This is a genomic window from Acidiphilium sp. AL, from assembly GCF_025499445.1.
Taxonomy (GTDB): domain Bacteria; phylum Pseudomonadota; class Alphaproteobacteria; order Acetobacterales; family Acetobacteraceae; genus Acidiphilium; species Acidiphilium iwatense.
Genome location: NZ_JAIMBZ010000028.1, coordinates 1 through 42,947 on the forward strand (window position 1 = coordinate 1; position 42,947 = coordinate 42,947).

Here is a 42,947-nt window from a genome sequence, read left to right on the forward strand (position 1 = left end):
CACGGACAGAAGCATGATCCCGGCGACGAGATGATCACTCGGTGGACTTGACACCAAAAGGCCCATTACAGAAGAAGCATGATCCCGGCGACGAGATGATCACTCGGTGGACTTGACACCAAAAGGCCCATTACAGAAGCATTACAGTCGTGATTTTTATCTTGCGAAACGGCGGGATGTCTGAATCTATGGGCACCGTAGGTATAGACGGGATAGGTTGGTCCGGTTTTCGGATTATAGTTGCGCCCCTGAAAGACGCGCCAGAACGGACCGCCGACCCGCTTGCCGGGGACCATGCGCATCGCGGCATGGCGGTGAAGAGTGTAATCGACCGTAGACGTAGTCTCCGCACGCCCCGCGTTCCTGGCTTGAACCGCGACGATCCGGCTCTCGTGGTTCCTATACAGCGTCACCCGATAGAGATCGCCTAGATTGGAGGTGCCGATGAAGGGTGGTTGCGTGAGGCCAGCGACCTTGAACGCGTCTGGATGGGTAACCTCGAAGGTCGTCAGCCGGCTCCAATCGGCGAACCGGTTGACTGGCAGCCTACCCTCCTGGACCTTGACCAAAAGGCGATCATAAACCGCGGCGACTTTCGGGCAGAGCCGGGGGGCGTTATCCATGATCAGCTTGTAGTGATATTTGACCGGCGCGGTTTTCTGCGCCGCGGCATATCCGATGCCGGAACCCAATCCGCCCGCAAGGAATATGCCGATCAGCATCATTGCGCCGCCGCGCCTCCGGGAGCGCTCGGCCGATTTCCGAGGGCGAGACGCTAAACGCCGATCGGAACCGGTCATCGGCGTACCAGGGAAACGGCTGGCTAAATTAATGTTCATGCCAACTCCTGCGCCAACTCTTCTCGGATACGAAACCTAGGCGGTTACGGCTTGTTGCGATATTAGACGATCCCCTATCCTGGGAGCCAGGGAGCTAATGGACGTAATCGTCGATCTTTTGGACATCTCGACGCCGTTGCCACCAACAGCGTTTAAGATTGTGGGGATTGGCGGCACGGCGACGATCAGTGTGCCGTTTACCTACGTCGCTACCCTACGCTCCGGCCTCTCCACGCTCGACGTCGACAAGCTGCTGCATCAGCCGGTGACGATGACGATCGCGCAAGGCGGGCCGCATCAGTGCTATCTGAACGGACTCGTCATCGGCATCACCCAAACGCAGGTCGATACGGTTGGATCGGGGCTGCTAATGTACCATTTGGGTTGATGGGACCATGACGCTCGCTAGGAGGAATTGCTGATGGCCCAGATGCACGAGCGGGTTGTGGTGGGGCTGACTCTTTGCAGCGTAATCGATCGCGACCGAGCAATGCGTAACCTAGGCGTAATCATGACGAGCCATGGCGTCGGAGAGGTCATTCGCAAACCGATGACGCCAGATGAACCCTATCTGATTTGCAGCGCAGGACCGGATATCCACACGGCTGCTCCGGGCAATCCGGGATTGATCCACTGGCGTGTGCCGCCCTCCGGGTCGGGGAGCGGCGATCTGGCAAAAACGATGCAATGGCAAGCCACGAGCAGGCCTGCGCCCGATCTGGCAACGACTATGAACTGGAAGAAAACAGGCACATCTTTAAGTCCCGAAACCCGGGATGATCTTATCTCCTTTGGGCTGGATGTGGTGGTTCTTGGGATCGGAGTTGCCTTGGTTATCGCGACCGGTGGCGTTGGCGCGCTTGGCGCATGGGGGCTTGTCCAGCTTGCGACCGGTGCCGCTGTGGTGACGAACGATGCGCTGCGGGTGAACAGTGATATAAATGATCACGGTTTGCTGGATTATCAGGAAGATAATCCAAAGGCTAAATATAGTTCGCTTTACAAAGATGTTGCAGCTGGAGCATTTGCGGTGCAATTTGTCGACGGGAAGTGGGCAGCTAATTTAATGAAGATGAGCATCAAATCGCTTAAGGAAACAGGAAAATTGTCATTAAATATACCGGAAATATTTAAAATTATTGCTCCGTGGAGGGATTTTAACGAAACATCAGGGACACTTTCTGAAGCAAATATTAGCATAATGGATTCTCTGAGTGGTAAAATTGGACCAGGTCAACGAGTCAAGCTAGGCAAATTGCTAGACGTTGGCGGTCGCAAGGCAAAAATCAGCGCCATCCGAGCCGCACTTGCACTAAAAATCGCCAATGATTTCGGAGCGAGTGCGCTTTCACTCGGCTTGTCGTCCTACAATGGACCATTAAATGGCTTGTATACAGATGTTCCCGCGTTTCAATTCTCCCTGATGTTTCCAAACGATGTCGGCGAGTGCCGGATTGGCGACGAGCGCGCGTATGATAAAATTCCAGCGCTCAAATCTGTTCTAAATAATTCGTTTAATTCTTCCGGTTGACAGAGATAAAGCCATGAAAAATATCGACAACGATAAAGAAAAAAAAATAAAATCAAATGAAAAATTTGGGGTTAAACGCACATACTCCAGCGGATTGTTTCTGGCATTTTCATTTGTTTTTTTGCTGCTTGGGTTCTGGTTGCTTTTGTTTAATTTTGGATTGACGTTTCACAGGCCGGCTGGATTTCGAGTTTCTTTGGAATTTGCTTTTCTGGTAATTTTGTTTCCTGTTGCCACGGTAGTTTTTTTGGTTCCGCTAAAATATGGAAATTTACATTTCTTTACACTTCAAATTTTTGTCGTTTTCGTTAATGTTTTTTCAGAAAAATATTTTGTGAATTTTGGTGAAAACAGAAATACTGTCAATAGAATTTTATTTGATGTCATAAATATATTTGTTTGCATAAGTTTTGTAATTTTTTGTTTATATTTATTCTGGTGTTTGCATCACAAAAAACCATTTACGCCATAATGCAAGATTTCTGCATATATTCTGGCTGCAACTGATGCTGTATAAGGTCAAGAATCGTGATGACTGTTCTGGTTGATACGCTTGATATCGTGACGCCGCTGGGGCCAAATGTCTTCAAACCGGTTCTCGTGCAGGGAAACGGCGAGATCAGCGCCTGTTTCCGGTATTTCGTCCGTCTACGCTCCGGAGCCTCGATCATCGATCAAGATAAGTTGCTGTATCATCCGGTTACACTCACTATTGCCGACGAAAGCGCAAACAAATGTTATATTAACGGATTGGTCCTCAGTGTCGTGCAATTTCCGGCAAGAGGGGCCGAGTCTGACCTGTCTGGACTTGGCGGTTACTGGGACTACGAGATCGCCATTGTTCCTAAACTGCAATTCCTGGCGCAGACCAGCGATTGCCGATTTTTCGAGAACAAGAGCTCGGTCGATATCGCCAAACTGATCCTGAGCGAGTTCGGCGTGATTGACAGCGATTTCAGGATCAGTGGCGCGCCTCCGACGCGGCCCTATACGGTGTTGTTCAACGAGACCTATTTGGGGTTTTTCAATCGGATCCTTGCCGCTGACGGGCTGTTCTATTTCTTCGAGCATAGCGACGGCAAGCACACGCTGGTGGTGGGCAACTCGAACGCCGCTTTCAAGACATTGCCGGCTTCACCTTTGGTTTTTGCCTCGAAAACCACAATCGATGCCGATGTTTACGAATGGCATCAAAGCGATGCCACGACGACGGGCAAATCCGATACCGGCGATTACAACCCTACCGCCGCCGCGACCCGGATCAAGGGCGAGGAGCCGACTATCCTGAAGACGTCGGGGGCATCAGACCGCTCGCATTACCGCTGGCCGAGTTTTGCACCAGACCCCGGCACGGCGCAGAGCATCGCCAAGCGGCATATGCAGGCAAGAGAAGTGCGTTCGCGGGAATATGACGGCAAAGCGACGATTCCGAGCCTTTATCCTGGGGGTAAATTCACTCTTATTGGCGACCCTACCAATGATGGCGGAACCGCGGACTATGTGCTCCAAGCGGTAGCAATCATGGTGACGGACGCCGGAACTAGTGCCAGTGAGGCGGGCCAGTCAACGATATTCGCATCATTCTCGGCCTTCCCCGCCGCGACGCCGTGGCAGCCGGTGCCGTTGCCCAAGCCGGCGATGACCGGCTTCTATTCCGCCACGGTGATCGGCGCCGAAGGCGAAGAAATCTACACCGACGATCTCGGCCGGATCAAAGTTCAATTTCCGTGGGACCACCGCAACGAGACCACGCCCTCGGGCAGTTTCTGGCTCAGGGTGGTGCAGCCCTGGTCAGGGCCGGGGTGGGGGGCGCAGTTCATTCCGCGCGTCGGCCAGGAGGTGGCGGTGACGTTTCTTGAAGGCGATATCGACCGGCCAGTCGCGGTCGGCGCACTGTACAATTCCACCAACACGCCGATCTTTCCGGCGTCGCAGAAGAACAAGAGCGGTTTCCGATCGCGCTCGACCAAATGCGGCGGGGTGGCGGACTATAACGAATTCTCGTTCGACGATACCAAGGGATCGGAGGTGGTTCTGCTGCATGCGCAAAAGGACCACGTGATCGAGGTCGAACACGACCAGACCATGACGATCGGCGATTGCCGCACCGTGACGGTGAAGAAGAACGAAGCGATCACCATCCAGGGCACCCAGACGGTGAAGGTGACGCAGAGCGTGCTGTATCAGTCCGACCAGTCGATCACCTTGAAAGTGGGCGAGAATACGATCAAGATCGACCAGTCCGGCATCACCCTCACCGCCCTGAAGATCAAATTCGACGGCCAGACGATGCTGGAGTCCAGCGCGCCGATGACCAAGCTCAATGCCGCTGGCATCATGACGATCCAGGGTGGCCTGGTGAAGGTGAACTGAGCCATGGACGCTGCGGCGATGGACAAACTGGGCGGCGCCGATCGCGACGAGGTCGTCGCCCGCGCGACACTGGGGCCCGAGGCCCGCGCGGCGGGCGCGGATGCCGCCACCGTGCCGGGCTTGATCGCCGCTCTGGCGGGCGGCGGATTCCTGGTCGAAGCGGCGCGCTGCTTCGCCCATGCGCTGCCGAAGCGCGAGGCGGTGTGGTGGGCTGCGATGTGCGCGCTGAACACCGCGCCCGCCAATCTGCCCGAACTGGACCGGGCCGCGCGCGAGGCGGCGGAGACCTGGGTGCGCACGCAGACCGAGGAGGCGCGGCGCCAGGCCATGGCACTCGCCGAGCAGGTGGGGTTCCAGAGCCCGGAAGCCTGGACGGCGGTGGGTGCGTTCTGGTCCGGCCCGAGCATCGCCCCTGAGAGCATGCCGGCCAACCCACCGGCGCCGCATCTCACCGGGGTCGCGGTGGCGGGCGCGGTCATTCTCGCCTCGGTGCGCGGCGATCCGTCGCGCCGGCTGGTTCGGCTGGAACGCTTCCTCAACTCGGCGCGCGAGATCGCCCAGGGCGGCGGCGGCAGGCTGGCGCAAGAGGCGGCCTCATGACGCTGGTGCTGAGCGTGCTGCGCTGCCCGGATGCCGCGCCGCCGGAGACGCGCCGGCTGGAGGGCGGCGAATTTCGCATCGGGCGCGGGCCGGACAATGACTGGGTGCTGACCGACCCCGAACGCGTGCTGTCCAAGCGCCATTGCGTGATCGCTTGGCGCGGCGGCGCCTGGCAACTCGCCGATACCAGCACGAACGGCACCTTTGTCAATCGCGACGCCGCGCCGCTCGGCGCCGGTGCCGTGCATACGCTCGCCGATGGCGACCGCATCCGCCTCGGCACCTATGAGATCGAGGTGCGACTGGACGTGCGGCAAAGCCATGCCGCGCCGTCGCCGGGGTTGGGGCCGCAGCGCAGCGTGTTCGACGATCCGTTCGGCGACGATCCTTTCGCCGCGCCGGAGGCACCGGCCGCACCGACGCAGCCGGACTCCTGGTTCGGCGGCGCCGGCAGCGTCGCGTTGCCCCATGATTTCGATCCCCTGGCACCGGGTGATTCGCTGTTCGGTGCCAAGCCGGTCGCCGATCATTCGCCCGCCCATTCCGACGCGTTCCGGCCGCCGCCGATGGCGCCGAAGCTCCTGCCCGATGACTGGGATCTCGACGTGAGGCCCGCGGCGGAGCCGCAAGGCGTTAGACCGGCGGAGCCGCAAGGCGTTAGACCGGCGGAGCCGCAAAACGTCAGGTCGGCGGAGCCTTTGCCCGTGCCGCCGGCACAGCCGATTCCACCGCCGGTGCGGCCCGTCCCGGAAGCACCGCCGACTCCTTCCGTCAGCCGGGATGCCGATCTGCTCGCGGTGTTTCTCGATGCCGCCGGCATGGGCAATGCGCGGACCGGCGATTCCGCCGAGGTGATGCGCCGCCTCGGCGCGGCGTTCCGCGCTACCGTCGCCGGGCTGCGCCAGGCGATGATCGCGCGGGCGGCGGTGAAGGGCGAATTCCGCATCGAGCAGACCATGATCCGCGCGCGCGGTAACAATCCGTTGAAATTTTCGGCGGATGATGACGATGCGATGGCAGCCTTGCTCGGTCTTGGCCGGCGCACCGACATCGCCGCCGATGCGGCGATCGCCGATGCGCTGCGCGATATCCGCTTGCACGAAATCGCCACCATGGGGGCGATGCAGGCGGCGGTGCGCGCCTTGCTCGACCGGCTCGATCCGGCGTCGCTGCGCGCCGAGGCCGAACAGGGGCGCGCCATGCTGCCGGCGCAGCGCCGGGCGCGTGCCTTCGACGCGTTCGAAGCGCTACACGGCGAGATCAGCCGCGCGCTGGCCGACGATTTCGACAGCGTGTTCGGCAAGGCTTTCGCTCGCGCCTATGAACGCGCGCTTGCCGAAGCAGAGGCGCGCGAGCCATGAAACGCCGGTGGATCATTCTCGCCGCACCGCTCCTGCTCGCCGGCTGCGGCGGAGCGCCACCGCCCAAGCCGGCAGCCACGCTCGATCTGACCGTGATCGGCAGTGCCACGCAGAACCCGGACGCTTCGGGAACCGCCGAGCCGGTCGCCGTGCGGATCTATCCCCTCACCGCGACGGGCAAGTTCATGACCGCCGACCCGTACTCGCTGATGGACAATGCGGCATCGCTGCTCGGCGCCGACCTCGCCGGACCATCCGATCAGGTGATCGTGGCACCCGGCGCCACGGTCGGCGTCAAGCGGCGTCTGCCGCCGGGGGCGCAATCGCTCGGCATCGTCGTGCTGTTCCGCGCGATCGACCGGGCGCAATGGCGCCTGGTCGCCAAGCTCGCGCCGCACGGACCCAACCCGTTGATCTTGCGTATCGACGGCATCGCGGCCAAGCTAACGCCCTCCGTCAAGAAGGGCTGAGCGTCGATGAGTTGGACCAACAAGGTCGTCTGGCAGGAGGGCATGTTTCTCCGCTCGCAGCATTTCCAGCAGCAGGATCGCTGGCTGGAGGCGCTGTTGCGCGGGCGGGTCGCAGCACTGCGTCCGCATCCCTGGGGCGTGACCCATGCGGTGATCAACCGCGACCTGCTGGGCACCGGCCGGTTCGCGCTGGCCGAGGCGGCCGGCGTGTTCGAGGATGGCACGCCCTTCGCCCTGCCGAGCGAGGCCGATCATCCGGCGCCGCTCGACGTGGCGGATGGCGTGCGCAATGTGCTGGTCCATCTGGCGTTGCCGGTCCGCCAGCCAGGAGCGCCGGAGATCGCCGCGGCCGACGGCAGCACCGAAGGACGCTACAACGCCGCGCGATTCGAGGCCTACGACACGCATTCCGCCGCGCCCGAACCGGCCGAGGTACTGATCGGCCGGCTGCGGCTGCGCTATCTGCTCGATACCGAGGATCGTGCGGGGTTTCTCTGCCTGCCAGTGGCGCGCATCGTCGAGGTGTCGGCGGATAAGCGGGTGACGCTGGACGATCGCTGGATTCCACCCACCCTGGTGTGCCACGCGGCGGCGGCGCTCGCCGGACTGATCGCCGAGTTTTCCGGCATGATCCATCAGCGCGGCGAGGCGCTGGCGGCACGGCTCAATGCGCCCGGTTCGCGCGGCGTGGCCGAGGTCGCGGATTTCATGCTGCTCCAGGCGATCAATCGCTGGCAGGCTTTGCTGCAGCACTGGGCCGACGCGGCGGTGATTCATCCCGAGACGCTCTATTCGGCGTTCGTCGAAATGGCCGCCGAGTTTGCCACGTTCATCGAGGGTTCGCGCCGGCCCAATGCGTATCCCGGCTATCGGCACGAGGATTTGCAGCGCAGTTTCGCGCCGGTTGTGGCCGATCTGCGCCGCGCGCTGTCGGCGGTGATCGAGCAGAACGCGGTCGCGATTCCGTTGCAGGAACGGCGGCACGGCGTGCATGTCGGCCCGATCAACGACCGTTCGATCCTGCGGGCGGCGAATTTCGTGCTGAGCGTGCAGGCGGATGTGCCGGGCGAGACGCTGCGCCGGCTGTTCCCCGCGCAGGTGAAGATCGGCGCGGTCGAGCATATCCGCGAGCTGGTGAACGTAGCGCTGCCGGGAATCGCGGTGCGGCCGCTGCCGGTGGCGCCACGGCAGATTCCGTTCTATGCTGGAGCAAGCTATTTCGAGCTGGATCGCGGCAGCCCGCACTGGCAGCAGATGCAGAATTCCGGTGCCTTCGCGCTCCATATCTCCGGCGAGTTTCCGGGGCTGAAGCTCGAACTCTGGGCGATCCGCGGCTGAAGGACTGGGCATGAGCGACAACCCGTTTTCCGAACCGGACGATTCCGATCGCACGGTGATCCGTCCGTCGCCGGGGGGGAAACGTCCGCCGCAACCGCCGTCACCGCAGCCGCCGGCCGGTGGAGGGTATGAGCCGCCGATGCCGCCGGCCGAGCCGGTCTCGGGCGGGGCGGAGACGCTGAATATCGGTTCGACGCCGCTGCTCGCCGCCGCCGCGCCGCTGCTGCAATTGCTCGCCCGGCTGCGCAACACGCTGCACCCGCCCGATTCCGGCGATCTGCGCGAACGCGCGGTGCGCGCGCTGCGTGACTTCGAGGCGACCTGCCGGCAAACCGGCATGCCGGTGGAGCAATTGCGCCCGTCCCATTACGCGCTCTGCGCGAGCCTGGACGATGTGGTTCTGGCAACGCCCTGGGGCAGCCAGGGTGGCTGGGCGGCGCGCTCGCTGGTGTCCACCTTCCACCAGGAGGTGCGTTCGGGCGAGCGGTTCTTCGACATATTGGGCCAGATTCGGCAGAATCCCGGAAATTTCCTGCAGGTTCTGGAACTGATGTATGTGTGTCTCTCGCTCGGCTATATGGGCCGCTACCGGCTGAGCCCGCGCGGCCCCGCCGAAATCGACCGGCTGCGCGAGGAGGTTTTTTCGACCATCCGCCGCGCCCGTCCACTGGGCGATGCCACGCTCGCGCCCCACTGGCAGGGCGTCAGCGCACCGTACCGGCCGCGCCGGGCCAGCCTGCCGCTCTGGGTGGCCGCCGCGGCCGCGCTCGGCGTGCTGGCATTGGTCTATGCCGGATTCGATTATGCGCTGGGCAGCCGGGCCAACGCGCTTTACGCAAGCGCGCTCGCGGCGAACCCCGCGCATATGCCCGCCTTGGTGCGCGCCGGGCCGGTCACGCCGCCGCCGCCGCCGGTCGCCCCCAAGCCCACCGTGCTCGACCGGCTGCGTGGCTTCCTTGCCCCCGAGATCGCCAAGGGCGAGGTGAGCGTGCTCGGCACCGTCAACGCGCCGATCGTGCGCATCAATAACACCGGCCTGTTCGCCTCCGGCAGTGCGACGGTGGAATCCACCGCGCTGAAGCTGCTCGGCAAGATCGGCGCGGCGCTGGCGCGCGAGCGCGGCCAGGTGCAGGTGATCGGCTATACCGACAGCCAGCCGATCCACACGCTGCAATTTCCGAACAATCTCGTGCTCTCGCAGGATCGCGCGAAGGCGGCGGCTTCGGTGCTCGACCGCTCGATCGGCGATCAGAGCCGGATCAATGCCGAAGGACGCGGCGCGGCGGACCCGATCGCGAGCAACGCGACAAAGCAGGGGCGCGCGCTGAACCGGCGCATCGAGATCGTGCTGATCCGGGGTGTGGCGCGATGAAGCCAGGCCTGATCCGCTGGGTGCTGAGCGGGATTGGCATCGCGATTCTCGCCGCACTGGTGTGGTTTTTCGCGCCGTTCTGGCATCCGCTCGCCGGGATTCTGGCCCGCGCGATCATCGTTCTGATCTTCATTGTCCTGTGGCTGGGCATCAATCTGTGGCTCGATCGCCGGCGCCGCAAACGGGCCAAGGCGGTGGAGGAGGCGATCACCGCCGCTCCGGCCGATCCCGAAGCGGGCGCCAAGCAGGAAGAACTCGCGGCGATTTCCGCCAAGCTGAAAAAGGCGCTCGGCCTCCTGGCCCGCGCGCGCGGCACACGCGGTTACCTGTACGAACAGCCGTGGTATGCGATCATCGGGCCGCCCGGCGCGGGCAAAACCACCGCTCTGCTGAATGCCGGGCTGAAATTCCCGCTCGCCGCCGAGCTTGGCCAAGGGGCGGTCGCCGGGATCGGCGGCACGCGCTATTGCGACTGGTGGTTCACCGACGAAGCGGTGCTGATCGACACCGCCGGGCGTTATACCACCCAGGATTCGGCCGCTTCGGTCGATCAGGCCGGCTGGCTCGACTTTCTCGATCTGCTCAAGCGCACCCGGCCACACCAGCCGCTGAACGGGGTGATCGTGGCGATCGCGCTCGCCGATATCGCCGGGGCCGACGCGCCGACCCGTCTGGCTCATGCCCGCGCGATCCGCGCGCGGATCAAGGAAATCACCACCCGGCTCGGCGTGACCGTGCCGGTCTATGCGATCTTTACCAAGGCCGATCTGATCGCCGGGTTCACCGAATTTTTCGACGATCTGGACACGGCGGGGCGCTCGCAGGTCTGGGGCGCGACCTTCCCGAACCAGGCGCGCTCGGCGCAGGGCGCGGCGGGCGGGTTCGGCGCCGAATTCAAGGCGCTGCTCGCCCGGCTGGAGGATCGGCTGCTCGACCGGCTGGCCGCAGAGCGCAGCCCGGACCGGCGCGCGCTGATCGCCGGGTTTCCGATCCAGGTGGCCAGCCTGGAAGCGCCGCTCGCCGAGTTTCTGACCGAGGCGTTCGCCGGCTCGGCGCTCGACCCCGCGCCGTGGCTGCGCGGCGTGTATTTCGCATCGGGCACCCAGGAGGGCACGCCGATCGACCGGCTGACCGGCGCATTGTCCCGCGCCTTCGGCATCGATCAGCGCCGCGCGCCCAGCCTGCGGCCGCAATCGGGCCGGTCCTATTTCCTGGGCCGGCTGCTCTCCGGGGTGATTTTCGGCGAGGCGATGCTCGGTTCGGCCGATCGCAGCCTCGCGCGGCGCCGGGCGCTGCTGCGCGGCGCGGGTTTCGGCGTGGTGGGACTCCTTTTCGCGCTTGCGCTGATCGCCTTGTTCGTCAGCCACGGCAACAATGCGGCCGCGATCGCGCGGGCCAGGCAGGGACTGGCGGCCGAGCAGAAAATCGCCGCGGCGCTGAAACTCGACCCGGTTTTGAGCGCCGATCTGCCCAGTATCCTGCCGCTGCTCGATCGGGCGAGGCAACTTGCCGAGGCGAAACCGACGCAAGGTTATGTCGGTTACGGGCTGGATCAGGGAGCGGACATCCGCGCGGCGACATCCGCCGTGTATCGCCATACGCTCGGTTTCGCGCTGCTGCCACGTCTCGTGCTGCAACTCGAGGCCGAGATGCGCGGCGGGCTCGACCGTCCGGATTATCTGTATCAGGCGACGCGGGTGTATCTGATGCTCGGCAATCAGGGACCGCTCGATGCGCCGCTGGTCGAGGCGTGGATGAAGCTCGACTGGCAACGGCTCTATCCGGGTCTGGCCCAGGCCGATACCCGCGCGGCGTTGATGGCGAATCTGCGGACGCTGCTCGCGCGCCCACTCCCCAATGTGCCGCTCGATGGCGGCCTGATCGCCACCGCGCGGGCGACTTTCTCGCGGGTGCCGATCGCCGAGCGGGTCTATTCGCGCATCCGCGATTCACAGGCGGCGGCGCGCGTGCCGGAGTGGACCCCGGCGGCGGCGCTGGGTGCCGCCGGCACGCCGCTGTTCGTCAACGCCACCGGCAAAAAGCTGACCGGCGGAATTCCCGGTTTTTACACGGTGCGCGGCTTCTATGGGGTGCTGCTGCCGGCTTTGTCCCACGCGTCGCAGGATGTGGCGCGGGAAAGCTGGGTGCTCGGGCGGAGCAACCAGATTGATCCGAATTCGCCGCAGATGCAGTCGCTCGAACACGATGTCATCAGCCTGTATGAGACCGATTACGCGGCGCATTGGCAGGCGATGATCGACGATCTCAACTTGGCACCGCTGGGCGGGGCGGGACAGTCGGTGCAGGCGCTCTATGTGCTGGGGTCGCCGCAATCGCCGATGAAGACGCTGCTTGCCTCGATGGCGCGGCAGCTCACCCTCACCAAGCCGCCGAAACCGCCGAAAGGGGCGGCCAAGCTCGCGGCGCGGGCGCCCCACGCGGCGGCGGTGAGCGCCGCGGCGCAGCGGCTGAAGGGCTTGCTCGGTCCAACCCCCGCCAGCGCCGCCGCACTGCCGCCGGGCAGTGCGATCGACGCACGGTTCGCGCCGCTGCGCATCTATGTCGGCAATGGCGCGGCGGGCGCGCCGATCAGCCTGACCTTGCATCTGATCGATCAGGTGCAGCAGCAACTGGCGACCCTCGCGGCCACCGCGCCGGGTGCGGCCGGGCCGGCGGCACCGGGTGCCGGTGGCGACCCCGCGGCCTTGCTCGCGGGTGAGGCGCAGCACGACCCCGAACCGGTGCGTCGCTGGCTTTCCGGCATTACCGCGACGGCGAACGCGCTGCGCGGCGGCAGCGCCGCGGCCTCGGCGTCAGCCGCGTTCAAGGCGCCGGGCGGCGCCGCGCAGCTTTGCGAAAAGGCGGTGGCCGGGCACTACCCCTTCGATCCGCAATCAAGTTCCGGCACGCCGCTGGCCGATTTCGCGCATCTGTTCGCACCCGGCGGCGCGCTCGACACGTTCTTCAACACCCAGGTCCGACCGTTCGTGAACATGACCGGCGGGGTCTGGCGGGTGCAGGCGGTGAACGGCGTGGCACCGCCGGTCAGCCAGGGTGCGGTGGCGGAATTCCAGCGCGCGCAGGAAATCCAGCAGATGTTCTTCGTCGGCAGTGCCACGCCGAGCGTCCAGTTCACCATCACACCGATTGCCCTGTCGTCTGGTGCCGCGCAGGTGACGCTACAGCTCGGCAGGGTGACCATCACCTACGCCCATGGCCCGACGGTGCCGACCTCGGTGACCTGGCCGGGCGCGGACGGGATGCAGACGGCGCGGCTGATCATCACCCCCGCCGCCGGCGGAACCCCGGTGACGCTGCAGGCGAGCGGGCCATGGGCGGTGTTTCGCCTGTTCAACCAGGGCAGCCTGACCGAAGGCGGCTCGTCGGCGCGCTATACGCTCACCTTCGACCAGGGCGGCCAGAGTGCCGCGTTCACCATCGAAGCGGGCTCGATCTTCAACCCGTTCGCGCCGGGCGCCCTGACCGGTTTCCGCTGCCCGAGCCTGGGCGGATGACGGGCGCAGCGCCGGGCTTCGCCGGGTTTTATGGCAAGCTTCCGGTGCGGGGCGATTTCGTGCGGTCCGGCCTGCCGGGCGATGCGGTCGATGCGCTCGATGGATGGGCGCGTGCGGCGCTGGCGGCGAGCCGTGCGGCGCTCGGCGAGGACTGGATGCCGTGCTGGATGGAGGCGCCGGTCTGGCGGTTCGCGCTCGCACCCGGCGTTGCCGGCGTCTCCGGGCTGGGCGGTGTGTGGTTGCCGAGCATGGATCAGGTGGGCCGTTGTTTCCCGCTGATCATCGCGGCTGAAATCTCGGGCGCGGGCGCTGCGTGGCTCGATGCGGCCGAGGCTTTGGGATTCGAAGCAGTCACCGCTGATCTCGCGCCGGAAGCCCTCGCCGCGCGGCTCGCCGCCGTCCCGCCGGCGCCGGGCGACATCCCGCGCGCGGGCGGGGTTTGGTGGACCGAGGGTGCACCGCGCAAGGACGCCGCACGAATCGAGACCGATGGGCTGCCCGACCCCGCGGATTTCTTAGGTCTTCTGGCAGATGCGGCGGCGATCCGCGTGCCATGATTCCAACGGTGAAAAGCTGGGCGCAGACCCATGTGGGCACGGTGCGCCGGCACAACGAGGATGCCTATCTCGCCCGGCCCGATCTCGGCCTTTGGGCGGTGGCCGATGGCGCGGGCGGGCATCAATCCGGCGATCTTGCCTCCGGCATGATCGTCGCCGCACTCGACCGGCTGGAGCCGGGCCTCACCGCCGCCGAACTTCTGGCCCGCGTGCGGATGGCGATCGCCGAGGTGCATGCGGTGCTGCAGGCGGAGGCGGCGACGCGCGGGCCGGGCGCGATGATCGCCTCGACCGTGGTGGTTCTGGTGCTGCGCGACACCCATTTCGCTTGTCTCTGGGCCGGCGATTCGCGCGCCTATCTGCTGCGCGACGGCGAATTGACGCAGATCAGCCGCGATCATTCGCTGGTGCAGGCGCTGGTCGATGACGGAGCGCTCAGCGCCGAGGCTGCCGAGCATCATCCGCAGGCGAACGTGATCACGCGGGCGGTGGGCGCGGATCATTCCGTGCTCGAACTCGACAAGGCGATCGGCGAGACCATGCCGGGGGATCGATTTTTGCTGTGTTCGGACGGGTTGAGCAAAACCCTGCCGGATGCCGAAATCGCCGCACTGCTCGGCTCGCCCGACGGAGTGCCGCCGACCGAACTGCTGATCGCCGCCGCCCTGGCCCGTCACGTCAACGACAATGTCACGGCGGTGACGGTGGGGGTTGTATAATCTTACTGTGTCATAAATATTGGTGCTCAAAAGTTCGTTGGCAGCGTGGGCAACGGGGCAGTGTGCGCGAGATCGCGCGGGCGATGGCGATACGCAGGGATGTGATTGAGTTTGGCACGTTTCGCTCAGGTCGGATCGGGGGATCCGCGGGGTCGATAACCTTCGGGAAGGGGATGTTCTTTGATAAGAGTCTTCTCTGATTGGGGTTGTTGGTGTCAAGCTGTTCCTCTTTTCGCAAGCCATTCCCGTAGGTCACTCGCTTCTCTCCGCGGTCGGCGCACGGCCGCCGCATGATGGGGTTAGGAGGATGAGGTGTCTCAATCTGTTTCGCGACCTCCGCGACATATCGCCAGTCGCGGGGTTTCGGACTCTCAACGAGATCACCCCGTCCATCGTCCCCACGGGAACGACGCTGGCTCCGCCCGCGTCAGGCGGAAGCTGCAACTCCTCTTGCTCTCATGCTCCGGCGACCTGTTTGCCCCAGCGGAACTCGCTGCCATCGGCCCACATGCGGTGCAGGATCACCGCCAGCTTGCGCGCCACCGCGACGCGGGCGCGCGCCATGCCGCGGCGCTTGGCTATGTTCATGCCCCAAGCCCGTAGCGCCGACCATTTGGTGCTGCGGATCAGCAGCGAATGGACTGCCTCGTACAGCGCCGTTCGGGCCAGCTCATCACCACATCGGCTGACGCGGCCCTGCAGGTCGGTTTCGCCGGACTGGTAGCGTCGCGGCGTCAGGCCAAGATGCGCGCCGACATCGCGCGACCTTCGGAAGCGGTCCGGCTGGTCGATCGTGCCACGGCGCCAACGGTGCGCGACCTCACAGAAACCTTTAATCCGAAGTTTTCATTGGTCTGAACGAGAATCCCTTGGATTTATTGGCGGATTTTTTGATCTGCTTTTGACGTCTACTGGACACGCATGGGTTCGATCTCGAGGAGGTTGAACTCGAGGAGGTTGAAGGCCGCCGCCTGTAGTGTGGTTGGCGTGGCCAGGGTGGTGAAGGTCGCATGGGGCGCCGTGGACAGGGCGGCGGTGTTGAGAGTTTGGGTGGCCAGATGCGCCATCAGGTCGGCAAAGCTCGAGAGCGGCAGGTTTTCGTCGTTGCGGCGTCGCCCCCGCTTGCGCTTGGCGGCGGGTGAGATCGTGGCGGGGGCGACCGGGGAGGCGCGCTCGGCCTCGGCGGCCTGTGGATCGTGATCCTGAAACAGGATCGGCTTGAGGGCATCGCGCAGATGCCACTCGACGTAATAGGCGACCATGCAGAGGAAGACATGCGCGCGCACCCGCGGCGAGAGCCAGTGATGGACCGGGCGGATCGCGAGATCGACCGATTTCAGGGTCTGGAACGCCCGTTCCACCCGCGAAAGATCCTTGTAGGTCCGCACGGTGTCGGCATCGCTCATCGCCTCCGCGGCGACGCTAGTCCGGATGACGTAAATCCCATCGAGCGCCGCCTCGCGGGCGATACCGGCTTCGTTGCGCCGGAAGCTGAAGCGATCCGTGGTGATGGTGAGATCGAAATGCTTGGCCATCTTTCACCGCGCCCACCGCCAGCCCGATCTCGGCCTCGCCGCGCAACGGCGCGCGCTTGCGCGTCGTCGCCGCCACGATGCGGGTCAATTCCCGCTCGGTCGCGGTAAGCAACGCCTCGCGCTTGCGCCGGCGTTCCCCGGCCAGAGCCGCATTGCGGCAGGCGATCAGCCGTTCGCCGGGATAATCGGGCGACGTGATCGCGGCGATATCGCGCTCGTCGAACAGAGACATCTGCAGCGGCCCTTCGGCGAGGTCCTGGATCTGTACAGCGCGCAGGCAACTGATCCAGTCGAGACCAGCGGGTTTGATCGCCTCGCGGATGCGCGCCGTGGTGATCATGCCCCGATCGCCCACCAGCACAACGTGGTTCAGATGAAACCGCCGCTTGAGCTTCTCCACCTGGGCCGCGATCGTGCCGGGATCGGCGGTGTTGCCTTCGAACACCTCGACCGCGATCGGCCGACCTTCCCGATCGCACAGCAGACCATAGACGATCTGGAGCCGATCCGGCCGATGATCCCGGCCGTAGCCGTGCCGGGCAAGTTCGCAGCACCGGCCTTCGAGATAGGACGAGCTGACATCGTAGAGCACCAGCGTGCTCTCGCGCAGATGGCGCTTGGCAAACTGCCGTTCGATCCGCCCCTGCTGCGCGCCCAGCCAGTCCAGCGCCGCGTAGATCTCGCGCTCCTCGATCGCACCGAGACCGAGCACCTGGCCGAGGCTCGAGGTCGCCGTCTCCAGGTTTAGGCCACGCAACGTCGAGAGTTTCGACCCCGGCGAAATCACCCGGCTCGCGATCAATGCGAGTGCCAGATCCCGCTCACGCGAGACCGTTCGTCCCAGCAGGCGCGGGATCTCCAGCTTGCGCATCATTCTCAGCACCGCCGCCACGTGCCCGTGCGGCAGGGACCGCCGGATCTCGAGCGCTTGATCCGGGCCACCCACCACCGTGCCGCCGGCGAGTAAAGCGCGCAGACCGTCGATCAACTCGGGCGGCATCTGGCTCAGATTGGCGATCGTGCGCTTGTGGACCTTCCGCCCCTCACGGAAACTCTCCCGCAGCAGCACCGCCGACGCCGAGCGGCCATGCGGAACCACGTCGATGAACATGCCGCCAGGGAATCACAACTCGAGTCGCGCCGCAAGCCCAATGTATGGACACATCATTCAAATATAAAACCGCGCTATCCCAAGCCACCCAATGCGTTCAAGCAGTTTCAAAGTGAAAACTTCGGCTTAGACATGACCGAATCGGGCTTTTATGATTCGATGGCTGGCGCACGGGAGGAGTTCGCCATGTCACCGCGGATCCGCGCCGCCTCACTGCGCTGAACACCATCATAGATCGACGCCAATACCAGAAGCCGTGGGAGGCATTTTCGCCGTTCACCACCGCGAGGTCGATCGCCAGATCGCGCCGCAGTTTCGGCAGCGCCGCCGCCACCGACTCGCGCCCGGTCCGCCCAACCACGTCGCCCAGAACCAAGATCCGCATCGTTCACCCTCTCAAGCCGCCGATCCGGTAAGGGCTCGAAGGGGTTTGGGCAATGGCCCGATCGCGACGCCTGCCTCTACATCATCGAGCCGCTGCCCTGCACCGCCATGAAATGCAGCATGGTGCGCGGATACAGCGTGTGAAACATCCAGCCGGTCAGCCCGATCGACAGAACGAACAGCGGAATCACCAGGGCCAGCGAAACCGTTTTCCAGAGCTGGGTTTCCGACAGATCGAGCCGGAACAGCAACACGACCTGCGCCAGCAGGGCGAGCACCGCAAGCGCCGAAATCGCCGCCAGCAGGCCGAGATAAGGCAGAACCCGGCCCAGCGTGATGACCAGCGCGATCGCCATGAACACGGTGGAGGCGACAAATCCAGCGCCATAGGCCAGGATGCTCGCCTGTCGCACCTCGGGATGCAGCAGCGGATCGGTCGAATGAGCCGGCATCAGAACGCCCCCCTCAGATAGACGAATACGAACACGCAGACCCAGATCGACGCCTGGAACGTCCAGAACAGCCGCAGGGTGAGCAGCCGGGTGACCACCTCGGTGGTGAAACCCTTCAGCGCGACCTGCGCCATCATCACCGCGATCCACAACAGACCGAACAGCATGTGCAACCCGTGGACCGCGACCAGAACGAAGAACATCGACAGGAACCCGCTGCGCTCGGGCGTGATTCCCTGCCCGATCAGGCTGGCGAAATCGGCGATTTCCAGCCCGATGAACACCAGACCCAGCAGCGCCGCGGCGCCAAGCCCGAGCAGAACGCCAAGGCGACTCCCGGCCTTCAGCTTCACCATCGCGAGGCTGTAGGCCAACACGCTGGCAAACACCGCGAGCGTCTGCCAGAACGCATCGACCGGATGCGCGACCTGCCGCGCCGTGGCGCCGCCCGCCGCGTTGAACCTGTGGTCGAGCACCCCATAGGCCGCGAACAGCGCCGCGAAAATCAGCGCGTCGCTCATCATGTACAGCCAGAACCCGAAAGTTTTGTTGGCGATGGGATCGTGCTCCTCGCCGCCCGGCAGCCACAGGACAGGCTGCGCGCCGCTCACAGGAACGCCTCCGCCTCGGCGACCGGCGGACTGATGTGATCGGTCACGATTCCCACGCTCGACCCCGTCGTTTCCATGCTCCTGATCTGCTCCGCCGAAATCACATGCTCCGTTTCGGTCGCGAAAGACCGCAGGATCACCACCCCGATGACCGCGATCAGACTGAGGCCGGCCATCCACCAGATCCGCCAGACCATCCCGAAGCCGAAGCCGAACGCCAGCGCCCCGATCAGCGGCGGCGCGATGGTGTTTTTCGGTGTGGCGATCGGTTCGTAGTCCCGCGGAGCGACATCCGACAGACCCTGTCCGCGCCGCCATGCGGCTTCGTCAAGCGCATTGAAATGCGGCGTGGCCGCGAAATTATAGAACGGCACGGGCGACCGCGCGATCCATTCAGGCGACCGTCCGGTGCCCCAGGCATCGGCGCCCACCCGATTCTTCGCCCGGTCGCGGATGCTGACGTGGAGCATCCTGAAAAAGTAATAACAGGCGACGCAATAGAAAAACACCCCGATCTCCTCGACGATCAGCAGCGGCTTCCAGTGCGGGTCGGCGAGATAGTCGAGACGCCTTGTCATTCCCATGAAACCGAGCGCGAACATCGCGGCAAAGACCAGGAACGTGCCGAGCGAGAAGCAGGCAAAGACGCGCTTGCCGTTATGCTCGTCGAGCCGGAAGCCGAACACTTTCGGGAACCAGTAGGCGATCGCGCCGAAAATCGAGAACGCGACCACCAGGACCATGCAGTGGAAATGCGCCACCACAAACACGCTGTTATGGATGGTGTAATTGATCGGCGGAATCGCCAGCATCATGCCGGTCAAACCGCCGACCAGCAGCAGAAACACCGCGCCGACCGCCCAGAGCATCGGCGTGTCGAACCGCAGCCTGCCGCGATAGAGGGTAAATGCCCAGTTGAACACCTTCACGCCGGTCGGAATGCCGACCAGCATGGTCGCGACGCTGAAAAATCCGTTCACGTCCGGTCCCGCGCCCATGGTGAAAAAATGGTGCAGCCAGACCGACCAGGAAATCCCCGCGATCGCAAATGTCGCGGCGACCATGGTGATGTAACCGAACAGGGGCCGTTCGGAAAATGTCGGTATGATCTCTGAAATGATGCCGAATGCGGGAAGCACCAGAAAATAGACCTCGGGATGGCCCCAGATCCAGAACAGATCGGTAAACAGCATCAGATTGCCGCCAAGTCCGGCCGTGTAGAAATGGGTGCCCAGATAACGGTCGCAGCCAAGCAGCGCGAGCGCCACGCCGAGCACCGGAAACGCGGTCAGCCCGATGATGTTGGTGCTCAGCGCGGTCCAGGTGAAGATCGGCATACGGAACCAGGTCATGCCGGGGGCGCGCATTTTCACGATCGTCGCGATCAGGTTTACGGTTCCCAGCGTGGTGCCCACGCTGCCGATCTGAATCGCCCACATCCAGTAATCGACGCCGACGCCGGGACTGTAGGGAAGTTCGGTCAGCGGGATCAGCCCGATCCAGCCGGCATGGGAAAAATCGCCGATGAACAGCGAGGCCATCACCAGCCCGGCGCCGGCCGCGGTCAGCCACAGGCTCACCGCGTTCAGGTAGGGAAACGCCATGTCGCGCGCGCCGATCTGTAGCGGAACGATGAGGTTCATCAGCCCCACCAGGATCGGCGTGACCGCGAACAGAATCATGATCGTGCCGTGCGAGCTGTAGATCTGATCGAAATGATAGGGCGGCAGATACCCATGCAGCGCCTGCAGATGCCCCGGCGAATCGGGCCCGTCGGCCATCATCTGCTGGGTGCGGATCATCAGCGCGTCGATGAAGCCGCGAAACATCATCACCAGGCCGATGAGAATATACATCACGCCGATTTTCTTGTGATCGAGCGAGGTGATCCACTCGCGGATCAGATAGCCCCATTTGCGATAATAGGTGATGACGCCAAGGATCACGATCCCGGTGACGGCAGCGAACACAAAGGCGCCATCGACAATCCCGTTATGATAGAGAATCACCGAAAGCGTCAGCCGGCCGAGCCATGGTGTCCAGGAACCTTGAAGGTGAACAAGGGACACGTCGCGGTCTCTCCCAGCTTAATGGCGGTTGACGGCTTGCTCGAGATAGGGCGCATGGTGCCGCGCATTCTCCGCCATATGCGCGGTCAGATGCTCGGGTGTCGTATAGGTCTTGCCGTGCAGCGCGGCCGCCACGATTCGGCCGAACAGATGCGGCGCCACGGCCGGAAAGAATGCCGGCTTTTCATCGAGATTGATCGTCGGCCGCGCCAAGCGCTCGAACCGGGCGTAGGTCAGGTTCCCATGCTTCGCCTGAATCTTTGCCACGAAATCCCGGAACGCAGCGGCCGACACCACATGGGTGGGAAACCGCATCCACGAGAAACCCGCGCCGCTGAGATCGGCGGAAAATCCCTCATAGGTTCCGCGTCGCCTGACGCGGGTGATATCCTTGGTCCGCATCCCCGGCATCACGTCGATCATGCCGATCAACTGGGGAATGTAGAAATCGTTCACCACGCTGGTTGAGGTCAGGCGGAACCGGATATCGCGCCCGGCCGGGATCACCAAATCATCGACCATCGCGATGTGCTGTTTCGGATAGACGAACAGCCACTGCCAGTCGGTGGCGATGACATTGATGGTCAGCGCGCGTCGTCCCGCCGCCCGGTGCGCCAGGGCGCCGGGTTCATAGGGGTTGACCTCGAACGTGCCCTGCAAGGAGAAATAGGCGAGCAGAGCGACGATCGCGAGCGGAATCCCCCACATCGCGATTTCGAACGGAATCGAGCGCGACCAGGTTGCGTCATAGGCCGCATTGCGTGACCGGCGGTAGCGCCACATGAACAGGCAGATCGCCACCGTGGTCGGCAGAATGATGCACAGCACCACAACCACGTCGATGATGGTGAACCGCAGTTCCGCGCCGGAGATCGGCCCCGCCGGGTCGAACAGGGGAAATTGCCGGATCGAACAGCCGCCGAGCCCCAGCGGCGCCATCCAGCCAGCCCGTCGTGCCATCCATCGCGCCGCGCCGCGCCAGCGGCCTATCGATTCTCGCGAACGCAAAACCGAACTCTCCCTATGCCTGACCGCCGCCGGTCATGTGGGATGGTTACCGGCTTAATCAAACCCGAATCCCGGCATTCACGAAAGAGTTGGCAAGAAATCCATCCGATGGCGGCCGGCGCCGCCACCGGACATGGCCGAGGTTTCTGGTCAGAGCGCCGCGAGCACGAGGCTGTGGTTCTGGCGCGCGATCACGCCGATCCGCGCGCCGGCCTCGCCGGACGCCATCAGGATATCGCCGGGCGACAACAGATCACCGGCCTCGGCGAAGAAATCGCTCCGATCGAGCCCGGTCAGAGCCTCCTCGCCGGCACGATAGTGCCAGAAGGTGAAGCCGTTGGCGTAGGCGAGGACGGACAGGTTGCGCAGAGTGAAAGCCATGGGTCGGTCTCCTTGTTGGTGGGAAGGGGGAAATTCGAGGGTTTGATCGGATGGTCTCATGAGATTTATGACTATAATCCTATTTTTCGGCAAAAATTTTCGCGTCCCAGCGAATTCGGAACAATCTCGAAACCGGCAACGATGCCCAGCTCGCGCAGCACGTCCTCCAGTTCGGCGAGTGCGGCGCGCCATTGCCGCCAATCGTTGCGGTCGCCGCCGCGCCTCGGGTCGGGCGCACGGCCCCGATCGCCCCAGCGGCGCAGGATGCGGACGTGAACCAGATCGATCCGGCGCGCCCGGTAAAGCCGATCCAGCCGAAGCAGGATGGTTTCGGGCGTGCAGGGCATTGCCGGGTCGCGCGGCGCCGGCTGGCCTGCCCGGCGCGCCGCGAGGCACCCCGCCGCCCAGAGCCAGGCACGTTCCGCCGAGGCGAACGGCTTGATCTCGGGGCGAGCGGGAACCGTTTCCCCGGAACCGGCTTCCCTGGTCGTCATATCGAACGGCATGCGCGCCTCCAAAGTGAACAAAACATGAACATGTTAACCTGAGGTTGTGGTTCCCGCAAGAGAAAAACGGAGTTTTTTCCTATTTTCTCTTCCCAATTCCGATGAATCCGTTAAGATCAACGTCATGCGACACGATGATATCTGGCGCGCGATCGATACGCTGGCAGCCGAGCGGGGGCTCTCCACCTCCGGCCTTGCGCGCAGCGCCGGGCTCGATCCCACCAGTTTCAATCCCTCCAAGCGGCGCGCCGAAGACGGCAGGCTGCGCTGGCCCTCGACCGAGAGCATCGCGAAAATCCTCGCCGCGACAGGCGCCAGTTTCGACGCTTTCGCCGCCCTGGTGCGCGGCAGCCGAAGCTTGGCGCATTCCCGAATGGAGCGCGTGAAGCGCAGCACCATCCCGCTGATCGGCCTCGCCCAGGCCGGGCAGGACGGTTTTTTCGACGATGCCGGCTACCCTGCCGGTGCGGGTTGGGAGCAGATCGACCTGCCGAGCGCTAATGCCGGGTTGGCCGACGATCCGCTCGCCTATGGATTGACCATTCAAGGCGACTCGATGGAGCCGGTCTACCGCGCGGGCGATGTCATCATCGTCTCGCCGTCCGCTCCGGTCCGCGCCGGCGACCGGGTGGTGGCGCGCACCCGTTCCGGCGAGGTGATGGCCAAGCTGCTCGCCCGGCGCACGGCAAGGCGCATCGAACTGGCGAGTTTCAACCCCGACCACGCGATGCGCGCCTTCTCGCCGGGCGAGATCGCGGCGATCCACCGCATCGTCTGGGCCAGCCAGTAACGCGGGTCTTTGCGCCCGCATCGGCAGGTTGTATGGAGGCCGCCATGCGGATGCCGACGCGCCACCTCCTGGGAATCGAGTCGCTTCACCCGCGCGATATTTCCGCCCTTCTCGATCTTGCCGAGAGCTACGCCCTGCTCAACCGTTCGGGCAAAACCCGCCGCGACGTGCTGCGCGGCCGCACGCTGATCAATCTGTTCTTCGAGGACAGCACTCGCACCCGCACCAGCTTCGAACTGGCAGGAAAACGCCTCGGCGCCGACGTGATCAACATGTCGGTCTCGACCTCGTCGGTTTCCAAGGGCGAAACCCTGCTCGATACCGCCGCCACGCTGAACGCGATGAACTGCGATCTTCTGGTGGTGCGCCATAAATCCTCCGGCGCCCCTGCCCTGCTCGCCCAGAAAGTCGATGCCGCCGTAATCAACGCCGGCGACGGAATGCACGAACACCCGACCCAGGCGCTGCTCGACGCCCTGACCATCCGCCGCCACAAGGGCACGCTGGAGGGACTGACCGTGGCGATCTGCGGCGACATCGCCCATTCCCGCGTCGCACGCTCGAACATTCTGCTCCTGACCGCGATGGGCAGCACGGTCCGCGTGGTCGGGCCGCCGACGCTGATTCCGTCCGGCATCGAGCAGTTCGGGGTCACCATCCATCACGACATGGCGGACGGTTTGCGCGGCGCCGACATTGTCATGGCGCTGCGGCTGCAGACTGAGCGGATGAGCGGCGGGCTGATCCCGAGCGCGCGCGAATTCTTCACGTTTTACGGGCTGGATGCCGCCAAGCTCGCCCATGCCAGGCCCGATGCGCTGGTGATGCATCCCGGTCCGATGAACCGGGGCGTGGAAATCGACAGCCAGATCGCCGACCACGCCACCCGCTCCGTGATTCGCGAGCAGGTGGAAATGGGCGTCGCCGTGCGCATGGCGGTGCTCGACGTACTCGCCCGAACGGCGACCCCCAATGCGTGACACGCTGATCGCCGGCGCGCGCATTATCGATCCCGCATCGGGCCACGATCGGCTTGGCGACTTGCTGATCCGCGACGGCGTGGTGGCCGATTTCGGCGCCTCGCTTGATCGTCCCGACGGTGCGGACATCGTCACTGCCGAACATTGCATTCTCTGTCCCGGTCTCGTTGATACCCGTGCCTCGCTCGGCGAACCGGGGTTCGAATACCGCGAAACCATCGCCTCCGCCGCCGTGGCCGCGAATGCCTCCGGCATCACCACCATCGCCGTGCTGCCGGACAATGCGCCCGCGACCGACGATCCCGCACTGGTCCGGGCGATCGCCGCCGCGGGCGAGGCGACCGGGCGCATCACCCTCGCGCCCTATGGCGCCGCGACCCGCGCCTGCCGGGGCGAGGCCATCGCCGAATACGGGCTGCTGCGCCAAGCTGGCGCCATCGCCTTTACCGACGGCGCGCGGACGATCGGACCCGCCGCGCTGATGCGCCGTGCGCTTTCATATGCCCGCGGCTTTGGCGCGATGATCGTGCAGCACCCCGAGGAACCCTCGCTCGCCGACGGCGCCGCGACCGAGGGCGCCCGCGCGACTCTGATGGGCCTTCCCGGCATTCCCGTCTGCGCCGAGGCGATGCTGGTCGCGCGCGACATCGCCCTGGTCGAACTGACCGGCGGCGCCGTGCATTTCGCCCATGTCTCGACCGGCGCCGCGCTGGACCTGATCCGGCACGCGAAACAGCGCGGCCTTGCGGTGACGTGCGATACCGCGCCGCCCTATTTCGACCTCAACGAAACCGCGATCGGCGATTTCCGCACCTACGCCAAGCTTTCGCCGCCGCTGCGGATCGAAGCGGACCGGCTCGCCGTGGTGTCAGCGCTGGCCGACGGCACGATCGACGCCATCGCCTCCGATCATCAGCCACGCGACGCCGACGACAAGCGCCTGCCCTTCGCCGAAGCGGCACCCGGCGGCGCTGGGCTCGCGACACTGCTCGCGATCACCCTGGCCCAGGTCCATAGCGGCGCGCTTGGTCTCGGCACCGCGATTGCGCTGCTTACCGTCAGGCCAGCCGCGCTGTTCGGGCTCGATGCCGGGCGGATCGCCAAGGGCAAACCGGCCGATCTCTGTCTGTTCGCGCCCGACCGCTCCTGGCGCATCGAGGCCGGCAACCTGCCGGGCAAGGCGCAGAACACCCCATTCGACGGCCGCGCGATCGAGGGTGTGGTACTCGGCACCTGGAAAGCCGGCAGGCGGGTGTTCGGATGATCGTTTTGGGCTTCGCGCTGCTCGGCTACCTGCTCGGCTCGATCCCGTTCGGGCTGATCCTCACCCGCACCGCCGGGCTCGGCGACATCCGCAAGGTCGGCTCCGGCAATATCGGCGCGACCAACGTGCTGCGCACTGGGCACAAGGGTCTCGCCGCTCTCACCCTTCTGCTCGACGCCTTGAAGGGCGTGCTCGCCGTTCTCCTCACCCATAACGAGGGGCGCTGGATCGCGGTCGTCGCCGGCCTGTTCGCGGTCATCGGCCATCTCTACCCGGTCTGGCTGGGCTTCAAGGGCGGCAAGGGCGTTGCCGTCGGCCTCGGCGTCCTGCTTGCCGAAGCGTTTCCGGTCGGCCTGATCGCCTGTGCGGTCTGGCTCGCCGTGGCGTTCTGGAAACGAATGTCTTCCCTTGCCGCCCTCACTGCCTTCGCCACAGCGCCGATCATCGCCCTTCTGTTCGGCGATTGGCGGGTTGCGATTTTCGCCGTCCCGATCGCGATTCTGGTGTTTCATAAGCACCACGCCAATATCGAGCGCCTGCGCGCCGGCACCGAACCCCGGATCAAGCTCGGCTCGTGACCGATCGCCTCGCTCAACTCCGCCTGATCCGCACCGAGGGCGTGGGTCCGCAAACCTATCGCCGCCTGCTCGCCAGATTTGCGACACCTGAAGAAGCGCTTCAGGCGATACCTGCCCTCGCCCGCGCCGGCGGTCGTGCCAAACCACCCGCCATCCCGAGCGCCGGCGATGCCCGCCGTGAACTCGACCGCCACGCCAGGCTCGGCGCGCGATTGATCTTCCTCAACGACGCCGATTACCCGCCCTTGCTCGCTCTGCTGCCCGACGCGCCGCCGATGATCGCGGTCAAGGGCGATCCATTGCTCCTGCACAAGCCGATCGTCGCGGTGGTCGGGGCGCGCAACGCGTCGGCCAACGGGCGGCGCATCGCCGAAGATATCGCCGCCGAACTCGCCGCGTCCGGCCGGCCTATCGTCTCCGGCCTCGCGCGCGGGATCGACGGCGCGGCGCACGAGGCCGCCTTGCGCGCGGGCGCGACCATCGCGGCGATTCCCGGCGGCATGGACGTGGTCTATCCGCCGGAACACAAGGATTTGCAGGCTCGCATCGCCGAACGCGGCGCCGTCGTCGCCGAGGCGCCGCCAGGCACCGCCCCGCTCGCCCGGCATTTCCCGAAGCGCAACCGGATCATCGCCGGCCTGGCACTCGGTGTCGTGGTGATCGAAGCGGCGCTGCGTTCCGGCAGCCTGCTCACCGCCCGCTACGCGCTGGATTACGGTCGGGAATTGTTCGCGGTGCCCGGCTCGCCGCTCGATCCGCGCGCCCGCGGCGGCAACGATCTGATCCGCCAGGGCGCCCATCTCACCGAAACCGCCGCCGACGTGCTGCTCAACGTGCCCGACCAGCCGGGCGCGCTATTCGCCGGAGCCAGGATAACCCCCGCCCCGCCGGGCTTCGCCGAACCGCCCCGGCCAGCCAACGATCCCGAGCCGCAAGAGCTTCGCCTCGCCCGGCGCCAGGTCCCCGATCTGCTGTGCGCTGCCCCCCTGCCGGTTGACGAGATTGCCCGGCACTGCCAGTTCTCCGCCTCCGTCCTGGCAGCCGTCTTGACGGAACTGGAACTCGCCGGGCGGATTGAAGCCCTGCCGGGCAACAAAGTCGGGCTGCTTCTGGCCCCGTGATTGGAACGCGCGCTCTGATGAACGCCATCGTGGTTGTCGAATCGCCCGCCAAGGCAAAGACGATCAACAAATACCTGGGCGACGGGTTCACCGTGCTCGCCTCGTTCGGCCATGTCCGCGACCTGCCGGCCAAGGACGGCAGCGTGCGGCCGGACGAGGATTTCGCGATGTCCTGGGAAGAGGACGCGCGGGGCGACAAGCAGGTCGCCGCCATCGCCAAGGCGTTAAAAACGGCGGATACACTCTATCTCGCCACCGACCCGGACCGCGAAGGCGAGGCGATTTCCTGGCACGTCCGCGCCATGCTGGAATCGCGCCACATGCTCAAGGGCAAGACGGTCCGGCGCATCACCTTCAACGAAATCACCAAATCGGCGATCCAGGCAGCGATGCGCGCCCCCCGTGAGCTCGACACCCCGCTGATCGAAGCCTATCTCGCCCGCCGCGCGCTCGATTATCTGGTCGGTTTCACCCTCTCGCCGGTTCTCTGGCGCAAACTGCCAGGCAGCAGGAGTGCGGGGCGCGTGCAATCGGTAGCACTTCGCCTGATTTGCGAGCGCGAAGCCGAGATCGAGGTTTTCCGCGCTCGCGAATACTGGACCATCGAGGCCGGTTTCACCACGCCGGGCGGCGCACCGTTCCGCGCCAAGCTCACCCACCTGAATGGCAGAAAACTCGACCAGTTCGACCTGCCGGACCGCGACGCCGCCGAACGGGCCAGGGAAACCGTCGAGCGCGGCAGTTTCTCGGTCGCCTCGGTCGAGAAAAAGCGCACCCGCCGCAACCCGCCCCCGCCATTCACCACATCCACCCTTCAGCAGGAAGCCTCGCGCAAGCTGCATCTGACCGCCCAGCAGATCATGCGCACCGCCCAGCAACTCTACGAGGGCGTGGAAATCGGCGGCGAAACCGTCGGCCTCATCACCTATATGCGGACCGACGGCGTGCAAATGGCGCGCGAGGCGATCACCGCCGTGCGCGGCCAGATCAAATCGGCCTTCGGCCCCGACTATCTCCCCGCCGCGCCGCGCGAATACCAATCCAGGGCGAAAAACGCCCAGGAAGCCCATGAGGCGATCCGCCCCACCGATTTTTCCCTCTCGCCCGACCGCGCCGCCCGCTACCTCAACGCCGAACAATCCCGCCTCTACGACCTCATCTACAAACGCGCCCTTGCCTCGCAGATGCAATCGGCCGAACTGGATCAAACCAGTATCGACATCGCCGATGCCGCCGGCACCATCCTGCGCGCCACCGGCTCGGTGCTGGCGTTCGACGGGTTCCTGAAGCTCTATCGCGAGGATCTCGACGACGCGGCCGAGGACGAGGACAGCCGGTTGCTGCCGCCGATGGTCAAATCCGATCCGCTGACGCGCGGCGCGATCACCGCCGACCAGCACTTTACCCAGCCGCCGCCGCGCTATTCCGAAGCCTCGCTGGTCAAGAAAATGGAGGAACTCGGCATCGGCCGGCCTTCGACCTACGCCTCGATCCTGACCGTGCTGCGCGACCGCAATTACGTGCGGATGGACGCGCGCCGCTTCATCCCGGAAGATCGTGGCCGACTGGTCACCGCCTTCCTGGTGTCGTTCTTCGGCCGCTATGTCGATACCGGCTTCACCGCCGATCTTGAGGAAAAACTCGACGAAGTTTCCGACGGCAAACTCGACTGGCGCCAGGTGATGCGCGATTTCTGGGCGGATTTCTCCAATGCCGTCGATCAAACGAAAGACCTGAAAATCTCCGACGTCATCGAGGCGCTCGACGAGGAACTCGGCCCGCATTTCTTCCCCATCCGCGAGGATGGCGGCGATCCGCGCCTCTGCCAAGCCTGCGGCACCGGCAGGCTCGGCCTGAAGCTCGGCCGCTACGGCGCCTTCATCGGCTGCTCGAACTATCCCGAGTGCCAATATACCCGCAAACTCGCGATCAACGGTGCGGAAGACGAGTCCGACACGCTGCGCGACGGCATGAGGACGCTTGGCGAAGATCCATCCGGGATTCCGGTCACGCTGCGGCGCGGGCCTTACGGGCTCTATATCCAGCTCGGCGAACCCGACCCCGAGGACAAGAAGGCCAAACCGCGCCGCGCCGCCCTGCCAAAGGGCGTCAACGGGGAGAATCTGACGCTGGAACAGGCGCTCGGTCTGCTATCCCTGCCCCGCGTTATCGGCATGCACCCCGAAACCAGGCAGGAAATCCAGGCCGGCATCGGCCGCTTCGGCCCCTACGTGAAAATGGGGCCGATCTTCGCCTCGCTCGATCGCGACGACGACGTTCTCGCCGTCGGCCTCAACCGCGCCGTCATGGTTCTGGCGAAGAAGCAGGAAGGCATCCGCGATCTCGGCCCGCACCCGAAGGACGGCGCGCCGGTCATGGTACGAAAGGGCCGTTTCGGGCCCTACGCCCAGCACGGCAAAACCGTCGCCAACCTGCCGCGCGGCACCGAACTCGGCGAGATCACCCTGGACGAGGCGGTTTCGCTCCTCGCCGAAAAGGGCAAGACCCTGGCGCCGAAGGGCCGCAAGGGCGCGAAGGGCAAGCCGGCCGCGGCAGCGAAGCCCGCCGCCCCGCGCAAGCCGGCGGCGAAAGCGGCGCAGAGCAAGGCCGCGAAGTCAGCGCCGACGAAATCCGCGGCCGGAAAGGCGAAATCCTCCGCCTCCCGAACAAAGGCCAGGGCCCGATCCTGACGGAACGCCCACTCCGTGTCACGTTTCGGTGACAATGCGAGACATTTGGCACAGTCGGTGCCATGATTGACGAATATTCAGGATTTGCCGGAAGCTCAGCATATGCGACGCATATTGCTTCTCTGTCTCGCTGGTCTGGCCACTATCCTCCTTCGGGCGGGTGCCGCTCCGGCCGCCGGGCACCTTGCCGACGGCGCTCATTCAAGTTCAGGCCTTCTCGTTCATCCGGCGGATCGAACCGACCCGACTGCCGCCCGATATGACCGGATGGTGAACCGCCGGCTCCTCGACTTCTTCGGTTCCGGTGGGCTCGACCGCAACCTTTATTGTTCCGGGCCGATGGTGACCGCCTTTCAGATCATGCCGGATGGCAGGGTTGCAAACGTGCGTCCGCTCAACAATCCGGCGCCCGGCATCACGCCTTTCATGGTCGCCGCGCTCAGCACGATGAGGTTTCCGGCGCTGCCGCCGGGGCTGGCGGCCCGACCGCGCGATGAGTTCTTCCGGTACGGCTTTCAGCCGGCGGACAGGATCGATTTCGAAATGTTTTACAACTGCCGCTGAACCGGCTCACGCCCCCGGAATAGCGGGTTTGGCCAAGCGCCCGCCGGGCATCGGCCGCGCAACTCCCGTCGTCGTCGGCAGCGACAGCGGCAATCCGCGCGCTACCCGCACCGCCAGAAAGCCGAAACATTGCGCCTCCAGCGCATCGCCATCCCAGCCGACCGCCTCTACCGGTTCGACCGGCACCGAAAAACCATCCCGCAGCGCGGCCATGATCGCGGCGTTGCGCCGCCCGCCGCCGGAAACCAGAATGCGTTTGGGCGCCACCGGGATCGGCGCAGCCGCGATCGCGGTGGCGGTGAACGCGGCCAACGTCGCCGCACCGTCTTCGACCGAGAGTCCGTCCGTCGCCACCGCGATCCGCGCGGAAAAATGCAGGCGGTCCAGGGATTTCGGCGCCTGCCGCGCGAAATACGGATCGGCCATCAGCGCATCGAGCCGATCCCGATGCACCCGGCCCGAACCGGCGAGCGCGCCATCCTTGTCGTAATCGGCGCCGGTGTGGCTGCGCACCCAGTCATCGAGCGGGCCGTTGCCCGGCCCGGTATCGCAGGCGAGGATCGTGCCATCCGCCCCAAGAAACGTGATATTGGCGACCCCGCCGATATTCGCGACCAGCAGCGGTTTCGGCAAATCCGCCGCGAGCGCCGCATGAAACAGCGGAACCAGCGGCGCACCCTCGCCGCCCGATGCGACATCGGCCGAGCGGAAATCATGGGCGACCGGCAGCCGGGTCTTGTGCGCGAGATGCGCGGCGTCGCCGATCTGCCAGGTCCGCCGGTTCGCCGGGTCGTGCAGAATGGTCTGGCCGTGAAAGCCGACAAGATCGGCCCGGCTGGCCAGCAGCGCGACCGCCTCGGCATGGCGGTCCGCGACGATGCGCGACAGCCGCGCCACCTCGGGATCGCCGACTGCAAGCTTGGGGGCCGCGTCCAGCAGCGCCCGCAGCCGGACCCGCAGCGCATCCTCGTAAAACAAGGTTGCGGTCGGGCCGAAACGGACGATGCGTTCGCCATCGGTTTCGATCAGCGCCGCGTCGACGCCGTCGAGCGACGTGCCGCTCATCAACCCAATGGCAAGCATTGTTTTGTAATTTCAGCATTATGCGGAAAGATCGACATGAGACCGCGCTTATCCGCGAGCAATATGGTTCTGGCAAGAATACATGTTTTGCGGCTTGACCCCCGAATTGGCACCGAACCGCCCGCGTGCTACCCGGCCATCGGCTAATGGCAACGGATTGGCAGCGATGAACGGCGAGATGAGCGATTTCCTGCGCGAGGCAGAGGCGCGCGGCTTCATTTTCCAGTGCACCGACACGGATGGTCTGCGCAACGCGATGGGCGCCAGCCCGGTCGCCGGCTATATCGGCTTCGACTGCACCGCCGACAGCCTCCATGTCGGACACATGATCCAGATCATGATGCTGCGTCTTCTGCAGAAATACGGTCACAAGCCCGTCGCCGTTCTCGGCGGCGGAACGACTCGCATCGGCGATCCTTCGTTCCGCGAGGAAGCGCGGCAATTGCTCACCCCGGCGCAGATCGATGCGAACAAAGCCGGCATCCGGCGCAATATCGAATCCTATCTGCGCTTCGGCGACGGCCCGTCGGATGCCATCATGGTCGATAATGCGGATTGGCTGCTCAGCCTCTCCTATATCGACCTGCTGCGCGAAGTCGGCGTGCACTTCAGCGTCAACCGCATGTTGTCCTTCGATTCCGTGCGCAGCCGGCTGGAACGCGATCAGGGGCTGACCTTCCTCGAATTCAACTACTCGATTCTCCAGGCCTATGATTTCCGGGAATTGAACCGCCGCCATGGCGTGACCCTGCAAATGGGCGGCTCGGATCAGTGGGGCAATATCGTCCAGGGAATCGACCTGGTCCGCCGCACCGACGGCAAGCAGGTTTTCGGCCTGACCGCCCCACTGATCGCGACGGCATCCGGCGCGAAGATGGGCAAGAGCGCCGCCGGAGCGGTGTGGCTCTCGGCCGAAAAACGCTCGCCGTTCGACTACTGGCAGTTCTGGCGCAACACCGAGGATGCGGATGTCGGCCGGTTCCTGCGCCTGTTCACCGATCTGCCACTTGATGAGATCGCGCGGCTGGAATCGCTCGACGGCGCTGAGATCAACGCGGCGAAGAAAATCCTCGCAACCGAAGCAACCGCTCTCTGCCACGGCCGCGCCGCCGCCGAGGATGCGGCCGAGACGGCACGGCGCACTTTCGAACAAGGCGAGGCCGCGGAAACCCTGCCCGGAATCGACGTGCCGAAAGCCGATCTCGATGCCGGAATTCCAGCCTTCGCCCTGCTGGTTCGCGCCGGGCTGGCGGCGACCAACGGCGAGGCACGGCGCCTCATTCGCGGCGGCGGCGCCCGGCTGAACGACGCCCCGATCACCGACGAGGCGCAGATGGTCTCGCGCGTCGACCTGATCGACGGGGTGGCGAAACTTTCAGCGGGGCGCAAGCACCATCGCCTGGTGCGCCCCTCTTAAAGACGGACAGGTTGACGCGGCAGGCAACACACCGCACATCCAAAGGATGAGCGACCACGCTGTGATCGACATCGCCTTCCTGGAACCGGCGCAGCCGAGCGCCGCTGAGGCGATCGAGCTGCTGCACGACGAATTGTTCCTGTTCGACGACTGGATGGACCGCTACCAGTTCATCATCGAGCTCGGCCAATCCCTCCCGCCTTTCCCGGAGGCGTGGAAGACCGACGCCCGGCTGGTACCCGGCTGCCAGAGCCGGGTCTGGCTCGAACCCTGCGCGCGGGACGGCAAGCTCTATTTCGCCGGGGCGTCGGATGCCGCGATCGTCAGCGGGCTCGTCGCCCTCCTGCTCCAGGTCTATTCCGGCCGCTCGCCCACGGAAATCCGCGCCACCCCCGCGACCTTCCTCAAGGATTGGGGGCTGATCGGCGCATTGTCCGGCAATCGCGGCAACGGCGTCGCCGCGATGGCCGAGCGCATCCAGCGTTTCGCCGCAGCGTAAAGCAATATGGCTTTGCGGATCGCTTCGCGATGCCGCGTCACGCTCCAGAAACTCACCCGGTAATTTCGATCTCCAGAAACGCCAGCGTCTCCCTGCCAGCATTCACCACGTTGTGCTCGACCCCGATAACGTTCGCATAGGGAACCCCCCGGCTGAGCCGCGCGGTGCCGCTGGTCCCGCCCGGCTGCTCGATCAGCAATTCGCCGTCGGTGAGTGGCACGACGACATAATCATGACCATGCCGGTGCCAGCCGGTCTCAGCACCAGGGGCGAACGCCCATTCGGTCGCTTTCACCCTGCCATTGTCGATCCGAACCGTCGGTACCGCCTTCGCTCGTTCATCCATCGTCGATCCTCTCCTCATCCTCACATACTCGACTATCGCACCAAAACCGGAAAAGTCAGGAAGCTGGCGGCGCCTCGCGATGGATCGCGTACAGATCGTCCAGAAAAGCGCGCGTAATCTCGCTGTCGTCGGACCGTCTCCGGCTCACCACATGCAGGGTTACTTCATAGTGCATGATTTCGGGATTCAGGGCAGCCAGCAATCCCTCCACGACCAGCGGGCTGGAAAAATGCCGGGGCAGGAAGCCAAGATGGTGCCCGGACAGAACCAGCATGGCCACCGCTTCCATATTGTCGGCCACGGCGGTCACCCGCCGGGGCGACGCCGACATCTGCGCTTCGGGCAGCGGATAGGTGCGCCACGCCCAGCTATGATCCGCCGCTTCGTTCGGCGAAATCCGGCCGGCACGGTGAAACAGCGGATGATCCTTGCCGCAATAGGCCAGATGCTGTTCGGTGAACAGCGGCGTGAACTGCAGCGTCGGCGCGCGGTGCCAGAAATAGCCGATCGCCACGTCGAGATCGCCCCTGAGCAATCCCTCCTCCAGCTCGATCGGCGGACAGACGCGGACGATCAGCTTCACCGCCTCGTCGCGCTGACGGAATCGGGCGATCGCCTCGCTCACGCGGGCATTCTGACTGAGCGGCGTGTTGCCGATCATGCCGATCCGCAGCGACCCGACCAGCTTCTTGTCGAGATTGCGCGCCTCGGCATTGAAATCGGCGATCGTGCCGAGCAGCCCGCGCGCCAGTTCGGCGAAGCGCTCGCCCTTGGCGGTCAGCCGAAAGCCGCCGCGCCCGCGCTCGCACAGCCGATAGCCCAGCCGGGTCTCGAGAATCGCCAACTGCGTGCTGATGGTGGACTGGCCGACATTCAGCGTCCACTGCGCCGACGAAACGCCCCCGGCATCGGCAACCGCCAGGAACACTCGCAAAAAGCGCAGATCGAGATCCGATAGATCGCCCAGCATCAGGCCGAGCAGATTACATCGATAATTATCGATGTAAACATTTCATTATGTCAATTTTTTATCCAGGATATTTGTCTTATCGTTCTGGAATAAACATCGTTGTGCATCGTGAAAGGTGATGAAAATGGCAGACGATATGACATTGCCGTCGCACCCGCAGCCATTGAGCGGCAACGAGATGCCGCGCAGCGGCGGCGTCGCCTCGATGATGCGCCTGCCCGTGGAATCCAATCCGTCCGCGCTGGATGCGTGTTTCGTCGGCATCCCCTTCGACCTCGGCACCTCCAACCGGACCGGCACACGATTCGGCCCTCGGCAGATCCGGGCCGAATCGTCGCTTCTGCGCCCCTACAACATGGCGACTCGCGCGGCGCCGTTCGACAGTCTCCGAGTCGCCGATCTCGGCGATGTCGCCATCAATCCCTACAATCTCCTGGATTCGATCGCCCGGATCGAGCACGCGTATGACCGGATTCTGGCCTCCTTCTGCCGGCCGGTCACGCTCGGCGGCGACCACACCATCACCTTGCCGATCCTGCGCGCGATGTGCCGCAGATACGGTCCGGTCGGGCTGATCCATGTCGACGCCCATGCCGACGTGAACGACACCATGTTCGGCGAGAAGATCAATCACGGCACGCCGTTCCGCCGCGCCGTGGAAGAGGGCCTGCTCGACTGTACGCGGGTGGTGCAGATCGGTCTGCGCGGCACCGGCTATGCCGCCGAGGATTTCGATTGGTGCCGAAACCAGGGTTTCCGGGTGATCCAGGCCGAGGAGTGCTGGCATCGCTCCCTGGCGCCGATGATGGCGGATATCCGCGCCCGTGTGGGCCGCGGCCCCGCTTATCTGAGCTTCGACATCGACAGTCTCGACCCCGCTTTCGCGCCGGGCACCGGAACGCCGGAAATCGGCGGCCTCACCGTGCCGCAGGGGCTGGAGATCATTCGCGGCCTGCACGGCGTCGATCTGGTCGGCGCCGATCTGGTCGAGGTCTCGCCGCCCTACGACCCTTTGGGCACCACGGCGCTGACCGGCGCCAACCTGGCCTATGAGATGCTCTGCATCCTGCCCGGCGTGCAGCGACGCTGATGGACGGCCAAGCGGAGCACGAGGTGCTGCAAGCCGCAAACACCCTGGTCGCGCGGTTCGCGGCTCACGACACTGAGGGCTATTTCGCCGCCTTCGCCCCCGAGGCGACGTTCATTTTCCACGCCACGCCGCGCTTTCTGGAATCTCGCGACGCCTATCGTGCGCTGTGGCGCGATTGGGAGGCAAGCGGATTCCGCATCCTGGACTGCCGATCTTTCGAGCCGCTGGTCCGCGTCTATGGCGAAACTGCCATTTTCACCCATCGCGTCGAAACCCGGCTCATCTCCGACAGCGTCGAGCAAACGGCAATGGAACGCGAAACCATCGTTTTCCGGCGCCAGGACGATGGAGGATGGCGGGCGGTTCATGAACATTTGTCGCCGTGCGGCGACACCTGACGCGAACGATCGCAAGGCCGGCACCAGCCAACAAAACCACGACGGGAAAACCCGCGAACCCGCACCAATAAAGGAGAACGTCCGAATGCAAACCGAAGCAATCGATACCGCCGGCGCAAGGCGGCGGCTCAGGATCGAACGGAGGTCGATCGACTACGTGCCCGACGCGGAACGCCACGGCAAGGTCATCAACCAGGGACCGTTCTGGTTCCTGGGCAATTTTCAGTTCTTCACGATTGCGATCGGCTTCATCGGACCGGGGATGGGATTGCCCTTCGGCGCCACGGCACTCGCCGGCGCGCTCGGCATCCTGTTCGGCACGATCTTCATGGCGTTTCACGCGAGTCAGGGGCCGGATCTCGGCCTGCCGCAGATGATCCAGTCGCGCGCGCAGTTCGGCTATCGCGGCGTGATCGTTCCCCTGCTCGGCACGCTGTTCACCTTTGCCGGCTTCAACGTGGTCGATACCGTGCTGCTCAGCCAGGGGCTGCACAATCTGTATGGCTGGAGCATCGTCACCGTCTCGCTGGCGCTGGCGATCGTCGCGATCGTGATCGCGATCTACGGGCATGACTGGCTGCATCTGATTTTCCGCATCCTGTTCTGGATCAGCCTGCCGCTCTACGTGATCCTCACCGCGGCGATCGCCACCGGCCACGTGCCGGGCAAGCCGCCGGCCCATGCCGGATTCAACTGGGTCGGCTTCGCCGCCGAATTCGCCGCCGGGGCGAGCTACAACATCACCTACGCGCCCTATGTCTCGGACTACACGCGCTATCTGCCGCGAGCGAAATTCCGCACCGGCCTCGTGCTCAGCGTCTATCTCGGCGCCTCGCTCGCCGCGGTCTGGCTGATCGCGCTCGGCGCGTGGCTCGCCACCTATCTCGGCGCGCAGGACGGGCTGGTCGCCACCAATGCGGCGGGCAATGCGGTCTTTTCGGGGCTCGGAACGCTCCTCGTCCTGACATCGGTTGCGGCCCTCACCGCCACGATGGGGCTTAACGCCTATTCAGGAATGCTGACGGTGGTCACCGCCATCGATTCGCTGCGCCGGATCGCCCCGACCCGCGCGATCCGCATCGCCGGCATTCTGTTCATCGCCGCACTCTGGCTCGCGGTTTCGCTGTCGCTGACCGCGAATGCGATCAACGCGCTGTATGACGCCTTGTCGATCATGCTCTATCTGCTCGTGCCGTGGACCGCGGTGAACCTCACCGACTATTTCTTCATCCGTCGCGGCCATTACGCGATTGCCGATCTGTTCAGCAGCGACGGCGTCTATGGCGACTGGGGGTGGCGCGGTCTCACTGCCTACGCGGCAGGCTTCCTCGTCAGCGTGCCGTTCTTCAACCTCGCCGGCCTCTATGAGGGTCCGATCGCGAAGGCGCTTGGCGGCGTCGATATTTCCTGGGCGCCGGGGCTTCTGGTGGCGAGCTTGGTTTATGTCGTTCTCGCCAGGAGCCTCGATCCCGCAAGCGAGGCGGCGGCGATATCGGCGAGCGACAAAATACTGGCGCAATATTGACGTGCGCCCCTCGCCAGTGGATCTTGGTCGTAAGCAATCTCGGGGGACTCTGAGCGCATGATCCGCAAGACCGATTTCTATATCGACGGCAAATGGGTCGCTCCTGCTGCGGCGCGCGAGGAGCGGATCATCAACCCGGCCGACGAACAGCCCTTCGCGGTGATTTCGCTGGGCGGGGCGGCGGATGTCGACCGTGCCGCCGCCGCCGCCCGCGCTGCCTTCGAGCCCTGGGCCGCGACGCCGCTTGCCGAACGCGTCAGGCGGATCGAGCATCTGCTCGCGATCTATAACCGCCGGGCAAAGGAGATGGCGAAGGCGATCTCGATGGAGATGGGCGCGCCGATGTCGTTCGCCCTGTCCGAACAAACCGGTGCCGGCTCCTGGCATATCGAAGGATTTCTCGATGCGCTGAAGACCTTCGAATTCGAGCACGCGCTGAATGCAGCGACGCCGGACGAGCGCATCCTGCGCGAGCCGATCGGCGTCTGCGGTCTGATCACCCCGTGGAACTGGCCGATGAACCAGATCACCCTGAAGGTGGTCCCCGCGGTCGCCGTCGGCTGCACGGTGGTTCTCAAACCCTCCGAGATCGCGCCGATGTCCGCCATTCTGTTCACCGAAATGATGGACGAGGCTGGATTTCCCAAGGGCGTCTTCAATCTCGTCAACGGCGACGGGGCCGGCGTGGGCGAAGCACTGTCCGCGCATCCCGACATCGACATGATCTCCTTTACCGGCTCGACCCGTGCCGGCCGGGCGATCACCCGCAACGCGGCGGAGACCATCAAGCGGGTCACCCTCGAGCTTGGCGGCAAATCGCCCAACCTCATCTTCGCCGACGCCGATCTTCCGGCGATGGTGCGGCGCGGCGTCACCCTGTGCATGGAAAATACCGGCCAGTCCTGCAACGCGCCGACCCGTTTGCTGGTCGAACGCCCGGCCTATGAGCGGGTCGTGGAGATCGCGGCTTCGGCGGCGAAATCGGTCGAGGTCGGCGATCCGGCGAAAGAGGGCAACCATATCGGACCGCTGGTCTCCGCAACCCAGTTCGACAAGGTACAGGGTCTGATCGAGGCCGGCATCCAGGAGGGAGCACGGCTCGTCGCGGGCGGACCGGGCCGGCCGGATGGATTCAATCGCGGCTACTATGCAAGGCCGACCGTGTTCGCCGATGTGCATAGCGACATGCGGATCGCGCGCGAGGAGATTTTCGGCCCCGTCCTGTCGATCATTCCCTTCGATACCGAAGATGACGGCGTCGCGATCGCCAACGACACGCCCTACGGCCTCGCCGCCTATCTCAGCACCAGGGACACGGAAAAAGCCCGGCGCGTCGCGCGGAAGCTGCGGGCCGGGATGATCCATGTCAATGGCCGCTCCCTCGCGAAAGGCAGCCCGTTCGGCGGTTACAAGCAATCGGGCAACGGCCGCGAGGGCGGACGCTTCGGGCTTGAGGATTTCCTGGAAGTCAAAACCGTCGCCGGTGGTTAGATCAGGTTGCTCCGATAATTTCGGCATAAGCCGCGCGGTCGATATTGCCGCCGGACAGAACGATCGCGACGCGCTTGCCGCGTTGCCGGTCGCGCTCGGCAAGCAATGCCGCGAGTCCCGCGGCGCCCGCGCCTTCGGCGAGATTATGCGTGGTCTCGTGCAGCATCCGCACGGCGTCGCGGATCGCCGCCTCGCTGACGCGAAGGATACGCGCGGCCCCGGCCTGAATGATCGCGAGCGCATCCCGGTTCGGCACGCGCACCGCCATCCCGTCGGCGATCGTGGTCGCGTGGTCCGTTTCGACGACGCTTCCTGCTTCGACGCTCCGCGCATAGGCATCCGCCCCCTCGGCAACGACACCGACGATCTCGGTCCGCAGGCCGAGCAGATCCCGCACCAGGATCGTGCCGCAAATCCCCGATCCGAGGCCGATCGGCACATAGACGGTATCGAGCCCGGCAACGGCACCGAACAGCTCACAGGCATAGGTGGCGACGCCGCGCACCAACTCGGGATGAAACGATGCCACCATCATCAGGCCGCGCTCGCCGGCAAGCCGTTCGGCGGCGATCCTGGCGGCATCGAAGTCATTGCCTGATTCGATGAGTTCCACCCCGAATCCGCGCATCGCGTCGTTCTTTTCGCGCGAATTGCCGTGTGGAACCACGATGGTGACCGGAATCCCGGCGCGCTGGCCGGCGAAACCAATGCTCTGGCCGTGATTGCCGCGCGTCGCGCTGATCAGGCCGGCCGGACGCGTGCCCCGGCATAGCGTGTCAAGCAGCACGACGCCGCCGCGCACCTTGAACGCCCCGGTCGGCAGGTGATTTTCATGCTTGACCCAGACTTCGCATCCCGTCCGGGCGGCAAGCAGCGGCCAGGCGATCTGCGGCGTCGGCGGCAGAACCGGCCGGATCGTCGCAAGGGCGGCTTCAAGTCTCGGTTGGTCGATCATCCGCTTATGCCGCCGCCTTCGCCTCGCGGCGACGGTCATGCAGGATGAATTCGGTATAGCCGTTCGGCTGGGTGCGGCCCTTGAACACCAGATCGCACGCCGCCTTGAAGGCGACACCATCGAAACCCGGCGCCATCGGCCGGTAAGCCGGATCGTCCGCATTCTGCCGATCGACCACCGCCGCCATCCGCTTCATGGTGTCCATCACTATCGCTTCCGTGACGATGCCGTGATGCAGCCAGTTGGCGATATGCTGCGAAGAGATGCGCAGCGTCGCCCGATCCTCCATCAAGGCGACATCGTGGATGTCCGGCACCTTGGAACAGCCGATCCCCTGATCGATCCAGCGCACCACATAGCCCAGAATCCCTTGCGCATTATTGTCGAGTTCCTGCTGAATGTCATTGGGTTTCCAGTTCGGCCGATCGGCGAGCGGAATCGTCAACAGATCATCGAGGGTGCCCATTTTGCGCGATTTCAGCTCATTCTGCCGGGCAGCGACATCGACCGCGAGATAATGCAGCGCGTGCAGGGTTGCCGCGGTGGGCGACGGCACCCAGGCGGTATTGGCACCCGCGCGCGGCTGGGCGATTTTCTGCTCCAGCATCGCCGCCATTGCGTCCGGCGCGGCCCACATGCCCTTGCCGATCTGCGCGCGCCCGGCCAGGCCCGAGGCGAGACCAATATCGACATTGCGATCCTCGTAGGATTTGATCCAGGGCGTGTTCTTGATCTCCGCCTTGCGGATCATTGGTCCGGCCTCCATCGACGTATGGATCTCGTCGCCGGTGCGGTCGAGGAATCCGGTATTGATGAACACCACGCGATGCTTCGCCGCTTCGATGCAGGCGGCGAGATTGGCCGAGGTGCGGCGTTCCTCGTCCATGATGCCCATTTTCAGCGTGTGCGCCGGCAGGCCCATAACCTTCTCGGCGGCGGCGAACAACGCATCCGCATAGGCGACCTCGTCGGCTCCGTGCAGCTTCGGCTTGACGATATAGACCGAGCCCTTGCGCGAATTGCGCATCCCTTCGGTGCGCTTCAGATCGTGAATCGCACAGAGTGACGTCACCACGAGGTCAAGAATGGTCTCGGGAATCGGGCGGCCCGCCCCGTCGAGCACCGTATCGGTATAGAGATGGTGGCCGACATTGCGCACCAGCATCAGCGCTCGGCCCGGCAGAACCACCGTGCCGCCATCCGGCGCGGTATAGGCGCGATCCTCGGCAAGGCGGCGGATGAAGCTCTTGCCATCCTTCTCGACGTCCTCTTCCAGAGTGCCCTTCATCAGGCCGAGCCAGTTGCGATAGACCAGCACCTTGTCGTCGGTATCGACCGCGGCGACGCTGTCCTCGGCGTCCATGATCGTGGTGATCGCGGATTCGACCACCAGATCGGCGACCCCCGCCCGATCGGTCTTGCCGATCATGCTCGTCGGATCGATCGCGATTTCGACGTGAAGATTGTGGTGGCGAAGCAAAATCGTGGTAGGCGAGCCCGCCTCGCCGTGAAACCCGGCGAACTGTCGCGCATCCTTCAGCCCGGTCTCGCCGCGCTCCAGCACGACGGCGAGATGGCCGTCCCGCACCCGGTAGGCGCGCGCATCCTTGTGGCTGCCGGAGGCGAGGGGGAAATCGGCATCGAGACCGGCGCGCGCGCGGGCGATCACCGCCTCGCCCCGCTTCGGGTTGTAGTCCTTGCCTCGCTCCAGGCCGTCGATTTCGGGGATCGCGTCGGTGCCGTAGAGCGCATCGTACAGGCTGCCCCAGCGCGCATTGGCGGCGTTGAGCGCATAGCGCGCGTTCATCACCGGCACCACGAGCTGCGGCCCGGCGATCGCCGCGATCTCGGCATCGACGTTGTCGGTCGCGATCGAAAACGGCGCCGGCTCGGGCTTCAGATAGCCGATCTCGCACAGGAACGCCCGATACGCGGCGCGGTCGACCGGGTTGCCCCGATGGGTGCGATGCCAGCCGTCGATCGCCGCCTGCAGCCGGTCGCGCTCGGCCATCAACTCGGCATTGCGCGCCGCATGTTCGCCAACCAGCGCGCCGACGCCCTGCCAGAATCCGGCGGAGTCGAGCCCGGTTCCGGGCAGCGCTTCGGCCTCGACGAAACGATGCAGCGCCTCGGCGACGCGCAGGCCGCCGGCTGCGACATAAGTTTGGCTCATGCACTCCTCCATCCGTTGCGGCGGTTTTGGCCAAACGGAAGGATATTGTCGAGCCTAGCAGCCTGTCGGAGTGAGATTTGGGCGAATTTGCGTTCCATGACTGAAATTATCTGCATGCGTGGCGCCGGAGTGGTTTTAGCGATCGAATTTGTCGACCGACGCTCATCGCCTGCCCCATCGTGCCCGGCCAGCCCTCGACGGCACCTGTTTGTGCCAAAATCAGACGATCACGCCTCAATTCGTGGCCGCCAGGACGAACATCCGCTTGATGTTCCAGGCCA

Annotated in this window: 40 protein-coding genes and 3 pseudogenes; 27 read left to right on the plus strand and 16 right to left on the minus strand. The window is 64.7% G+C overall.

Annotated elements, in window-relative coordinates:
* Positions 1 to 65: 65 nt before the first annotated feature.
* Positions 66 to 725, minus strand: a complete 660-nt coding sequence (locus AiwAL_RS14180) for a hypothetical protein (RefSeq protein ID WP_262312896.1) — start codon at positions 723 to 725, stop codon at positions 66 to 68.
* A 211-nt stretch (positions 726 to 936) separates the two neighbouring features.
* On the opposite strand from AiwAL_RS14180, the gene AiwAL_RS14185 reads away from it, so the two are divergent.
* The 12 genes from AiwAL_RS14185 to AiwAL_RS14240 are packed head-to-tail and all read left to right on the plus strand — an operon-like array spanning position 937 to position 14,675.
* Positions 937 to 1,227 (plus strand): phage late control D family protein, encoded by a 291-nt coding sequence (locus tag AiwAL_RS14185; RefSeq protein WP_235705785.1) that lies wholly within the window; start codon positions 937 to 939, stop codon positions 1,225 to 1,227.
* Between the two features lie 33 nt (positions 1,228 to 1,260).
* Positions 1,261 to 2,370: a hypothetical protein gene (locus AiwAL_RS14190; RefSeq protein WP_235705784.1), complete on the plus strand. Its 1,110-nt coding sequence runs from the start codon at positions 1,261 to 1,263 to the stop codon at positions 2,368 to 2,370.
* A 13-nt stretch (positions 2,371 to 2,383) separates the two neighbouring features.
* Entirely contained in the window at positions 2,384 to 2,842 is a 459-nt protein-coding gene (locus AiwAL_RS14195; RefSeq protein WP_235705783.1) for a hypothetical protein, read from the plus strand.
* A gap of 59 nt (positions 2,843 to 2,901) precedes the next feature.
* The gene (locus tag AiwAL_RS14200; protein ID WP_235705782.1) at positions 2,902 to 4,743 is read left to right on the plus strand and encodes a type VI secretion system Vgr family protein; all 1,842 of its coding nucleotides are present in this window, start codon (positions 2,902 to 2,904) and stop codon (positions 4,741 to 4,743) included.
* 3 nt (positions 4,744 to 4,746) lie between these two features.
* Complete coding sequence (locus tag AiwAL_RS14205; protein WP_235705781.1) at positions 4,747 to 5,343, plus strand: DUF6931 family protein; 597 nt, start codon at positions 4,747 to 4,749, stop codon at positions 5,341 to 5,343.
* Positions 5,340 to 6,704, plus strand: coding sequence for a type VI secretion system-associated FHA domain protein TagH (gene tagH, locus AiwAL_RS14210; RefSeq protein WP_235705780.1), 1,365 nt, complete (start codon positions 5,340 to 5,342; stop codon positions 6,702 to 6,704). The genes AiwAL_RS14205 and tagH overlap by 4 nt, the downstream gene beginning before the upstream one ends.
* Positions 6,701 to 7,174, plus strand: coding sequence for a type VI secretion system lipoprotein TssJ (gene tssJ / locus AiwAL_RS14215; RefSeq protein WP_235705779.1), 474 nt, complete (start codon positions 6,701 to 6,703; stop codon positions 7,172 to 7,174). The genes tagH and tssJ overlap by 4 nt, the downstream gene beginning before the upstream one ends.
* A 6-nt stretch (positions 7,175 to 7,180) precedes the next feature.
* Entirely contained in the window at positions 7,181 to 8,512 is a 1,332-nt protein-coding gene (gene tssK / locus AiwAL_RS14220) for a type VI secretion system baseplate subunit TssK (RefSeq protein ID WP_235705778.1), read from the plus strand.
* Positions 8,513 to 8,522: 10 nt separating this feature from the next.
* Positions 8,523 to 9,884: a type IVB secretion system protein IcmH/DotU gene (icmH, locus tag AiwAL_RS14225; protein ID WP_235705777.1), complete on the plus strand. Its 1,362-nt coding sequence runs from the start codon at positions 8,523 to 8,525 to the stop codon at positions 9,882 to 9,884.
* Entirely contained in the window at positions 9,881 to 13,399 is a 3,519-nt protein-coding gene (gene tssM, locus AiwAL_RS14230; protein WP_235705776.1) for a type VI secretion system membrane subunit TssM, read from the plus strand. The genes icmH and tssM overlap by 4 nt, the downstream gene beginning before the upstream one ends.
* Positions 13,396 to 13,956: a type VI secretion system-associated protein TagF gene (gene tagF / locus AiwAL_RS14235; RefSeq protein ID WP_235705775.1), complete on the plus strand. Its 561-nt coding sequence runs from the start codon at positions 13,396 to 13,398 to the stop codon at positions 13,954 to 13,956. The genes tssM and tagF overlap by 4 nt, the downstream gene beginning before the upstream one ends.
* A complete protein-coding gene (locus AiwAL_RS14240) occupies positions 13,953 to 14,675 on the plus strand; it encodes a PP2C family serine/threonine-protein phosphatase (RefSeq protein WP_235705774.1) in 723 nt (240 codons plus the stop codon). The genes tagF and AiwAL_RS14240 overlap by 4 nt, the downstream gene beginning before the upstream one ends.
* Before the next feature lie 456 nt (positions 14,676 to 15,131).
* Here the strand turns inward: AiwAL_RS14240 and AiwAL_RS14245 are convergent.
* Both AiwAL_RS14245 and AiwAL_RS14250 read right to left on the minus strand, forming a co-directional pair.
* A pseudogene (locus AiwAL_RS14245) lies at positions 15,132 to 15,476 on the minus strand (transposase); the annotation flags it as partial.
* Positions 15,477 to 15,583: 107 nt separating this feature from the next.
* Positions 15,584 to 17,321: pseudogene (locus AiwAL_RS14250) on the minus strand (IS1634 family transposase).
* On the opposite strand from AiwAL_RS14250, the gene AiwAL_RS14255 reads away from it, so the two are divergent.
* Positions 17,298 to 17,543 (plus strand): hypothetical protein, encoded by a 246-nt coding sequence (locus AiwAL_RS14255; RefSeq protein ID WP_262312903.1) that lies wholly within the window; start codon positions 17,298 to 17,300, stop codon positions 17,541 to 17,543. The pseudogene AiwAL_RS14250 and the gene AiwAL_RS14255 overlap by 24 nt on opposite strands.
* Positions 17,544 to 17,571: 28 nt before the next feature.
* Here the strand turns inward: AiwAL_RS14255 and AiwAL_RS14260 are convergent.
* The 7 genes and pseudogenes from AiwAL_RS14260 to AiwAL_RS14290 all read right to left on the minus strand — a co-directional run.
* A pseudogene (locus AiwAL_RS14260) lies at positions 17,572 to 17,706 on the minus strand (YmdB family metallophosphoesterase); the annotation flags it as partial.
* Between the two features lie 76 nt (positions 17,707 to 17,782).
* A complete protein-coding gene (locus AiwAL_RS14265) occupies positions 17,783 to 18,157 on the minus strand; it encodes a hypothetical protein (RefSeq protein WP_262312897.1) in 375 nt (124 codons plus the stop codon).
* Positions 18,157 to 18,768 (minus strand): cytochrome c oxidase subunit 3, encoded by a 612-nt coding sequence (locus tag AiwAL_RS14270; protein WP_235705564.1) that lies wholly within the window; start codon positions 18,766 to 18,768, stop codon positions 18,157 to 18,159. Before AiwAL_RS14270 ends, AiwAL_RS14265 begins: the two co-directional genes overlap by 1 nt.
* Complete coding sequence (locus AiwAL_RS14275; RefSeq protein ID WP_262312898.1) at positions 18,765 to 20,837, minus strand: cbb3-type cytochrome c oxidase subunit I; 2,073 nt, start codon at positions 20,835 to 20,837, stop codon at positions 18,765 to 18,767. The genes AiwAL_RS14270 and AiwAL_RS14275 overlap by 4 nt, the downstream gene beginning before the upstream one ends.
* 18 nt (positions 20,838 to 20,855) lie before the next feature.
* On the minus strand, positions 20,856 to 21,797 hold the full coding sequence (locus AiwAL_RS14280; protein ID WP_235705566.1) for a cytochrome c oxidase subunit II: 942 nt from the start codon (positions 21,795 to 21,797) through the stop codon (positions 20,856 to 20,858).
* Positions 21,798 to 21,995: 198 nt separating this feature from the next.
* Positions 21,996 to 22,226, minus strand: coding sequence for a hypothetical protein (locus tag AiwAL_RS14285; RefSeq protein WP_235705567.1), 231 nt, complete (start codon positions 22,224 to 22,226; stop codon positions 21,996 to 21,998).
* Between the two features lie 71 nt (positions 22,227 to 22,297).
* Positions 22,298 to 22,732: a hypothetical protein gene (locus AiwAL_RS14290; RefSeq protein ID WP_235705568.1), complete on the minus strand. Its 435-nt coding sequence runs from the start codon at positions 22,730 to 22,732 to the stop codon at positions 22,298 to 22,300.
* Between the two features lie 124 nt (positions 22,733 to 22,856).
* Between AiwAL_RS14290 and AiwAL_RS14295 the strand changes: the two genes are divergently transcribed.
* The 6 genes from AiwAL_RS14295 to topA are packed head-to-tail and all read left to right on the plus strand — an operon-like array spanning position 22,857 to position 30,155.
* Complete coding sequence (locus tag AiwAL_RS14295) at positions 22,857 to 23,522, plus strand: helix-turn-helix transcriptional regulator (RefSeq protein WP_235705569.1); 666 nt, start codon at positions 22,857 to 22,859, stop codon at positions 23,520 to 23,522.
* 44 nt (positions 23,523 to 23,566) lie between these two features.
* Positions 23,567 to 24,502, plus strand: coding sequence for an aspartate carbamoyltransferase catalytic subunit (locus tag AiwAL_RS14300; RefSeq protein ID WP_235705570.1), 936 nt, complete (start codon positions 23,567 to 23,569; stop codon positions 24,500 to 24,502).
* A complete protein-coding gene (locus AiwAL_RS14305) occupies positions 24,495 to 25,766 on the plus strand; it encodes a dihydroorotase family protein (protein ID WP_235705571.1) in 1,272 nt (423 codons plus the stop codon). Before AiwAL_RS14300 ends, AiwAL_RS14305 begins: the two co-directional genes overlap by 8 nt.
* On the plus strand, positions 25,763 to 26,344 hold the full coding sequence (gene plsY / locus AiwAL_RS14310) for a glycerol-3-phosphate 1-O-acyltransferase PlsY (protein ID WP_235705572.1): 582 nt from the start codon (positions 25,763 to 25,765) through the stop codon (positions 26,342 to 26,344). The genes AiwAL_RS14305 and plsY overlap by 4 nt, the downstream gene beginning before the upstream one ends.
* Positions 26,341 to 27,465, plus strand: coding sequence for a DNA-processing protein DprA (gene dprA / locus AiwAL_RS14315; RefSeq protein ID WP_262312899.1), 1,125 nt, complete (start codon positions 26,341 to 26,343; stop codon positions 27,463 to 27,465). Before plsY ends, dprA begins: the two co-directional genes overlap by 4 nt.
* A gap of 17 nt (positions 27,466 to 27,482) precedes the next feature.
* Positions 27,483 to 30,155 (plus strand): type I DNA topoisomerase, encoded by a 2,673-nt coding sequence (topA, locus tag AiwAL_RS14320; protein ID WP_235705574.1) that lies wholly within the window; start codon positions 27,483 to 27,485, stop codon positions 30,153 to 30,155.
* An 18-nt stretch (positions 30,156 to 30,173) separates the two neighbouring features.
* Here topA and AiwAL_RS14325 read toward each other — a convergent pair whose 3' ends face one another.
* Positions 30,174 to 30,356 carry a hypothetical protein gene (locus AiwAL_RS14325; RefSeq protein WP_235705575.1) on the minus strand — a complete coding sequence of 61 codons (183 nt, stop codon included), beginning with the start codon at positions 30,354 to 30,356 and terminating at the stop codon, positions 30,174 to 30,176.
* A 66-nt stretch (positions 30,357 to 30,422) separates the two neighbouring features.
* Between AiwAL_RS14325 and AiwAL_RS14330 the strand changes: the two genes are divergently transcribed.
* Positions 30,423 to 30,719, plus strand: coding sequence for a hypothetical protein (locus tag AiwAL_RS14330; RefSeq protein ID WP_235705576.1), 297 nt, complete (start codon positions 30,423 to 30,425; stop codon positions 30,717 to 30,719).
* A 6-nt stretch (positions 30,720 to 30,725) separates the two neighbouring features.
* On the opposite strand, the gene AiwAL_RS14335 is transcribed toward AiwAL_RS14330, so the two are convergent.
* Positions 30,726 to 31,802, minus strand: a complete 1,077-nt coding sequence (locus tag AiwAL_RS14335) for an anhydro-N-acetylmuramic acid kinase (protein ID WP_262312900.1) — start codon at positions 31,800 to 31,802, stop codon at positions 30,726 to 30,728.
* A gap of 166 nt (positions 31,803 to 31,968) precedes the next feature.
* On the opposite strand from AiwAL_RS14335, the gene tyrS reads away from it, so the two are divergent.
* Both tyrS and AiwAL_RS14345 read left to right on the plus strand, forming a co-directional pair.
* A complete protein-coding gene (gene tyrS, locus AiwAL_RS14340; protein WP_235705578.1) occupies positions 31,969 to 33,219 on the plus strand; it encodes a tyrosine--tRNA ligase in 1,251 nt (416 codons plus the stop codon).
* A gap of 46 nt (positions 33,220 to 33,265) precedes the next feature.
* On the plus strand, positions 33,266 to 33,718 hold the full coding sequence (locus tag AiwAL_RS14345) for a SufE family protein (protein ID WP_235705579.1): 453 nt from the start codon (positions 33,266 to 33,268) through the stop codon (positions 33,716 to 33,718).
* Between the two features lie 52 nt (positions 33,719 to 33,770).
* On the opposite strand, the gene AiwAL_RS14350 is transcribed toward AiwAL_RS14345, so the two are convergent.
* Both AiwAL_RS14350 and AiwAL_RS14355 read right to left on the minus strand, forming a co-directional pair.
* Entirely contained in the window at positions 33,771 to 34,064 is a 294-nt protein-coding gene (locus tag AiwAL_RS14350; RefSeq protein WP_235705580.1) for a cupin domain-containing protein, read from the minus strand.
* A 55-nt stretch (positions 34,065 to 34,119) separates the two neighbouring features.
* Complete coding sequence (locus tag AiwAL_RS14355; protein WP_235705581.1) at positions 34,120 to 35,034, minus strand: LysR family transcriptional regulator; 915 nt, start codon at positions 35,032 to 35,034, stop codon at positions 34,120 to 34,122.
* A 124-nt stretch (positions 35,035 to 35,158) separates the two neighbouring features.
* Between AiwAL_RS14355 and speB the strand changes: the two genes are divergently transcribed.
* The 4 genes from speB (at position 35,159) to AiwAL_RS14375 (ending at position 39,538) form a co-directional block, all read left to right on the plus strand.
* Positions 35,159 to 36,124, plus strand: coding sequence for an agmatinase (gene speB, locus AiwAL_RS14360; protein ID WP_262312901.1), 966 nt, complete (start codon positions 35,159 to 35,161; stop codon positions 36,122 to 36,124).
* Positions 36,124 to 36,522, plus strand: a complete 399-nt coding sequence (locus AiwAL_RS14365; protein WP_235705583.1) for a nuclear transport factor 2 family protein — start codon at positions 36,124 to 36,126, stop codon at positions 36,520 to 36,522. Before speB ends, AiwAL_RS14365 begins: the two co-directional genes overlap by 1 nt.
* Before the next feature lie 85 nt (positions 36,523 to 36,607).
* A complete protein-coding gene (locus AiwAL_RS14370) occupies positions 36,608 to 38,047 on the plus strand; it encodes a cytosine permease (RefSeq protein WP_235705584.1) in 1,440 nt (479 codons plus the stop codon).
* Between the two features lie 57 nt (positions 38,048 to 38,104).
* On the plus strand, positions 38,105 to 39,538 hold the full coding sequence (locus tag AiwAL_RS14375) for an aldehyde dehydrogenase family protein (RefSeq protein WP_235705585.1): 1,434 nt from the start codon (positions 38,105 to 38,107) through the stop codon (positions 39,536 to 39,538).
* Position 39,539: 1 nt separating this feature from the next.
* Here AiwAL_RS14375 and AiwAL_RS14380 read toward each other — a convergent pair whose 3' ends face one another.
* Both AiwAL_RS14380 and AiwAL_RS14385 read right to left on the minus strand, forming a co-directional pair.
* A complete protein-coding gene (locus tag AiwAL_RS14380; RefSeq protein ID WP_235705586.1) occupies positions 39,540 to 40,493 on the minus strand; it encodes a threonine dehydratase in 954 nt (317 codons plus the stop codon).
* A gap of 4 nt (positions 40,494 to 40,497) precedes the next feature.
* A complete protein-coding gene (locus tag AiwAL_RS14385; protein WP_235705587.1) occupies positions 40,498 to 42,666 on the minus strand; it encodes a malate synthase G in 2,169 nt (722 codons plus the stop codon).
* A gap of 96 nt (positions 42,667 to 42,762) precedes the next feature.
* On the opposite strand from AiwAL_RS14385, the gene AiwAL_RS14390 reads away from it, so the two are divergent.
* The coding region (locus tag AiwAL_RS14390) for a hypothetical protein (RefSeq protein WP_262312902.1) at positions 42,763 to 42,947 on the plus strand (185 nt) is incomplete at its 3' end.

Coding starts and splice junctions, on each gene's coding strand:
- AiwAL_RS14180 (WP_262312896.1), bottom strand. CDS start 725: ATGATGCTGATCGGCATATTCCTTGCGGGCGGATTGGGTTCCGGCATC.
- AiwAL_RS14185 (WP_235705785.1), top strand. CDS start 937: ATGGACGTAATCGTCGATCTTTTGGACATCTCGACGCCGTTGCCACCA.
- AiwAL_RS14190 (WP_235705784.1), top strand. CDS start 1,261: ATGGCCCAGATGCACGAGCGGGTTGTGGTGGGGCTGACTCTTTGCAGC.
- AiwAL_RS14195 (WP_235705783.1), top strand. CDS start 2,384: ATGAAAAATATCGACAACGATAAAGAAAAAAAAATAAAATCAAATGAA.
- AiwAL_RS14200 (WP_235705782.1), top strand. CDS start 2,902: ATGACTGTTCTGGTTGATACGCTTGATATCGTGACGCCGCTGGGGCCA.
- AiwAL_RS14205 (WP_235705781.1), top strand. CDS start 4,747: ATGGACGCTGCGGCGATGGACAAACTGGGCGGCGCCGATCGCGACGAG.
- tagH (WP_235705780.1), top strand. CDS start 5,340: ATGACGCTGGTGCTGAGCGTGCTGCGCTGCCCGGATGCCGCGCCGCCG.
- tssJ (WP_235705779.1), top strand. CDS start 6,701: ATGAAACGCCGGTGGATCATTCTCGCCGCACCGCTCCTGCTCGCCGGC.
- tssK (WP_235705778.1), top strand. CDS start 7,181: ATGAGTTGGACCAACAAGGTCGTCTGGCAGGAGGGCATGTTTCTCCGC.
- icmH (WP_235705777.1), top strand. CDS start 8,523: ATGAGCGACAACCCGTTTTCCGAACCGGACGATTCCGATCGCACGGTG.
- tssM (WP_235705776.1), top strand. CDS start 9,881: ATGAAGCCAGGCCTGATCCGCTGGGTGCTGAGCGGGATTGGCATCGCG.
- tagF (WP_235705775.1), top strand. CDS start 13,396: ATGACGGGCGCAGCGCCGGGCTTCGCCGGGTTTTATGGCAAGCTTCCG.
- AiwAL_RS14240 (WP_235705774.1), top strand. CDS start 13,953: ATGATTCCAACGGTGAAAAGCTGGGCGCAGACCCATGTGGGCACGGTG.
- AiwAL_RS14255 (WP_262312903.1), top strand. CDS start 17,298: ATGCGGAACCACGTCGATGAACATGCCGCCAGGGAATCACAACTCGAG.
- AiwAL_RS14265 (WP_262312897.1), bottom strand. CDS start 18,157: ATGCCGGCTCATTCGACCGATCCGCTGCTGCATCCCGAGGTGCGACAG.
- AiwAL_RS14280 (WP_235705566.1), bottom strand. CDS start 21,797: ATGGCACGACGGGCTGGCTGGATGGCGCCGCTGGGGCTCGGCGGCTGT.
- AiwAL_RS14285 (WP_235705567.1), bottom strand. CDS start 22,226: ATGGCTTTCACTCTGCGCAACCTGTCCGTCCTCGCCTACGCCAACGGC.
- AiwAL_RS14290 (WP_235705568.1), bottom strand. CDS start 22,732: ATGCCGTTCGATATGACGACCAGGGAAGCCGGTTCCGGGGAAACGGTT.
- AiwAL_RS14295 (WP_235705569.1), top strand. CDS start 22,857: ATGCGACACGATGATATCTGGCGCGCGATCGATACGCTGGCAGCCGAG.
- AiwAL_RS14300 (WP_235705570.1), top strand. CDS start 23,567: ATGCGGATGCCGACGCGCCACCTCCTGGGAATCGAGTCGCTTCACCCG.
- AiwAL_RS14305 (WP_235705571.1), top strand. CDS start 24,495: ATGCGTGACACGCTGATCGCCGGCGCGCGCATTATCGATCCCGCATCG.
- plsY (WP_235705572.1), top strand. CDS start 25,763: ATGATCGTTTTGGGCTTCGCGCTGCTCGGCTACCTGCTCGGCTCGATC.
- topA (WP_235705574.1), top strand. CDS start 27,483: ATGAACGCCATCGTGGTTGTCGAATCGCCCGCCAAGGCAAAGACGATC.
- AiwAL_RS14325 (WP_235705575.1), bottom strand. CDS start 30,356: ATGAGCGCCGTCGGCAAGGTGCCCGGCGGCCGGAGCGGCACCCGCCCG.
- AiwAL_RS14330 (WP_235705576.1), top strand. CDS start 30,423: ATGGTGAACCGCCGGCTCCTCGACTTCTTCGGTTCCGGTGGGCTCGAC.
- AiwAL_RS14335 (WP_262312900.1), bottom strand. CDS start 31,802: ATGCTTGCCATTGGGTTGATGAGCGGCACGTCGCTCGACGGCGTCGAC.
- tyrS (WP_235705578.1), top strand. CDS start 31,969: ATGAACGGCGAGATGAGCGATTTCCTGCGCGAGGCAGAGGCGCGCGGC.
- AiwAL_RS14345 (WP_235705579.1), top strand. CDS start 33,266: ATGAGCGACCACGCTGTGATCGACATCGCCTTCCTGGAACCGGCGCAG.
- AiwAL_RS14350 (WP_235705580.1), bottom strand. CDS start 34,064: ATGGATGAACGAGCGAAGGCGGTACCGACGGTTCGGATCGACAATGGC.
- AiwAL_RS14355 (WP_235705581.1), bottom strand. CDS start 35,034: ATGCTGGGCGATCTATCGGATCTCGATCTGCGCTTTTTGCGAGTGTTC.
- speB (WP_262312901.1), top strand. CDS start 35,159: ATGGCAGACGATATGACATTGCCGTCGCACCCGCAGCCATTGAGCGGC.
- AiwAL_RS14365 (WP_235705583.1), top strand. CDS start 36,124: ATGGACGGCCAAGCGGAGCACGAGGTGCTGCAAGCCGCAAACACCCTG.
- AiwAL_RS14370 (WP_235705584.1), top strand. CDS start 36,608: ATGCAAACCGAAGCAATCGATACCGCCGGCGCAAGGCGGCGGCTCAGG.
- AiwAL_RS14375 (WP_235705585.1), top strand. CDS start 38,105: ATGATCCGCAAGACCGATTTCTATATCGACGGCAAATGGGTCGCTCCT.
- AiwAL_RS14380 (WP_235705586.1), bottom strand. CDS start 40,493: ATGATCGACCAACCGAGACTTGAAGCCGCCCTTGCGACGATCCGGCCG.
- AiwAL_RS14385 (WP_235705587.1), bottom strand. CDS start 42,666: ATGAGCCAAACTTATGTCGCAGCCGGCGGCCTGCGCGTCGCCGAGGCG.